Annotated in this window: 44 protein-coding genes; 3 read left to right on the top strand and 41 right to left on the bottom strand. The window is 69.0% G+C overall.

Features of this window, described 5'->3' with window-relative positions; all coding sequences use genetic code 11:
- Nucleotides 1-118 precede the first annotated feature (118 nt).
- From argJ to infC, 8 genes are all read right to left on the bottom strand, one after another.
- Nucleotides 119-1,315 (bottom strand): bifunctional glutamate N-acetyltransferase/amino-acid acetyltransferase ArgJ, encoded by a 1,197-nt coding sequence (gene argJ / locus WEE69_09795; GenBank protein ID MEX1145587.1) that lies wholly within the window; start codon nucleotides 1,313-1,315, stop codon nucleotides 119-121.
- Nucleotides 1,312-2,349, bottom strand: coding sequence for an N-acetyl-gamma-glutamyl-phosphate reductase (gene argC / locus WEE69_09790; GenBank protein ID MEX1145586.1), 1,038 nt, complete (start codon nucleotides 2,347-2,349; stop codon nucleotides 1,312-1,314). Before argC ends, argJ begins: the two co-directional genes overlap by 4 nt.
- Before the next feature lie 50 nt (nucleotides 2,350-2,399).
- Nucleotides 2,400-4,784: a phenylalanine--tRNA ligase subunit beta gene (pheT, locus tag WEE69_09785; protein ID MEX1145585.1), complete on the bottom strand. Its 2,385-nt coding sequence runs from the start codon at nucleotides 4,782-4,784 to the stop codon at nucleotides 2,400-2,402.
- 98 nt (nucleotides 4,785-4,882) lie between these two features.
- Nucleotides 4,883-5,932, bottom strand: a complete 1,050-nt coding sequence (pheS, locus tag WEE69_09780; protein MEX1145584.1) for a phenylalanine--tRNA ligase subunit alpha — start codon at nucleotides 5,930-5,932, stop codon at nucleotides 4,883-4,885.
- Nucleotides 5,929-6,735 (bottom strand): RNA methyltransferase, encoded by an 807-nt coding sequence (locus tag WEE69_09775; GenBank protein MEX1145583.1) that lies wholly within the window; start codon nucleotides 6,733-6,735, stop codon nucleotides 5,929-5,931. Before WEE69_09775 ends, pheS begins: the two co-directional genes overlap by 4 nt.
- Nucleotides 6,732-7,094 carry a 50S ribosomal protein L20 gene (gene rplT / locus WEE69_09770; GenBank protein MEX1145582.1) on the bottom strand — a complete coding sequence of 121 codons (363 nt, stop codon included), beginning with the start codon at nucleotides 7,092-7,094 and terminating at the stop codon, nucleotides 6,732-6,734. The genes WEE69_09775 and rplT overlap by 4 nt, the downstream gene beginning before the upstream one ends.
- A 34-nt stretch (nucleotides 7,095-7,128) precedes the next feature.
- Nucleotides 7,129-7,326 (bottom strand): 50S ribosomal protein L35, encoded by a 198-nt coding sequence (gene rpmI / locus WEE69_09765; GenBank protein ID MEX1145581.1) that lies wholly within the window; start codon nucleotides 7,324-7,326, stop codon nucleotides 7,129-7,131.
- Nucleotides 7,326-7,955 carry a translation initiation factor IF-3 gene (infC, locus tag WEE69_09760; protein ID MEX1145580.1) on the bottom strand — a complete coding sequence of 210 codons (630 nt, stop codon included), beginning with the start codon at nucleotides 7,953-7,955 and terminating at the stop codon, nucleotides 7,326-7,328. Before infC ends, rpmI begins: the two co-directional genes overlap by 1 nt.
- A gap of 254 nt (nucleotides 7,956-8,209) precedes the next feature.
- On the opposite strand from infC, the gene WEE69_09755 reads away from it, so the two are divergent.
- Together WEE69_09755 and WEE69_09750 are read left to right on the top strand one after the other, a co-directional pair.
- A complete protein-coding gene (locus WEE69_09755; GenBank protein MEX1145579.1) occupies nucleotides 8,210-8,611 on the top strand; it encodes a hypothetical protein in 402 nt (133 codons plus the stop codon).
- Between the two features lie 3 nt (nucleotides 8,612-8,614).
- Nucleotides 8,615-10,414 (top strand): glycoside hydrolase family 15 protein, encoded by a 1,800-nt coding sequence (locus WEE69_09750; GenBank protein ID MEX1145578.1) that lies wholly within the window; start codon nucleotides 8,615-8,617, stop codon nucleotides 10,412-10,414.
- Here the strand turns inward: WEE69_09750 and WEE69_09745 are convergent.
- The 24 genes from WEE69_09745 to pyrR all read right to left on the bottom strand — a co-directional run bounded on the left by WEE69_09745 (nucleotide 10,411) and on the right by pyrR (nucleotide 34,021).
- Nucleotides 10,411-10,614 carry a cold shock domain-containing protein gene (locus tag WEE69_09745; GenBank protein MEX1145577.1) on the bottom strand — a complete coding sequence of 68 codons (204 nt, stop codon included), beginning with the start codon at nucleotides 10,612-10,614 and terminating at the stop codon, nucleotides 10,411-10,413. The genes WEE69_09750 and WEE69_09745 overlap by 4 nt on opposite strands.
- A 5-nt stretch (nucleotides 10,615-10,619) precedes the next feature.
- Nucleotides 10,620-11,495 (bottom strand): ATP phosphoribosyltransferase, encoded by an 876-nt coding sequence (gene hisG / locus WEE69_09740; GenBank protein ID MEX1145576.1) that lies wholly within the window; start codon nucleotides 11,493-11,495, stop codon nucleotides 10,620-10,622.
- Nucleotides 11,495-11,938: a 6,7-dimethyl-8-ribityllumazine synthase gene (ribH, locus tag WEE69_09735; protein MEX1145575.1), complete on the bottom strand. Its 444-nt coding sequence runs from the start codon at nucleotides 11,936-11,938 to the stop codon at nucleotides 11,495-11,497. Before ribH ends, hisG begins: the two co-directional genes overlap by 1 nt.
- A 75-nt stretch (nucleotides 11,939-12,013) precedes the next feature.
- Entirely contained in the window at nucleotides 12,014-13,234 is a 1,221-nt protein-coding gene (locus WEE69_09730) for a bifunctional 3,4-dihydroxy-2-butanone-4-phosphate synthase/GTP cyclohydrolase II (GenBank protein ID MEX1145574.1), read from the bottom strand.
- A gap of 10 nt (nucleotides 13,235-13,244) precedes the next feature.
- Nucleotides 13,245-13,853, bottom strand: a complete 609-nt coding sequence (locus WEE69_09725; GenBank protein MEX1145573.1) for a riboflavin synthase — start codon at nucleotides 13,851-13,853, stop codon at nucleotides 13,245-13,247.
- Nucleotides 13,853-14,962: a bifunctional diaminohydroxyphosphoribosylaminopyrimidine deaminase/5-amino-6-(5-phosphoribosylamino)uracil reductase RibD gene (gene ribD, locus WEE69_09720; protein MEX1145572.1), complete on the bottom strand. Its 1,110-nt coding sequence runs from the start codon at nucleotides 14,960-14,962 to the stop codon at nucleotides 13,853-13,855. Before ribD ends, WEE69_09725 begins: the two co-directional genes overlap by 1 nt.
- A 486-nt stretch (nucleotides 14,963-15,448) precedes the next feature.
- The gene (locus WEE69_09715) at nucleotides 15,449-15,961 is read right to left on the bottom strand and encodes a MogA/MoaB family molybdenum cofactor biosynthesis protein (GenBank protein MEX1145571.1); all 513 of its coding nucleotides are present in this window, start codon (nucleotides 15,959-15,961) and stop codon (nucleotides 15,449-15,451) included.
- Nucleotides 15,943-16,608 (bottom strand): ribulose-phosphate 3-epimerase, encoded by a 666-nt coding sequence (gene rpe, locus WEE69_09710; GenBank protein ID MEX1145570.1) that lies wholly within the window; start codon nucleotides 16,606-16,608, stop codon nucleotides 15,943-15,945. Before rpe ends, WEE69_09715 begins: the two co-directional genes overlap by 19 nt.
- 97 nt (nucleotides 16,609-16,705) lie before the next feature.
- Complete coding sequence (locus WEE69_09705; GenBank protein MEX1145569.1) at nucleotides 16,706-17,992, bottom strand: transcription antitermination factor NusB; 1,287 nt, start codon at nucleotides 17,990-17,992, stop codon at nucleotides 16,706-16,708.
- Nucleotides 17,989-18,891, bottom strand: a complete 903-nt coding sequence (gene fmt / locus WEE69_09700) for a methionyl-tRNA formyltransferase (GenBank protein ID MEX1145568.1) — start codon at nucleotides 18,889-18,891, stop codon at nucleotides 17,989-17,991. The genes WEE69_09705 and fmt overlap by 4 nt, the downstream gene beginning before the upstream one ends.
- 22 nt (nucleotides 18,892-18,913) lie before the next feature.
- Entirely contained in the window at nucleotides 18,914-19,447 is a 534-nt protein-coding gene (gene def, locus WEE69_09695) for a peptide deformylase (protein ID MEX1145567.1), read from the bottom strand.
- Between the two features lie 38 nt (nucleotides 19,448-19,485).
- Nucleotides 19,486-21,279, bottom strand: a complete 1,794-nt coding sequence (locus WEE69_09690) for a hypothetical protein (protein ID MEX1145566.1) — start codon at nucleotides 21,277-21,279, stop codon at nucleotides 19,486-19,488.
- A 13-nt stretch (nucleotides 21,280-21,292) separates the two neighbouring features.
- On the bottom strand, nucleotides 21,293-22,489 hold the full coding sequence (gene metK, locus WEE69_09685) for a methionine adenosyltransferase (GenBank protein MEX1145565.1): 1,197 nt from the start codon (nucleotides 22,487-22,489) through the stop codon (nucleotides 21,293-21,295).
- Nucleotides 22,486-23,721 (bottom strand): bifunctional phosphopantothenoylcysteine decarboxylase/phosphopantothenate--cysteine ligase CoaBC, encoded by a 1,236-nt coding sequence (gene coaBC / locus WEE69_09680; GenBank protein MEX1145564.1) that lies wholly within the window; start codon nucleotides 23,719-23,721, stop codon nucleotides 22,486-22,488. The genes metK and coaBC overlap by 4 nt, the downstream gene beginning before the upstream one ends.
- Nucleotides 23,722-23,757: 36 nt before the next feature.
- Nucleotides 23,758-24,063, bottom strand: coding sequence for a DNA-directed RNA polymerase subunit omega (gene rpoZ / locus WEE69_09675; GenBank protein MEX1145563.1), 306 nt, complete (start codon nucleotides 24,061-24,063; stop codon nucleotides 23,758-23,760).
- A gap of 92 nt (nucleotides 24,064-24,155) precedes the next feature.
- Nucleotides 24,156-24,725, bottom strand: a complete 570-nt coding sequence (gmk, locus tag WEE69_09670) for a guanylate kinase (GenBank protein MEX1145562.1) — start codon at nucleotides 24,723-24,725, stop codon at nucleotides 24,156-24,158.
- A gap of 28 nt (nucleotides 24,726-24,753) precedes the next feature.
- A complete protein-coding gene (mihF, locus tag WEE69_09665; protein MEX1145561.1) occupies nucleotides 24,754-25,068 on the bottom strand; it encodes an integration host factor, actinobacterial type in 315 nt (104 codons plus the stop codon).
- 107 nt (nucleotides 25,069-25,175) lie between these two features.
- Nucleotides 25,176-25,862 carry an orotidine-5'-phosphate decarboxylase gene (gene pyrF / locus WEE69_09660; GenBank protein ID MEX1145560.1) on the bottom strand — a complete coding sequence of 229 codons (687 nt, stop codon included), beginning with the start codon at nucleotides 25,860-25,862 and terminating at the stop codon, nucleotides 25,176-25,178.
- The gene (locus tag WEE69_09655) at nucleotides 25,859-26,803 is read right to left on the bottom strand and encodes a dihydroorotate dehydrogenase (GenBank protein MEX1145559.1); all 945 of its coding nucleotides are present in this window, start codon (nucleotides 26,801-26,803) and stop codon (nucleotides 25,859-25,861) included. Before WEE69_09655 ends, pyrF begins: the two co-directional genes overlap by 4 nt.
- A 2-nt stretch (nucleotides 26,804-26,805) precedes the next feature.
- Entirely contained in the window at nucleotides 26,806-30,108 is a 3,303-nt protein-coding gene (gene carB, locus WEE69_09650) for a carbamoyl-phosphate synthase large subunit (protein ID MEX1145558.1), read from the bottom strand.
- A gap of 2 nt (nucleotides 30,109-30,110) precedes the next feature.
- Nucleotides 30,111-31,196 carry a glutamine-hydrolyzing carbamoyl-phosphate synthase small subunit gene (gene carA / locus WEE69_09645; GenBank protein MEX1145557.1) on the bottom strand — a complete coding sequence of 362 codons (1,086 nt, stop codon included), beginning with the start codon at nucleotides 31,194-31,196 and terminating at the stop codon, nucleotides 30,111-30,113.
- Nucleotides 31,193-32,491 carry a dihydroorotase gene (locus tag WEE69_09640; GenBank protein MEX1145556.1) on the bottom strand — a complete coding sequence of 433 codons (1,299 nt, stop codon included), beginning with the start codon at nucleotides 32,489-32,491 and terminating at the stop codon, nucleotides 31,193-31,195. The genes carA and WEE69_09640 overlap by 4 nt, the downstream gene beginning before the upstream one ends.
- Nucleotides 32,484-33,407 carry an aspartate carbamoyltransferase catalytic subunit gene (locus WEE69_09635; GenBank protein MEX1145555.1) on the bottom strand — a complete coding sequence of 308 codons (924 nt, stop codon included), beginning with the start codon at nucleotides 33,405-33,407 and terminating at the stop codon, nucleotides 32,484-32,486. Before WEE69_09635 ends, WEE69_09640 begins: the two co-directional genes overlap by 8 nt.
- Nucleotides 33,404-34,021, bottom strand: a complete 618-nt coding sequence (pyrR, locus tag WEE69_09630; GenBank protein ID MEX1145554.1) for a bifunctional pyr operon transcriptional regulator/uracil phosphoribosyltransferase PyrR — start codon at nucleotides 34,019-34,021, stop codon at nucleotides 33,404-33,406. The genes WEE69_09635 and pyrR overlap by 4 nt, the downstream gene beginning before the upstream one ends.
- Before the next feature lie 274 nt (nucleotides 34,022-34,295).
- Between pyrR and WEE69_09625 the strand changes: the two genes are divergently transcribed.
- On the top strand, nucleotides 34,296-35,474 hold the full coding sequence (locus WEE69_09625) for a hypothetical protein (GenBank protein ID MEX1145553.1): 1,179 nt from the start codon (nucleotides 34,296-34,298) through the stop codon (nucleotides 35,472-35,474).
- A 71-nt stretch (nucleotides 35,475-35,545) separates the two neighbouring features.
- Here the strand turns inward: WEE69_09625 and WEE69_09620 are convergent, their stop codons facing one another.
- From WEE69_09620 to WEE69_09580, 9 genes are all read right to left on the bottom strand, one after another.
- Nucleotides 35,546-36,436, bottom strand: coding sequence for an SDR family oxidoreductase (locus WEE69_09620; GenBank protein MEX1145552.1), 891 nt, complete (start codon nucleotides 36,434-36,436; stop codon nucleotides 35,546-35,548).
- A gap of 35 nt (nucleotides 36,437-36,471) precedes the next feature.
- Nucleotides 36,472-36,987, bottom strand: coding sequence for a DUF2017 family protein (locus WEE69_09615; GenBank protein ID MEX1145551.1), 516 nt, complete (start codon nucleotides 36,985-36,987; stop codon nucleotides 36,472-36,474).
- On the bottom strand, nucleotides 36,984-37,283 hold the full coding sequence (clpS, locus tag WEE69_09610) for an ATP-dependent Clp protease adapter ClpS (GenBank protein MEX1145550.1): 300 nt from the start codon (nucleotides 37,281-37,283) through the stop codon (nucleotides 36,984-36,986). Before clpS ends, WEE69_09615 begins: the two co-directional genes overlap by 4 nt.
- 5 nt (nucleotides 37,284-37,288) lie before the next feature.
- Complete coding sequence (nusB, locus tag WEE69_09605; GenBank protein ID MEX1145549.1) at nucleotides 37,289-37,678, bottom strand: transcription antitermination factor NusB; 390 nt, start codon at nucleotides 37,676-37,678, stop codon at nucleotides 37,289-37,291.
- Nucleotides 37,679-37,693: 15 nt separating this feature from the next.
- A complete protein-coding gene (gene efp, locus WEE69_09600) occupies nucleotides 37,694-38,254 on the bottom strand; it encodes an elongation factor P (GenBank protein MEX1145548.1) in 561 nt (186 codons plus the stop codon).
- Between the two features lie 18 nt (nucleotides 38,255-38,272).
- Nucleotides 38,273-39,376 (bottom strand): aminopeptidase P family protein, encoded by a 1,104-nt coding sequence (locus WEE69_09595; GenBank protein MEX1145547.1) that lies wholly within the window; start codon nucleotides 39,374-39,376, stop codon nucleotides 38,273-38,275.
- Nucleotides 39,373-39,816: a type II 3-dehydroquinate dehydratase gene (locus WEE69_09590; GenBank protein ID MEX1145546.1), complete on the bottom strand. Its 444-nt coding sequence runs from the start codon at nucleotides 39,814-39,816 to the stop codon at nucleotides 39,373-39,375. Before WEE69_09590 ends, WEE69_09595 begins: the two co-directional genes overlap by 4 nt.
- A gap of 4 nt (nucleotides 39,817-39,820) precedes the next feature.
- Complete coding sequence (aroB, locus tag WEE69_09585) at nucleotides 39,821-40,897, bottom strand: 3-dehydroquinate synthase (protein ID MEX1145545.1); 1,077 nt, start codon at nucleotides 40,895-40,897, stop codon at nucleotides 39,821-39,823.
- Nucleotides 40,885-41,474, bottom strand: a 590-nt coding sequence (locus WEE69_09580; GenBank protein ID MEX1145544.1) for a shikimate kinase, incomplete at its 5' end; no start/stop codon positions are given. The genes WEE69_09580 and aroB, both read right to left, overlap by 13 nt.

Genomic DNA, 41,474 nt, shown 5'->3' with positions numbered 1-41,474 from the left:
TGCGCCGGGATACCCGGCACAGCCCTTCGGGACGCTCGTCACTCCAACACTCATGGTCCCACTCGCTCTGCGCCGGGATACCCGGCACAGCCCTTCGGGACGCTCGTCACTCCAACACTCATGACGTCCCCGTGTTCTCGTCGATGTATTCATGCGTGAGGTCGGTGAAGCGCATCGCTGCCTGCCCTGAGCCCGCATGAAGGTCACAGTCGATCTCGATGTCGCGCCCGGCCATCGCTCTGGCCAGCGCCGACTCATCGTGCGCGGCTGCGATCCCGTCGCGGCAGACCGTGATCCCGTTGTAGGCGATCTCGACCTGCTCGGGGTCGAAGCGGGCACTGCTCGTTCCGAGCTCGGACAGCACCCGGCCCCAGTACGGGTCGCACCCGTAGAGCGAGCACTGCACGAGCTGACTGCTCGCGACGGACCTCGCCGCGCGACGAGCGTCCTCGTCGTTCGCCGCGCCGTTGACGACGATCCGCGCCAGCTTGGTGGCCCCTTCTGCGTCTCCCGCCATTACCTGGGCGAGCTGGTCGCACACCGATGTCAGCGCGTCGACGAGTCCTCCGAAGTCCTGACTCTTCTCGGTGATCGGGGCATTCCCGGCGCTCCCGTTGGCGAGCACCAGCACGGTGTCATTCGTGCTCGTGCAGGCGTCGACGACGAGGGCGTTGAACGTGCCGGCGACGGCGACCTGGAGTGCTCGATGGAGGGCGGTCGCCCCGGCCGCCACATCGGTGGTGAGCACCGAGAGCATCGTGGCCATGCTCGGTGCCAGCATGGCGGCGCCCTTGGCCATGCCGCCGACCGTGAACGCGGTGTCGCCGGCGCGGCCGCTTGCCGTTGCCTCCTTGCGCACCGTGTCGGTCGTGAGGATGGCTTCGGCTGCGGCGATCCCGGCCGCGGGCCCGGATGTCAGCTCGACGACTGCCGTCGGGACGCCCTCCTCGACCGCGCTCATCGGCATCGGGATGCCGATCAAGCCGGTGGAGCACACCAGCACGTCATCAGGCGCGACACCGAGGCCGGCAGCGGCGAGCTCGCACATGCGCAGGGCGTCCCGGCGCCCCTGCTCCCCCGTCGCCGCGTTGGCGTTGCCCGAGCTGAGCACCACCGCCGCGGCGCGGCCGTCGCCCAGATGACGACGGCTGATCTGGACGGGCGCGGCGCACGCGAGATTGCTCGTGAAGACGCCCGCGGCGGTGACCGACGCGCGATCGGCCGTCGCCACGACGGCCAAGTCGGGCGCGCCGGATGGCTTGATGCCGCACGCGATGCCCGACGCGTCGAAGCCGCGAGCTGCGGTGACGCTCACGGCATGATCCCGACCGCCGAAAGGCCGGTGGCCTCCGGGAGCCCGAGCACGACATTGGCGCCCTGGATGGCTTGACCCGAAGCCCCCTTCACCAGGTTGTCGATGGCGGCGATCGCCAGCACCGTGTTGGTGCGTTCGTCAGCGCGAACCGTTACGTGACACGCGTTGGATCCTGTGGTCGCCTTCGTCGCGGGCGACGACTCCGACACCACGACGAACGGTTCGTCGGCGTAGAACTCGCGGTAGGTCTCGAGCAGCGCTTCCGTGGTCAGGCCGCTCGCGGTCTTACGCGCGTAACAGGTCGCGAGGATGCCGCGGGTCATCGGCACGAGGTGCGGGGTGAACACGACCTGGACCGGACCGTTGGACACGGGGCCGAGCGCGAACTCGATCTCACCCGTGTGGCGGTGCGTGAGCAAGCCGTACGCCTGTGCGTTCTCGTTCGCTTCGGCGTACAAGCTGGCGGCAGAGAGGCCGCGACCGCGGCCGGACATTCCCGACACGGCATCGACCACGAGTCCCTGACCGTGCACGAGGTCACTCGCCAGCAGCGGTGCGAGCGCGAGCGCCGCTGCCGTCGGATAGCAGCCCGCGGCCGCGACGTGGGGTGCCGACCCCATCGCGTCGCGCCAGAGCTCGGGCAAGCCGAAACTGAACTCGCTGAGCAGACCGGGAGCGCCGTGCGGTTCGCCGTACCAGGTCTCGTAGACATCCGCGGGCAGCCGGAAGTCAGCGCCGAGATCCACGACATGCGGTACACGCGCCGTGAGCTCGGCCATCACGCGCTGCGACTCACCGTGCGGGAGCGCCACGAACGCGAGGTCGAGACCCTCCACGGCCGCGGGTACCAACGGCTCGAACTCGAGGTTCGGGTACGCCGGCGCGAGCGACGGGAAGAGGTCTGCGACCGTGCTCCCGGCATTGCTGTCGGCCGTGACGTGGACGGCCTCGACCTCAGGGTGCCCAGCGAGCAGCCGGAGCAGCTCAGCCCCCGTATACCCCGATCCCCCGATCACCGCAGCTCGATACGCCATGTTGCATACTATACACTAGAGTGAATACCTCCGCCAGCAACCTTCGCGGCTCAGCCGCGGAGCTCAGCTCCGTGCTCTCGGGTGACGGCGTCGATGGCTTGCTGGCGGAGCGCGTCCAGCTCGGCGTCGCCGAGGGTTCGATCGGGGGCGCGGTACCGGATGCGGAACGCGATGCTGCGCCGCCCGGGACCGAGCGCATCGGACTGGAACTCGTCGAAGACCGCGACCTCCTCGGCCACGCCGCCAACTGATGCGCGCAAGGTCGCCGCGATGCTGGCCGCCGGCACCTCTTCCCCAACGACGAACGCAAGATCGATCGTCGCCGACGGGTAGGGCGACGGTGTCACGAAGGTCCTGTCGCGGCGCGGCGCACCGATCACGCGGTCGAGGTCCAGCTCGAAGCCGACGGCGGGCCCGCTGATCCCGAGGGCGTCACACACATCGCCCGCGATCTCTCCCACTGCGCCGACCACGAGTCCCTCGACCTCGACCGCAGCCGAACGGGTCAGGTGCATCCCCGGCGCGGCCATCGGGACGAGCCGATGGTCGGCGATCTCCAAGGCGTCCAAGAGGATCTCCACCGTGTCCACCGCGTCGTATACGTCAACCGCGCGATCGGGCTCCACGGGCGTGCGCCGCACCATTCCGGCAAGCACGCCCGCTACGTGCACCGGCTCGTCCGGCTGCAACCCGTCGGACGGCGCGAGGAAGACGCGCCCGATCTCGAAGAGTCCGACGTCGGCGTTCCCGCGGGCGTGGTTCATCGCGACCGACCGCAGAAGTCCGGGGAGGATGCGCGTCCGCAAGGCCGAGTCCTCGGCCCGCAATGGGTTCGCCACCATCACCACGCGGTTGATCGGTGCACCGACTCGTTCCTGATCACCCGGCGCGATCAACGGCAACGTGACGGCCTCGGAGAGACCTGCGCCTACAAGCGCGTCGGCGGCAACCCGCCGGTCGCGCTGGGCGGGGCTCAACCCCCCGATCTGATCGGGAGGCCTGGGAACCGTGCGCCCGATCGACGCGAAGCCGACCCGCCGAGCCACCTCCTCGACCAGGTCGATCTCGCGCTCGAGGTCGGGACGGAACGACGGTGGCGTCGCGACGATCTTCTCATCGGCACCGTCGACGTCGATGCCCAGCGGAGCAAGGGCGCTGAGCACATCGGAGTCGGTGAGCCGTGTGCCGAGCACGCGGTTCACCTTGCGCGTCCGCAGTGCGATGCGCGGTCGGGTGGATGGTGCCGGGTGTTCGTCGACCGCGTCGCTTGCCACGGTTGCTCCCGCGACCGCGGCCAGGAGCTCCATCGCCCGTGCGGCGCTTTCAGCGACCGCGTCGGGGTCGATCCCCCGCTCGAATCGAGCGCTGGCCTCGGAGCGGAGCTTGAGGCGCTTGGAGCTGCGGGCGATGCCCATGCGCTCGAAGTACGCGGCCTCGAGCAGGATCTCGGTCGTGGTCGCGTCAACTTCCGACGTCGTGCCGCCCATGATCCCGGCGATCGCTTGCGGCTTCGACTTCGCATCGCAGATCAACAGGTCCTCGGTCGTGAGGGCCCGACCGACGCCGTCGAGCGTGGTGATCGATTCCTTCTTCTTCGCGAGGCGCACGATCACGCCGCGACCGGGCAAGCGCGCGAGGTCGAACGCGTGAAGGGGTTGGTTCCGTTCGAGCAACACGTAGTTGGTCACGTCGACCACGTTGCTGATCGGTCGCATCCCCGCCTTGACGAGGCGCTGTTGCATCCATGCTGGCGATGCCCCTGGCCTCACCGTTGCGGCCCAGCCCACGTACCGCGGGCAACGTTCGGGGGCGTCAATCGTGACCGAGACGCCACCTGAGTACGACGAGTCGCGAGAAGGGTCGGCGTCCGGAACTGTCAGCGGCAGTCCGAAGTGGGCGGAGAGCTCGCGCGCCACGCCGACGATGCACATGGCATCTGGTCGGTTGGGCGTGATCGCCAGGTCGAAGACCACGTCGTCGAGACCGAGCACCTCTCGGAGGTCAGTGCCAGGCGTGGTCGCAGCGTCGAGGCCGAGGATGCCCACGTGGTCATCGCCGAGGCCGAGCTCTCGCGCCGAGCACAGCATGCCGTCGGAGGTCTCGCCGCGGATCTTGCGACGCTCCAGCTTGAACCCGCCAGGCAACGTCGCCCCCGCCGGCGCATACGGCACGTGCATGCCGACGACCACGTTCGTGGCGCCGCACACGACGCGGGTTTCGCCACTCCCGGTGTTGACGTCGACGAGCGTCAGCTTGTCGGCGCTCGGGTGGGACACCACCTGGAGGACTTCGGCCACCACCACGCCGGTGATCTCACGGCCGGGCTCCTCGACGCTCTCCACTTCGAGCCCGAGCTGGTTCAGCGCCGCGGCGACGTCGTCGACCGGTGCGTCGAGCGGGACGAACTCCTGGATCCACGACAGCGGTGCTCTCACTGCCCGCTCCCGGCCCCGTGGGCCGGGCCGCTCGGGCCCCGGCTCATTGCGCCGCAGGGTACCTGCGCCGCGGTCATTCGCCTCATGCGCTGACCACGTCAGTACCGCGCCAGGAAGCGCACGTCGTTCTCCACGAACGTCCGGATCTCGTCGATGCCGTAGCGGATCATCGCGAGGCGCTCGAGGCCGAAGCCGAACGCGAATCCCTGCCACTCTTCCGAGTCGTAGCCGACGGCCACGAAGACGTTCGGGTCCACCATCCCGCAGCCGCCGAGCTCGATCCAGCCGCTGTGCGAGCAGACTCTGCACCCTTCGCCATGGCAGAACACGCAGCTCACCGCGAGCTCCGCGGACGGCTCGGTGTACGGGAAGAAGTCTGAGCGGAACCGTGTGCGCACCGATTCGTCATGGAACAGCTCTCGGACGAACGTCTCGATCGTGCCGAACAGATCGGCCATCGTGAGGTCGTGGTCGACCGCGAGGCATTCGATCTGGTGGAAGACGGGTGAGTGCCGGGCGTCGAGGGTCTCGTTGCGATAGGTGCGCCCCGGTGCCACGACGTAGATCGGCGGGTCATTGGTCTCCATCGTGCGGATCTGTACCGGCGACGTGTGTGTGCGCAGCAGGACCTGCTCCTCGGCGCCGAGCTGCACGTAGATCGTGTCCTGCATCGAGCGCGCCGGGTGCGCGGGCGGGATGTTGAGCGCCTCGAAGTTGTGCCAGTCGTCCTCGACCTCCGGGCCCTCGGCGACGCGGTACCCGAGGCCGACGAAGATGTCTTCGAGCTCGCGTTGGATCTGGGTTACGAGGTGCAAGTGACCGCGTCGGCGGCCGTGGCCGCCGAGCGTGAGGTCGAGGCGTTCGTGTTGTGCCGCGTCAGCGGCCGCGACGCCCTGCAACGCCGCGCGGCGGGCCTCCACGAGCTCGGTGACCGCAAGGCGATAGGCGCCGACGGCTTGGCCCGCGGCCGGGCGCTCCTCGGTCGACAAGCCCTTGATCGCCTCGTTGACCTGGGCGGCGGGTGACCGACGGCCGAGATACGAACGCGACAGCTCTTCGAGCGCTTCCAGCGATGCCGCCGCCGGGACGGCGACCTGTGCCTCGCCGAGCGCGGTGTCGAGCGCCGTCTGCGCTTCGGTGAGGTTCATGGGTGCGCCCGGGCGAGGCGTCGCTGGCGCGCCGCGTCGAAGAGCACAACGGTCGCAGCCATCGCCACGTTCAACGACTCCGCCGGTTCGATCATCGGGATCGACACGAGGTGGTCGAGCTTGCCGCGAAGCTGTTCCCCCAGACCGTGGGCCTCGTTGCCCACGACGAGCGCCGACGCGCTCACCAAGTCGACCGAGTCGTAGGGCTCGCCCCCGTGCGCCACGGTGCCGATCAGGCGGCGCCCGCTGCCGCGAAGACGGTCGAGCACGTCGATGGCGTCGTCGGTGTGGATCACGGGCATCCCAAAGCATGCTCCCGCAGACGAGCGCACGACCTTGGGATTGCGCGGATCGACCGAGGTCCCGCACACGATGACCGCATCAGCTCCGGCGGCCTCGGCACTGCGCAGAATCGTTCCCAGGTTGCCCGGATCAGCAACGTCGACGGCCACGACCGCGATGCCCTGGCCCTTCACGGAGTCGAGGGACGCCAGACCTCCGGTCGCGACGGCCAGGACCGGCTGGGGAGTCCGGGTGAGGCCGACCTTCTCGAGTACGCCCTCTTTGAGGTCGGCCCGCCGGACACCGGCAGCATCGAGTCGCTCGACGAGCGGACCGAAGGCGGTCGACGCGCCCGGCCCCAGGTAGACGACCTCGAGCGACGCGCCGCGATCGAGCGCCGCGGCCACGACGCGAGGACCCTCGAGCACGAAGGCGCCTTCGAGATCACGCGTCTTGGAATCACGCAGCAGGGCACGGAGTCGCTTGACCTCCGTGTGACGAGCCCCGAGCGCGTCGGTCAAGCGGCTTCGAGCGCCTGCCGCGCGGCGGCCACCAGCGCGCCGAACGCGTCGACATCGCGTACAGCGAGGTCGGCCAGGATCTTGCGGTCGACCTCGATGTCGGCCGCCTTCAACCCGGCGACGAAGCGCGAGTACGAGATGTCGTGCTCCCGACACGCGGCGTTGATCCGCACGATCCACAACCGACGGAAACCGCCCTTTCGGGCGCGGCGGTCACGGAAGGCGTAGTTGCCCGAGTGCATGACCTGCTCGTTGGCCTTGCGCAGGTGCCGGCTGCGCGAGCTCGAGTAGCCCTCCGCCTTCTCGAGCACCGCACGGCGCCGCTTCTTGCTGTGGACGGAACGCTTGCCGCGTGCCATGACGATCGCTCCTCTTGTTGCTTCGGCCCCGGCGCTACCTGCGCCCGAGGAGTCGCTCGACGTGCTTCTTGTCGCCCCCGGTGACCTCAGCGGGGCGATCGAGACGGCGCGTGCGACGGCTCGACTTCGTCTCGAGGAGGTGCGAGCGGAACGCCTTGCGCCGCATCACCTTTCCTCGCGCCGTGATCCGGAAGCGCTTCGCCGCGCCTCGGTGCGTTTTCTGCTTGGGCATCAGGCTGCTCCGGTCTCTTCGGCGGCTGCTGCGACAGGTTCTGCGGGAGCTGCTTCTTCGGTTGCTTCGGGGGCTTCGGTTGCTTCGGGGGCGCCGGCCTCGGGTGCCTCGGCCTTCGGGGGCTTCGGTCGCCGGCCACCCTTGGCCGGGTGCAGCACCATCGTCATGTTGCGCCCGTCTTGTCGCGGCGCCGATTCGACGATCGCGATCTTGCTCACCTCTTCGGCGATGCGCTCGAGGATGCGCAAGCCGAGCTCGGGGTGTGCCATCTCGCGACCGCGGAACATGATCGTCAGCTTCACCTTGTTGCCCTCGGCCAGGAACCGTTCCACGTGTCGCATCTTGGTCGTGTAGTCGTGGATGTCGATCTTGGGCCGGAACTTCATCTCCTTGATGACCACCTGCGTGGACTTGCGCCGTGACTCTTTGCGCCGCTGCTGCTCTTCGTACTCATGGCGTTTGAAGTCCATGATCCGGCAGACCGGTGGGCTCGCGTTTGGCGCGACCTCGACAAGGTCGAGCTCCCGTTCTCGAGCGATCGTCAGGGCCTCCGGAAGGGACTTGACTCCCAGCTGCTCGCCGTCCTCGGCGATGAGCAGCACCTCCCGGGCTCGGATTCGATCGTTGATCCGGGTCTCGTCTGCAGCTATGTGATCACCTCGTCACTCGTGCGTGGCCCAGGACCGTCCCGGACGCGAAAGATGGCGGATGCGGGAAGCATCCGCCATCGGCAGACCACTCCTCGGGGAGAGGCCGCCAACATCGGACCCGGGCACGGGATCGAACCCCGGCCGGGTGGGGGCGCTCACGCGTCCCGCTTCCCACATGTCGCTGGATGGGTGTTGGGGCGGTCGCGTCGGACCGCCGGTGCGAGACTACCAGCGTGAGCAGTCTGTGGACACCCTCCGGCGACCACGTCCCGAAGGCCGAGCACGAGGCAACCGAACCTGCGACGCCGCCGCGCGCTGAGGCAGCCCCCGATGACGCGCCCGATGATGCGGCCGTCGCGGAAGAGCTGCGCCGCGTGCGAGCGGAGTTGGCCGCAACGCCGGTGACCGACATCATCGCCAACCACGCGGTGGGCCTCTGGCAGCTCGCCGTGCTCCACCTCACCCCCGATGGTGACGAGCCGCCCAACCTCGATGAAGCCGGGCTCGCGATCGACGCGATGGCCGGCATCGTCGAGAACCTGGGCGACCGCCTCGGCGAGAACGCCGATCCGCTCCGCGACGCGTTGGCGCAACTGCGCCTGGCGTTCGTGCAGGTACGCGACCGAACCGAGTAGCCCGTGCCCTCGCGCATCGAGCAGTACGCGCTGATCGGTGACACGCAGACCGCCGCGCTCGTCGGCGACGACGGCTCGATCGACTGGCTCTGCGCGCCGCGCTTCGACTCCCCGGCGTGCTTCGCCGCGCTGCTGGGAACGAGTGATCACGGCCGCTGGCTCATCGCTCCCGCGTCGGGCGGACGCGCCACCCGTCGCCGGTACCGCGACGGGACCCTCATCTTGGAGACCGAGTTCGAGACGCCGGAGGGCACGGTACGAGTCACCGACTGCATGCCGATTCACGACGATCACGTCGACGTCGTCCGGTTGGTCCAAGGTGTGCGCGGCAAGGTGCCCATGCGGACGGAGCTGGTGGTCCGTTTTGACTACGGCTCGACCATCCCGTGGGTCCGCGCCGGCGATGGCCTGGTGCGGGCGATCGCCGGCCCCGACGCCGTCGTGCTGCACACGCCAGTGGAGCTCGAGGGTGCCGACCTGAAGCACCGCGGCGAGTTCATCGTGGCCGAGGGCGATGCGATTTCGTTCGTGCTCACGTGGTACCCGTCGCACCACGATGTTCCGCACGGTGTCGACGCCCGGCGAGCCATCGCGGAGACCACCGCGTGGTGGCGTGACTGGTCGGCGCGCTCCACCTATCAGGGTGAGTGGGCCGATCTGGTCAACCGATCCGCGATCACGCTCAAGGCGCTCACGTTCGCGCCCACGGGCGGGATCATCGCCGCGCCAACCACGTCATTGCCCGAGTGGATCGGCGGCGTCCGCAACTGGGACTACCGGTACTGCTGGCTCCGGGACGCCACCTTCTCGCTGTACGCGCTGCTCAGCATCGGGTATGTGGACGAGGCTCGTCACTGGCGCGACTGGCTCGTTCGAGCAGTGGCCGGATCACCAGACCAGTTCCAGATCATGTACGGACCCGCCGGTGAGCGACGACTGACCGAGCTCGAGCTTCCCTGGCTTCCCGGGTACGAGAGCTCGGCACCGGTGCGCACCGGCAACGCGGCCACACTCCAGTTCCAGCTCGATGTGTACGGGGAGGTCGCCGATGCGTTCTACGCGACGTTCTGTGCCGGAGTGCCTCCCGACCCCGACATCGGGCCGATGCAGCAGGCAATCCTCGAGTTCCTCGAAGACGGGTGGCGCGCCCCTGACGAAGGCATCTGGGAGGTTCGCGGTCCGCGTCAGCATTTCACGCACTCGAAGGTCATGGCCTGGGTCGCCTTCGATCGCGCCGTCAAGGCCGCCGAAGGGATGAGGCTCGATTGGGATCTCGAGAAGGGCAGAGCACTGCGTGACGCAGTGCATGCCGAGGTGTGCGCGCAGGGCTTCGACGCCGAACGGAACTCCTTCGTCCAGGCGTTCGGTTCGAAGACTCTTGACGCGAGCTTGCTGATGATCCCGCTGGTGGGGTTCCTCCCCGCAGATGACGCCCGGGTCGTCGGGACCGTGGACGCCATCGAGCGCGAGCTCATGCGCGAAGGCTTTGTCGAGCGCTATAAGAGCGACGAGACGGCCGATGGCCTCCCGCCGGGAGAAGGGGTGTTCCTCCCGTGCTCCTTCTGGTTCGCCGACAACCTCGCGCTGATGGGGCGCATGGACGAAGCCCACGCCCTGTTCGAACGCCTGGTGGGACTCTGCAACGACGTCGGCCTCCTCTCCGAGGAGTACGACCCGACCGCCGAGCGCCTGCTCGGCAACTTCCCGCAGGCGATGACCCACGTCGCCTTGATCAACACCGCGTGCAACCTCGGTGGTGAGCACGGCCCGGCTCGGAGCAGGGCCGGCACCGTACGGGCCTAACCGACCGGTTCGAGCGCGCCCGCTTCCCAAACGCCCCCGTTGCCGGGTATCACGTCGAAGCGAACCTTCGTCCCCACCTTGATGGTGCGGCTTCCGTCCGCGATCTGCGTGCAATGGAAGCCGAGCCGACCACCATCGTCGGGCTCCACGACGCCCAGGCCCGAGTGCTCGTCGAGCTCGACGACCTTCCCGCGCATCATCTGGGTCAGTGCACGATCTTCGAGATCGGTAGCTCGATGATGTCCGTCGCGCCGGCTTGCTTCAGCGCCGGGATCAGCGTGTTGATCTCGGTCTTGGCTACGACGGTCTCGACGGCGTACCCGTCCTCTCCGAACAGCTCGGAGACGGTGGGCGACTTCAATGCCGGCAACAGCCTGATGACCGCGTCGCGCTGCGCGCCGTCGACGTTGAGCTTGATGAGGACGCGACCACGTGCCTCGAGCGCGCCGGTGAGCAACGTCTGGAGCTGTTCCATCGCGTTTCGCTTGGCCTCATCAGCGTGTGCCGCGGGGGTCGCGATGAGCTCGGTGTGGGACACCAGCATCGTGTCGAGGATCCGCAAGCCCGCGGCACGCAGCGCGCGCCCTGTCTCCGTGATCTCGACCACCGCGTCGGCGATGTCCGGAATCTTGGCCTCGGTGGCACCGTACGAGAGGAACACCTGGGCTTCGATGTTGCGATCAGAGAAGTACCGCCGGGTGAGCTCGGGGTACTCCGTGTGCACGCGCACCCCCGGCGGAAGATCCTTCACCGATGTGGCGGTCGAGTCAGCGGCCACTGCAAGGACGACGCGGATGGGTCGCGCGGTCGCCTTCGAGTAGTGGAGCTCGGTGAGGGACACGACGTCGGCTTGGGTCTCTTCGATCCAGTCGCGCCCGGTGATTCCGAGATCGAACAGGCCCTCAGCGACGTACCGGGGGATCTCCTGGGGGCGCAGGATGCGGACCGAAGCCACGCGCGGGTCCTCGATCGAGGCTCGGTAGTCGACGTCGGAGCCGCGAACCACGGGAAGGTCGGCGTCTTCGAAGAGCCGCAGCGTCGCCTCTTCGAGAGAGCCCTTCGGCAACACGAGGTTCAGCATCAGGTGCTCCCACCCTCGTCGATCGCGCGCAGCAAGCCGACCATCTCGACCGCGGTCCGTGCCGCCTGTTCCCCCTTGTTGCCGGCGCAACCACCGGCCCGATCGAGTGCCTGCTGCTCATCGTTGGTCGTCAGGACACCGAAGATCACCGGCACTCCGGTCTCGAGCGCGGCCTGAGCGACGCCCGTGGCACACGGTCCGGCGACGTACTCGAAGTGCGCAGTGTCTCCTCGGATCACGGCACCGAGGCATATCACGGCATCCAAACGCCCGGACGCGGCGAGCCGCTTCGCGACGAGCGGGATCTCGAACGCGCCGGGAACCCAGTGGATCGGGACCGCGTCGGGCGGCAGACCGAGCTGGGTGAGCGTGGTCGTCGCTCCCTCAACGAGGAAACGGCTCACGTGGGAGTTGAAGCGTCCGGCCACGATCGCCAGGCGCATGCCAGTCGCGTCGAGGGCCGCCTCACCGGCCTCGTACTCGCCCACTCTCCCGCTCCTAGCCCGTTTGGCGCCGCATCAGATCTCGCCCATGCTCCCGAGGTCGAGCAGGTGACCGAGCTTCTCCTGCTTCGTGCGGAGATACGCGATGTTCTCGTCATTCGGCATGGCGTGCAGCGGCACGCGCTCGACGATCTCGAGACCGTAGCCGTCGAGGCCGCCGTACTTGGCGGGATTGTTCGTCATGAGTCGCATCGTCGAGATGCCGAGGTCGACGAGGATCTGCGAGCCAATGCCGTACTCACGCGAGTCGGGGGGAAACCCGAGCTCGACGTTCGCCTCGACGGTGTCGCGACCTTCGTCCTGGAGGCTGTAGGCGCGCATCTTGTGACCGAGGCCGATGCCTCGTCCTTCGTGTCCACGGAGGTACACGACAACCCCTTGCTCCTCGGCAGCAACGCGCGCGAGCGCGAGGTCGAGCTGCACGCCGCAGTCGCAGCGCATCGATCCGAAGACGTCACCCGTCAGGCACTCGGAGTGCACTCGCACGAGCACGTTGGCCTGCCCCGCCACTTCGCCGCGCACGAACGCGAGGTGCTCGACACCGTCGAGGAGGCTCTGGAACACGTAGCCGGTGAAGTCGCCATGTCGTGTGGGGATGCGGGCTTCGGAGACGCGACGCACGAGCTTCTCGCGGTGGCGGCGATACCGGATGAGATCGGCGATCGAGATGAGCTGGATGCCGTGCTCCTCGGCGAAGCGCTCGAGCTCGGGCAGACGGGCCATCGTGCCGTCGTCGTTCGTCACCTCTGCGAGCACACCGGCTGGATAGCAACCAGCGAGTCGGGCGAGGTCGACCGCGGCCTCGGTGTGACCGGCGCGCTTGAGCACGCCGCCCTCGCGGTAGCGCAACGGGAAGATGTGACCAGGGCGCGCAAGATCATCGGGTCGCGTGGCCGGGTCGAGCAATGCCTTCACCGTCGCGGCGCGATCGGGGGCCGAGATGCCCGTTGTCGTGCCGATGCGGGAGTCCACCGAGACGGTGAACGCGGTCCGCTGCACCTCCGTGTTGTTCGCGACCATCAGCGGCAGCTGGAGCTCGTCGAGCCGGTCACCCTCGAGCGGCATGCAGATCACACCACTCGTGTGCCGGATCATGAACGCCATGGCCTCAGACGTGATCCGCTCCGCCGCGAGGATCAGGTCGCCCTCGTTCTCGCGATCGGCATCGTCGACGACGATCACCAGCTCGCCTCGCCCGACCGCAGCGATCGCGTTCTCGATCTTCGTGAACGGCATCGTGCTCCTTCTAGGAATCGGACCGCACCGGGCCCGTGAGCAAGCGCTCCACATACTTGGCCAACACATCGACTTCGAGGTTCACTCCGTCGCCCGCCCGACGCGTCCCGAGCGTCGTCACCGCCAGCGTGTGCGGGATCAGGGCGACCGAGAACGAGCTGTCGTCGAGGCTCGCGACCGTGAGACTCACGCCGTCGACCGTGATCGAGCCCTTTTCGACGACGTATCGCAGCAGCGTTTCCCCGGCGGTGACGGTCAAGCGCGTGGAGCCGTCGTCCTCCGGGTCGATCGCCGACACGGTCCCGACTGCGTCGACATGGCCTTGGACGAGGTGCCCACCGAGGCGGCCAGACAGGCGAACCGGGCGTTCGAGGTTCACGGGATCACCTGCCTCGAGGCCGCCCAGCGTGGTTCGGTCGAGCGACTCTCGCTGCGCGTCGGCCGTCCACCAGTCATCGCCCATCGCCACCACCGTCAGACAGCACCCGTTGACCGCGATCGAGCTTCCGAGCTGCGCGTCGGATAGCACGGCCTTGCATGAGATCTCCAGCCGCGCACCACCCTCGTTCGGCGTTGCCGCACGGACACTCCCGAGCTCTTCCACGATTCCGGTGAACATCACGCGACCTCAGCCGGACGGCGGTAGTCGAGCTTGACGTCGTCCTCGATCCGCGTGACCGAGTGGAGGCTGAGCGGCGATGCTCCGTCGAGCGTTCCCGGACCATCCCACTCGAACGCGGGAAGCCCCTTCGTCCCGAGCAAGAACGGCGCGACGTATGCGACCAAGCGATCAACCAACCCGCGTGCTTGGAGCGCGCCATGCACCCTCGCTCCACCTTCGAACATCGCCTGCAGGACGTCCTGGGTGCCCAACAGCGCGAGCACACTCTCGAGATCGAGGCCCTCCCCCGTAGCGGACACGGAGACCACGTCGACCTTTGCGCCCGCGGCACGCCATGCGTCGACGGCCTCACTGCTCGCGTGTTTGCTCGTGAGCACGAGCGTGGTGCCGATCGTCGCGTCGAAGAGCGACCCTTCGGCCGGGACTCTCCCCCGCGAGTCGAGCAGCACGCGCAAGGGGACGATCGGGGATGTCGCGACGCCGCGCACCGACAGAGCTGGTCGATCTGCGAGCGCGGTCCCGGAGCCGATCACCACGGCTTGAGAGTCGGCGCGCAGCTCGTGTGCGTCCTGACGGCTTGCTTCGCCGGTGACCCAGGTCGGCGTGCCATCGCCAGGAGCGATACGTCCGTCGAGCGTCATGGCCACCTTCGCGACGCAGTAGGCACGACCAGTGCGGCGATGGTGAAGGTACGGCGCTAGTGAGCGAGCCGCTTCGCGCGCTCGGACCCCGACGACAACGTCGACGCCGGCACCTCGCAAGCGGTCGAAGCCACGACCGGCGACCTGCGTGTCGGGATCTTCGATCGCAGCGACGACCCGCTCGACGCCGGCGTCGATCAACGCATCGGCGCACGGACCGGTGCGGTGCGTGTGCGCGCACGGTTCGAGTGTCGTGTACGCAGTCGCCCCCCGAGCGCGGTCACCGGCGTCGCGCAGTGCGGCAACCTCGGCGTGGGCCGCGCCCGGCCGGACGTGGAACCCCTCGCCCACCACGGTGCCGTCCTTGGCCAGCACGCACCCAACCCACGGGTTGGGAGGCGCACTGCGACGGCCGCGTTCGCCCAACGCTGTGGCTCGGGCCATCAGCTCGGCATCGAGCGTCATGTCCGCTCTCGGCGCTTCGCGCCCACATTGGTCGCCGTCGCGAGCGCCGGCGCCGTGCTCCGGCGGTCGGCAAAGCCGCCGCCTGCGCCGGGCCGCTCGGGCCACGGCTCGCTGCTCACCTCTGCCACGGGTCGGTCCCTTCCCGCCCACGGGGCACGGCGCGGCAGCGCGCGGTGTGAGCCGCGCCGCCGAACCCTCTCCCATCCGGACTCTCACCGTCGGCCCCGGCTTCGCGGCTCACACCGCTACCGGGTCAACCGCACGGTTGGCAGCCGTGGGCTCGCGGGCTCCCGCTCGACCCAGTGGCCGGGCGGCTACCGCCGGGTCGGGACTTGCACCCAAACCCCGAGGGCATCGCTTGAGTTGTCGCCCGTATCCTACCGCGTTCCGACGGAAAATGGAACGTGTTCTAGTTCTCTCCGGATCACCTCTCGTGGTCGACTTCGCGGCGCCGTCCCGCTCGTCCGAGCACGGCTCCGCTACGTCTCAGTGGGGGCGGGCGCCGGCGAGGAGCTCGAGGGCGTGTGGCACGGCGGGCAGGACCGCTTCGAGGCACTCCACCGCACCAGAGGCAGACCCAGGCAGGTTGCAGACGAGGGCCTCGCCGAGCGTGCCGCAGACCCCCCTCGACAACAGGCCGAACGTGCGGCCTTGCGCGTTGCTCGCGATGCGCATGGCCTCCGCCAGCCCCGGCGCTTCTCGCTCGAGCACGAGACGCGTGCCCTCGGGCGTGAGGTCACGCGGTCCGAACCCGGTGCCGCCGGTCGTGACGATCAGGCCCGAGAAGCCAGTCGCGAGCGCTCGAATCGCCTCGGCGACGGAGTCGACGCCGTCGGCGCACACCCGGTGCTGCTCCACGCCGAACCCGGCCGCAACCAGGTGCTCGACGAGGGCCACGCCGGATCGATCATCCCGCGAGCCCTCGGCAACACCGTCGGAGACCGTGAGGACCTTCGCCGCGAGCGCGCCGGCCACGCGGCTCAGGCCGCCGACGGCCACGCGGCCGCGCGAATGCGCCGCGCCGCGTCGAGTGGATCGTCGGCATGGAAGATGGCGCTGCCAGCGACGAGGATGTCGACGCCGGCATCTGCCGCCAGGCGCGCGGTCTGCTCCTGGATGCCGCCGTCGATCTCGATCTCCACCGGCAGCGCGCGCTCGTCGATGACGCGTCGTGCCGCTCTCACCTTGTCGAGGACCTCGGGGATGAACGACTGTCCGCCCCAGCCTGGGTTCACGCTCATCACGAGGAGCAGATCGATCTCGGCGAGGAACGGGAGCACCGTGTCGACCGGGGTGTCGGGGTTCAACGTGAGACCGACTCCGAGCTCGAGCTCGCGGAGCTCTGCGAACAACGGGCGCGGATCACCGAGCTCGATGTGCACGATGCACCGGTTCGCGCCGGCCGCGGCGAAGTCAGCGAGGAGCACGCCGGGGTTGTCCACCATCAGATGGCAGTCGAGGAAGAGCTCAGTGCGAGCTCGGAGCGAGGCCACCACCGGAGGACCGATCGTCAGGTTGGGCACGAAGTGCCCGTCCATCACGTCGACGTGCAGCAGGTCGGCTTCGGATGCGACGCGCTCGATGTCCTCCGAGAGGCGCGAGAAGTCGGCCGACAGGATCGATGGTGCAACCTTGCGCGTGACCATGGGTCCCCGAGGTTACCGACCGCATCGCAGGCACCCTGCGATGCAGGAAGCCGGAGCCCGAGCGGCTCGGCGCAGAGCGCCAAGAGCGGAACGTTGGTTACCGACCGCATCGCAGGGCGAGGATGAACATGCCGTCGGTGCCGAAGTCCTGCGGGAGAACCAGCCCGCCGGGCCCGTGCGGACGCCACCCGGGCGGTGGTGCAAGCGGCGTGAACCCGGGCAGCTGCTCGATCACGCGCGCCGCGACCCCCACCGTCTCGACCTGCGTGGGAGTGCACACCGAATACAGGAGTGTTCCGCCCGGCCTCACTGCACCGGCTGCTTCGCGGACGAGTGCCACCTGGAGGTCGGCCAGCGGTTCGAGCATGCTCGGATCGACACGCCAGCGAAGGTCGGGGCGGCGTCGCAGCGCACCCAACCCACTGCACGGGGCGTCGACGACCACGAGATCGAACGCGCCGAGGCGGGTCGGGAGCCGCCGCGCATCGGCCCGGGCGGTCGAGACATTGGAGAGTCGAAGGCGTGTCGCGGCCTCGCGCACGAGGCGCAGCCGCCCCGCGTCGAGGTCGAGCGCAACCACGAGCCCGTCGGGGCCCACTCGCTCCGCCGTCGCGGTGGCCTTGCCACCCGGTGCTGACGCGACGTCGAGGACCCGGGCGCCGGGCGTCGGATCTGCGTAGCGGATGACCGCTTGGCTCGCCTGATCCTGAGGCGTCGCACGTCCCTCGGCGAGTGCGGGGTGCGCGGCGAGATCGCCCGCGCCGCGCACGACGAGCGCATCGTCGACGAGTCGGCCCCGTTCGACCTGCGCGCCGCCGGCGCGGAGCTCCGCCTCGAGGGCGTCGCTGGTGGTGAGGAGCATCTGCGGGCGCAGCGCTACCGCGGGCGGCTCGTTGCACGCGAGGAGCGCGGCCCGCGCATCAGCATCTCCCAGATCTTCGGCGAGCCGCTGCAGCACCCAATCGGGGTACGACAACGCGACGGCTTCGCTCGTCGGATCCGGCCAGGGCGGTCCGGCCCGTGAGAGCGAGCGCAACACTGCGTTGACATAGCCGCGCGCACGTGGCGGCGCAGCATCCACGGTTGCGGCTACCGCGGCATGCGGCGGGACGCCGTTCGCGAGCTGGTGCGCTCCGATCCGCAACGCGGCTCGGACCTCGGCGTCCAGTGATCCGAGCGGACGTCGTCCGTGGGGCGTCAGCATGTGATCAAGTCGACGCTGGCCCCGAACGGTCCCGTACACGATGTCGGTGACAAAAGCGCGGTCGCGGGCCTCCAGGCCCGACGCTCGCAGGATCGTCGGCAACACGACGTGTGAATACGCGCCGTCCTCGATGCGCACGAGCGCCTGACACGCGACGTCGCGTGCGCTGGCAATGCTCACGGTTCGTCGACGCTCACATCCGGCCGCGAGAGGCCCCGGCGCCACTCGGAGCCCGACATCACACGACCGCCTTCCGGCTGCATCTCTTCGAGCACGAGCACGCCGTCCACCGTCGCGAGCCGCGCCTCCTCGTCAATCGTGCCGGGGGCGTCACCGGTGCCTGGCTCGCAGGTCGCCCGAAGCACCTTCAACCTGCGCCCGCCGACGTGCATCCATGCGCCCGGACGCGGGTTCCCGGCGCGCACGATGCGGTGGAGCTCGTCAGCCGGTCGGCTTGGATCCAAGTGAAATTCACCGACGTCCAGCTTGTCGGCGTAGGTCGGTTCGCCCTGCTGCGGCTCAGGGACCGTCGTGACCGTTTCGGGGAGCGTTGTGACCACGAGGTCGACACCGAGATCGACGAGGCGCGCGCGAAGCTCGCCTGCGGTCTCGTCGTCCAGGATCGGTGTGCGGACACACGCGAACACCGCACCCGTGTCCAGCCCTTCTTCGAGCCGCATGAGGCAGACCCCGGTCTCCGCGTCGCCCGCGAGGATGGCGCGTTCGACGGGCGCGGCCCCCCTCCAGCGCGGCAGCAGCGAGAAGTGCAAGTTCACCAGCCCGAGCGGCAGCGCCTCCAGGACCGAGAGCGGAAGGATCTGACCGTACGCGACAACGACGCCGAGCGTGGCGCCTGAGTTTCGCAGCTCATCGGCCACTTCGGCGGCCTTCTCCGGTGTGCGGACCTGGAGGCCCAGGCGGTCCGCGGCGATCCGCACGGGGCTCGGCTCGGGTTGTCCGCGACGCGCGCGCCGCTTGTCCGGTCGAGTGACGACCAATACGACGTCGAGCCCTGCGCCCACCAGCGCTTCGAGCACAACTGCGCCTTCTTCGGGTGTGCCGAAGAACACGAGGCGCATCGCGCCCTCTGGCGCCCGCTGCTCAGAGACGGCGGCCGCCGTCCCGGTCGGTCGTCGCGGCGATGGTTCCGTCGAGCGCGCGCTGGCGAAGCTCGCGTAGCGCGGCCTTGCGCGCGTCGGCTTCGAGCCGATCGAGGAGGAGCACACCGTCGAGGTGGTCAATCTCGTGCTGGATCAGGCGGCCCATGAGCTCGTCGCCCTCGATGACAACTTCGTTGCCGTCGAGATCGATGCCGCGCGCCGTCACCACTTTCGGACGCACGATCTCGAAGGAGAGGCCGGGCACGGAGAGGCATCCCTCGTCGTAGACCCACTCGCCACTCGACTCGACGATCTCCGGATTCACCAACACGCCGGCGACCTCGCCCACGTCATAGGTGTACAGGCGCTTCTGGACGCCGACCTGTGGTGCTGCGAGCCCGACGCCCTGCGCTTCGTGCATCGTCTCCATCATCGTGTCCACCAGGCGCGCGAGATCGCCGTCCAGCTCGGTGACCTCCGGCGCGCGTTGACGCAGCACCGGGTCGCCGAACATCCGGATCTCGAACGTGCCCACAAAACCGAGGGTACCAGTCGGGTCTGATCGTTTCGGTCTCAGACGCGGCGAGGGTCGACGTCCACGCGCAAACGACCAAGTGTGCGCGCGCCCGACAGGTCAGCAACGTCCAACGCGTCACAGAGGTCCTCGACCGAATGTGCGCGCACCAGCGCTCGACCGTCCGCTGGTCCCAGCACGGTGAGCGGGTTCTGCCGTTGCAGCTCCGCGCACGCGGCGTCGACCGCCGCCCGCTGGCCGCTGACCTCGGCGAGCCCGCCGAAGGGCGGGTATCCGAGCGCCCGACGACGCGCGAGATCGACCTCGAGCACGGGGGCGGGGTCACCGTCGGCGGCTGCACGTACCACCGGGTGCTCAGGCATCCGCGTCTGGACGAGCACCACGCCGCTCGACCTGCGCTCCCCGATGAGCCGGCTCGCTCGCACGAGGAGCCACAGCGCCTGCTCCTCGGCTCGGTACCGCGGCGCGAGCAGCTCCTGGTCGAAGTCGAGGAACGCCACCATCCGCACAGGCCGCGCGGGCTCATGCGGCGCGCGATGGAGAACCGCCTCGGTGCCGATTGCGACGTCGAACGCCGGCATGGGCGCGCTCCCGGACTCCACCGCGACAACGCGCGCTCGAGGGACGAGCGCTGCCAGATGATCTCGGACCTTCACGACCCCCAGCCGACGAGGGCGCAACCCGGCGGCACCGCAGTGCTCGCAGATCGCCAACTTCCGTTCGCCACACCGCGGGCACTCGAGACCACCGGGCATCTCTTGGACCGCGGCCTTGCATCGCGGGCACCGCGCGAGCTCGCCACACTGTCGGCACACCAGCAGGCGGGCACGACCCCGGCGGTTCAGCACGCAGACCGCGCGCCCACCACCGTCGAGTGCTCGATGCAGCGCGTCGGCCAATCGACTCGAGAGCAGCGCATGTCCTGGTGCCTCGTCTCGCACATCGACGATCTCGAGCGGCGACCATCCGTCGCGCTCTACGTTGCGAGCCGGCGCGGCGATCGAAGACGCCGCAGCAACAGCCCCCGCGCCCGGCGCCGGGCTCAGCACGTCGAAGCACGCACCGACACGACTTGCGCGCTCGGCCAAGAGATCGAACGCGTGCCATGAAGGGGCACGCTCTTCTTCAAGTGCCTCGTCGAGGTCGTCCAGCACCACCGCAGCGGTGAGATCGGGAACCGGGGCCAATGCGGCAACTCGTCCGCCGAGCACGACGCACGCCCCGCGGCGCGCTTGGTCCCACATCGCAGTGCGCTCTGCGGCGGGCTGGTCGCCCTGCAACACCACGACGTGACGTCCCTCCGCTGCGAGTGCCTGGTCCAGGACGTGCGCCTCCCTCGCGTCGGGCGCGATCACGATCGTCGAGCCTTCCGTCGCGACGAGCGAGCGCACCATCTCCACGCGAGAGCTGGCGGGTGGCCACCGCACGACGCGACGGTTTCCATCGCGCACGTCGATCGGTGCCGGGCGTGGGGGAAACACCGCGGCGTCGGGCTCGGGCGTCGCGGTGTCGCTCACCACGTTGGGAGGCGAAGCAGTGCGGAGGAACGCGACCCGCGGCCCGGCCCAGCGCCACGCAGCCCATGTGCTCAGCTCGACGATCTCGGCTGGCGGTCCGGCGGAGACGACCACATTGATAGACAGCACGCGCTCGAGCGCGGTCGCGGGCTCGACATCGAGCTCGAGCACCCACCCGCGGACGCGGCGCCCGTGCAACGGCACTCGTACGACCGTTCCGACGTGCACGCGGTCGCGCATCTCGTCGGGAACCAGGTAGTCGAAGGCGCGGTCGACCGCCGGTACGTCTGGGAGCACGCGACAGACGCGTGCCACGGGTGACGGACTGCTAGGCGACGGCCTCGGCGGCCTTGCGGAACGCCTCGGCTTGGTCGACGCTCTCCCACGTAAAGGTCGGCTCGGGGCGGCCGAAGTGCCCGTACGCCGCAGTCCGCCGGAAGATCGGTCGCCGCAGGTGGAGTCGCTCGATGATCGCCGCGGGTCGAAGGTCGAAGTGCTCGTGCACCAGCGCCGGGAGCTTCGCGGGGTCGATGGTGGACGTGCCGAACGTCTCGACCATCACCGACACCGGCTTGGCGATGCCGATCGCGTAGGCGACCTGCACCTCGCAGCGTTGCGCGATCCCGGCAGCCACGATGTTCTTCGCGGCGTGCCGCACTGCGTACGCACCGGACCGGTCGACCTTGGTCGGGTCCTTCCCGCTGAACGCACCACCACCGTGACGGGCCATCCCGCCGTAGGTGTCGACGATGATCTTGCGTCCGGTGAGGCCGCAGTCGGCGTGAGGCCCACCGAGCTCGAAGCTGCCGGTCGGGTTGCAGAGCACTTCGTAGTCGTCATCGGCGAACTGGGAGGGGATCAGCGGGCGGATGACGTGCTCGATGAGATCCGGCCGCAGCTGCCCGTCCACGTCGATGCCGGGACCGGTCTGCGTTGAGATCAGGACGTTGGAGAGGCGCTTCGGCCGGCCGTCCTCGTACTCGATGGTGACCTGCGTCTTGCCATCCGGGCGCAAGTAGTCGAGCGTCTCGTCCTTGCGGACCGCGGCAAGGCGCTGCGCGAGCCGGTGTGCGAGCCAGATCGGCATCGGCATCAGGTCGTCGGTCTCGTCACACGCGTACCCGAACATCATCCCCTGGTCGCCGGCACCGATCTCGTCGTAGTGGTCGCCGGTCCCGTCCTTGAGCTCACGGGCCTTGTCGACGCCCATGGCGATGTCCGGTGACTGCTTGTCGATCGAGGTGATGACGCTGCAGGTCTTGCCGTCGAAGCCGAACGACGCGTGGTTGTACCCGATCTCGCACACGGTGTCGCGCACGACCCGCGGGTAATCAACGTGTGCGTTCGTGCTGATCTCCCCCGCCACCATGACGATGCCGGTCGTGGCCATCGACTCGCACGCGACCCGACTCTCGGGGTCCTCGTCGAGGATGGCATCGAGGATGGCGTCGCTGATCTGGTCGCACATCTTGTCGGGGTGGCCCTCGGTGACCGACTCCGACGTGAACGTGAAGTGCGTGCTCAAGAGGTTTCCTCTCCTCGGTGCTCCAACACGCCGCAGACCCGGTCGAGCACGGCATCCGCGAGGTCGGCCTTGCTCTGGAGCGGGAGCTCCTCGGCGCGGCCGCTCGAGTCCAGCAGAACGGCCTGATTGGTGTCGACCTCGAACCCACAGCCAGGGGCGGCCACGTCGTTGGCGACCATGAGATCCACCCGCTTCGCCGAGAGCTTGGCGGAGGCGTGCTCGCGAACGCGCTCGGTCTCGGCCGCGAAGCCCACGAGCACCTGGCGCTCTTTGCGCTCGCCGAGCGCGGTAAGGATGTCGGGCGTCGGCTCCAGTACGACTTCCGGCGGTCCGTCGTGCTTCTTCAGCTTCTGGTCGGCGATCACCTTGGGTCGGAAGTCGGCGACCGCGGCGGCCATGACGACGACGTCGCTCTCGGCGAAGCGCGAGAGGACAGCGTCGTGCATCTCCTCCGCAGTTGCAACGTGTACCAGCTCCACGGACGACTCGGCCTCGAGCGCGCTCGTTGTGACGAGGGTGACGGCAGCGCCGCGACGCGCCGCCGCGTCGGCGAGCGCGTGCCCCATCTTCCCGGAGGAGCGGTTGCCGATGAACCGAACCGGGTCGAGCGGCTCGCGCGTGCCGCCGGCGGTGACCACGATCCGGACACCGGCGAGATCGCGCCTACTCGCGAGGACGGCCGCGGCGGCCGCCACGATGTCCTCGGGTGACGCGAGCCGGCCCGGACCTGCGTCGCCGCCGGCCAGGTGTCCGTCGTCGGGTCCGACGAAGTTGACGCCGCGACGCACCAGCGCGGCAACGTTGTCGATGACCGCGGGGTGCTCCCACATCTCGGTGTGCATGGCCGGCGCGAGGAGCACCGGAGCGCGCGTGGCGAGCAGTGTCGCCGTGAGGAGGTCGTCGGAGATCCCTGCCGTGTACTTGCCGAGGAGCTTGGCGGTGGCGGGCGCGACCACCACGAGGTGCGCGCTCTGCCCTAGGCGCGTGTGCGGGATGGGGTCGTTATCGTCACCGAACAGCGATGTGCGGGCAGGCTCGGATGCAAGTGCCGAGAATGTCAGCGCTCCAATGAACCGTTGCGCATCGGCGGTGAGGACAGGGCTGACGTGCGCGCCGGCATCGACGAGCAGCCGGCAGACCTCCACGGCCTTGTACGCGGCGATGCCACCCGCGACACCGAGCACCACCCGGCGACCGCGCAGTGGCGTGAGATCTGATCGGTCGGGGTTCATGGGCCGCTCGCCGGGTGAAGAGGACCCGGGCGGTGGCTACTCCGCCGCGGGCTCGTCGGCGTCGGCCGCCTCACCCTCGGAAGCCTCGGGCTCCTCGGGCAGCGGCGCCGACTCGATCTTGCCGGCCTCGATCTCCTCGAGCGAGATCGTCAGCGGCTTGCGCGACACCGAGGTGACCTGCGGCGGCACGATCTTGCCGAGGCCCTCGCCGAGCTGGTTGTAGTAGTCGTTGATCTCGCGTGCTCGCATGGCGGCCAGCGTCACGAGCGTGAACTTCGAGTCCACCCGCTCGAGCAGGTGCTCCATTCGCGGCTCCATGAGCGACGCGCGGCGATCGGGCATTGCGAGACTCCCGTGATTCTCGGGGGAACGAGCCGGGCGGGGACGCCGGGCTCAGCGGCCTACCAGGGTAGCAGCCAATGCCCACAAAGCCGTCATGGCACTCGGCCCTCGCGTTTGGCCTCCATGAGCGCGTCGATCTCGTTGACCGCACGATCCAGGTCGTCGTTGACGACGATCTTGTCGAAGCTCGACGCCGCGGACTCCTCCGCGTCGGCCTCCGCCAGGCGCCGCTCGAGCTCTTCGGTGTCGGCTGCGGGGTCTCGGTCGTGGAGCCGACGGCGGAGCACCTCGCGTGAGGGAGGTTTGATGAACACCAGCAGCGCCTCGGGAAATGCGGCCCGGATGGCGAGGGCCCCCTGGACGTCCACTTCGATCAGCACGTCGTCACCAGAGGCGAGATGGGCTTCCACCGGTCCGCGCGGTGTGCCCTTGAGATCGCCGAACACCTCGAACCACTCGAGGAAGCCGCCCGCGTCGCGGATTCGCTCGAACTCCTCCCTCGAGATGAAGTCGTAGTCCCGACCGTCGACCTCCCCCGGCCGGCGAGGGCGGTCGGTCGCGGAGACGGAGAACCAGAGCCGCAGCTCGCGCTCGAGAAGGCTCCGCACGATCGTCCCCTTGCCGACACCGGACGGGCCGGCGATCACGAGGAGCACGCTCACGGGCGCGACCGGACGCAGGCGACGGGGATCAGGCGAAGCGATCGAGCAGCTTGCGGCGCTGGTTGTCGCCCAACCCGCGCAACCGCCGACTCTCGCTGATGTCGAGCTCTTGCATGAGCCGCCGCGCCTTGACCTTGCCGACTCCCGGCATCGACTCGAGCACGCTCACCACCTTGAGCTTGGCAATCGTCTCGTTGCCGTCGCCCTGGACGAACAACTGCTCCAGCGTGAGACCACCTGCCTTGAGCTTCTCCTTAACCTCGGCACGTTGACGGCGCGCCGCCGCGGCCTTCTCGAGCGCGGCAAGGCGCTGTTCCGGAGTCAGCGCGGGCGGGAGCGGCATCGGCGACCTCCTGGTGTCGATCCTGGCGTCGCGAAAACGGCTCGGTGCGCGGGTACTGCGCACCGGGCGGCGAGCATATCGGCTGCTGGCGACAACCGATCAGGCCGTCACTGCGACAGCGAGGCTCGCTCCACGAGCGCATGGACGGTCTCGGCAGCCTTTGAAGGATCGTCCGCGCGTGTGACGGCTCGCCCGATCACGAGCCAGTCCGCCCCGTCAGCGATGGCACGCTCGGGGGTGGACGGCCGCGCTTGATCGTCGGTGTCCTGGCCCGGCAACCGGATCCCTGGGACCATTGTTCGCAGCTTCGCGGCGTGTGCGATGCGTACTTCGTCGGCCGCGCAGACGACGCCGTCACAGCCCGCTTCGCTCGACCAACGCAAGCGCTCGTCGAACGCATCGGCGTTCGCCTCGCTGGTGAGTACCGTCACGCCGAGCGCGACGAGAGCGTCGTGGCCGCCCTCTCGGCCGCCTTCCTTGAACGCGTCGACGCCGGCCTTCAGCATCGCGACCCCGCCCGACGCGTGGAAGTTCAAGAACCTGACGCCATGCCGACCGAGGACCCGAGCTCCTCGAGCCACCGTGTTCGGGATGTCGTGGAGCTTGAGGTCGGCGAACACCTGCAGTCCGAGTCCTTGGAGTGCGTCGAATGCACTTGGGCCCGCCTCTGCATACAGCTCGTAGCCGACCTTCGCGGTGGCGAACCACGGCTTGACCAGCGTTGCGACGCGCAGGGCCTCGGTGAGATCGCCCACGTCGAGGGCGAGCACGAGTCGGCCTCGAGCGTCGGTCACGACTCCACCCCCAAGGCGCCGATGAGGTCTGCGATCCGGCGCACCCCGTGTTCGGCACACCAGCGCTCGAGCTCGGCGAGGATCCTGAGCGCCGCACGGGGATCGGCGAACGTCGCGGTGCCGACGCCGACCGCCGTGGCCCCGGCCAGCAGCATCTCCACGGCATCGACACCGGTCGAGACGCCGCCGGTGCCGATCACAGCAACACCAGGATGGGCGCGGGTCACGTCATGGACTGCGCGCAGGGCGATGGGCTTGATCGCGGCGCCGGACAGGCCACCGCCAGGGCTCCCGAGCACAGGACGTCGGAGCTCCGCGTCGACGAGGAGCGCACGCACCGTGTTCACGAGCGTCAGACCAGCGGCGCCGGCATCCAACGCCGCGCCTGCGATGCGCGGCAGATCGGCCACGCCGGGCGAGAGCTTGGCGAACACGGGTAGCTCGAGGCCGATGCCGGCGACCGCGCTCACCACTTCACCCGTCGCGGCCGCGTCGTGGGCGAACATCGCGTCGCCGTGATCCAGGTTGGGACAGCTCAGGTTGATCTCCAGGGCAACGAGTTCATCCTGCACCGACGAGAGCAACTCGGCGGCGTGTGCGAAGTCAACGACCGCGTGGCCCCATACCGATGCGATCACGCTGGCGCCGAGGTCGCGAAGTGCCGGGAGGTCGTGCGCGATCCAGTGCTCCACCCCGTGGCCCTGCAATCCGACGGCATTGACCATGCCGCACGCCGACGCGTGCAGCCGGGGCGCACTGTTCCCGCGCCATGCGAACGGGGCTTGCGACTTGGCGGTCACTGCACCGAGCCGCGTGGGATCGCAGAGCGTCGCGACCTCGGCACCGTGCCCGAAGGTTCCCGACGCGGTGACGATCGGGTTGATCAGCTCGAGCCCACCGAGCCGAACGCGCGTGTCCAGGTCGTCGGTGCGGGCAGGCATGATCACACCCCCAGCGGGAGCTGACCGTCCCGGTGGTACTCCTGCAACGGCCGCACCGTCGGCTCGCTGCTGACCCATTCCGCGATCCCTGCGGCCGCAGCGAGCGCGGCCGCGACCGTGGTGATGCACGGCACGCGATGCCGGGTCGCGGCCCGGCGGATGTGGTTGCCGTCGGCGCGCGGCCCGCTGCCACGCGGCGTGTTCACCACAAGATCGATGCGCCCCGACGAGATGAGGTCGACTGCGTCGATGCCGCTCTCCCCCACCTTGGCGACGACGAGCGCCACGGGCAACCCTTCGGCCTGGAGCGCGGCCGCGGTCCCGGTGGTGGCCGCGAGCGCGAAGCCGAGCTCAGCGAGCCGCCGCGCGGCCCCCAGGCCAGCGCGCTTGTCGCGATCGGCCAGCGAGAGGAAGACCGTCCCGCTCATCGGAAGCGCGTTGCCGGCCGCGGCCTGACTCTTGACGAACGCGAGGCCGAACGAGCGGTCCACCCCCATCACCTCGCCGGTCGAGCGCATCTCGGGACCGAGGACGGTGTCGACCTCGGGGAAGCGCGCGAACGGGAGCACCGCCTCCTTCACCGCGACGTGTCCGCCCGCGGCAGGCGGGCAGAGCAGACCTTCGTCTCGCAATGCGGCGAGCGTGGTACCGGTCATCACCCGCGCGGCAACCTTCGCCAGCAGCACGCCGGTCGCCTTGCTCACGAACGGCACCGTCCGACTCGCGCGCGGGTTCGCCTCGATGACGTGCACACGGCCGTCCTTCACCGCGAACTGCACGTTCAGGAGTCCACACACCTCGAGCGCGTCGGCGAGGGCGTGCGTCTGGCGCTCGATCGTCGCGATGACGTCCCCAGGGAGCGTCGGAGGCGGGATGGCACAGGCCGAGTCGCCGGAATGCACCCCGGCTTCCTCGATGTGCTCCATGACCCCGCCCACGAGCACCTCACCGGTGTGGTCCCGGATCGCGTCCACATCGACCTCGATCGCGTCCTCGAGGAAACGGTCGATGAGTGCGGGGCGCTCGGCCGAGAGGCCGCCCTCGCGCCCGAGGCTTCCCTCGCTGGCGAGCTCCGCCATCGCGGCGTCAAGCCCTTCGACGTCGTAGACGATCTGCATCGCGCGACCGCCCAGCACGTACGACGGCCGCACGAGAACGGGATAGCCGACGCGCTCGGCGACGGAGCGCGCCTCGCCCGGAGTCGCGGCGACGCCACCGTCGGGCTGCGGGATGGCGAGTGACGCACACAGCGCATTGAACCGCTCACGGTCCTCCGCGACGTCGATCGACGCTGGACTGGTTCCGAGCACCGGGATGCCGACGGCTTCGAGCGCGTGTGCGAGCTTCAGTGGCGTCTGGCCGCCGAGCGAGACAATCACGCCGGCCAGTCGGGGTCCGTCACGACGAAGCGCATCGCAGATGTCCCTGACTGCTTCGACCGTGAGCGGCTCGAAGAAGAGGCGATCGCTCGTGTCGTAGTCGGTGGAGACCGTCTCCGGATTGCAGTTGATCATGACGGTCTCGTAGCCGGCCTCGGACAGCGCGAACGCCGCGTGCACGCAGCAGTAGTCGAACTCCACACCTTGCCCGATGCGGTTGGGTCCGCTGCCGAGGATCACGACCGCGTCGCGTGTGACCGCGGCAACCTCGTCCTCATCCTCGTGTGTCGCGTAGTGATACGGCGTACGTGCCGAGAACTCGGCCGCACAAGTGTCAACCGTCTTGAACGTGGCGGCGACCCCCGCCGCGAGCCGGGCGTCGCGGACCCGATCCGAGCTCGTGTCCCAGAGGTATGCGAGCTGGTCGTCGGCGAAGCCGAGACCCGTCACCCTTCGCCAATCGGCCCGGCTCAGGCTCTCGGCGCTGCTCGACGCCAGAGCGGCGCGCTCCTCGGTGATGGCGAGCATCTGGTCCAGGAACCAGGGGTCGATGGAAGTGGCTTCGTGCAAGCGCTCGACCGTGGCGCCGCGGCGTAGCGCGGCCTCGACGAGAAAGATCCGATCAGGGGTGGCCGTGGCCGCAACCCGAACGAGCTCGTCGACATCGGCCCGATCGGCCACCACCTCGGCCGGGTCGCAGTTCAGCCCGAAGCGACCGGTCTCGAGGCTCCGGAGTGCCTTCTGCAGCGATTCCGGGAACGTGCGGCCGATCGCCATCACCTCGCCCACCGACTGCATCTGGGTCCCGAGCACCGGAGACGCCCCGGGGAGCTTCTCGAAGGCCCACCGCGGGACCTTCGTGACCACGTAATCGATCGTGGGCTCGAAGGACGCGGGCGTCTCGCGGGTGATGTCATTGCGAATCTCGTCGAGGCGGTACCCAACGGCCAACGCGGCCGCGATCTTGGCGATGGGGAAGCCGGTGGCCTTGCTCGCGAGGGCGCTCGAACGCGACACGCGCGGGTTCATCTCGATGACGACCATCTCGCCGGTCTGCGGATGGACGGCGAACTGGATGTTCGAACCGCCGGTGTCGACGCCGATGCGGCGGATGCACGCGAACGCGGCGTCGCGCATGGCCTGGTATTCGACGTCACTGAGCGTCTGCGCGGGGGCCACGGTGATCGAGTCGCCGGTGTGCACGCCCATCGGATCCAGGTTCTCGATCGAGCAGATGACCACGACGTTGTCTGCGTTGTCACGCATGACCTCGAGCTCGTACTCCTTCCACCCCAGCACCGACTGCTCCACGAGGATCTCCGTGGCCGGGCTCGCGGCGAGTCCCCGCTCGGCGGCTTCAGCGAGCTCGCGCTCGTCGCCCGCGATGCCGGTGCCACCGCCCCCGAGAATGAACGACGGGCGCACCACGACCGGGTACCCGACCGAACGCGCGACGTCGAGCGCCTCCGCGACGGAGTACGCGAACCCCGACACTGGCACCGTGAGCCCGATCTCCTCCATGGCGACCTTGAACCGAGACCGGTCTTCGGCAGTGTGGATCGCCTCGACGCCCGCTCCGATGAGCTCGACGTCGTACCGCTCGAGCACTCCTCCGTCGTGCAGCGCGATGGCGAGGTTCAGTGCCGTCTGTCCGCCAATCGTGGGGAGCAACGCGTCGGGTCGCTCCCGTTCGATGATGCGCGTCAGCGTCTCGACGTCGAGGGGTTCGACGTAGGTGGCATCCGCGAACTCGGGGTCGGTCATGATCGTGGCCGGGTTCGAGTTCACGAGCACGACTCGAAACCCTTCGCGCTGAAGCACCCGGCAGGCCTGCGTGCCCGAGTAATCGAACTCGCACGCCTGGCCGATCACGATCGGCCCGCTGCCGATGATGAGCACCGAGTCGATGTCGTTGCGGCGCGGCACGACTACATGACCGTCATGAGATCGGTGAACTCTGCGAAGAGATACGCCGCGTCGTGCGGGCCGGGACCAGCCTCGGGATGGTGCTGCACGCTGAACGCGGGAACGCCACGCACGCGTAGCCCTTCGACGGTTCCGTCGTTGAGGTTGACGTGGGTGACGTCGGCCCCTCCGGGAACGGTGTCGGCCTGGACGACGTAGTTGTGGTTCTGACTCGTGATCTCGACGCGCCCTGTCGACTCGTTGCGAACCGGATGGTTGGCGCCGTGGTGGCCGAACCGCAGCTTCGTGGTCGTGGCGCCGAGTGCGCGCCCGAGGATCTGGTGCCCGAGGCAGATGCCGAACACGGGCACCGCCCCGAGCAGCGCGGCCACGTGCTCCGCGGCGCCGCGCACGGCGGCCGGATCACCAGGTCCATTTGACAGGAACACTCCGTCAGGGGACCGCGCGAGCACATCGGCGGCTGACGTGCTCGCGGGGACGACCTCGACCCGGCATCCGGCGGCGTCCAAGCGGCGCAGGATCGTGGACTTGATGCCGAAGTCGTACGCGACCACCGAGAACGGTGAATCGGGATCGCCAACGGAGTACGCATCGGGGGTGGTGACCTCCGCCACCAGGTCGATCCCGTCGGTTCCCTCGGCCCCGCTCGCCGCGGCGCGCACCAGCGCTTCGTCGGTGCCGATCGCACCGGGCATCGCTCCGACCTCGCGCAAGTGACGGGTGAGTCGCCGGGTGTCGATCCCCGTGATGCCGGGGACGCCGTGACGCTCGAGGAAGGTCGCCAGATCGCCGGTCGCCCGCCAGCTGCTTGCCCGCCGCGCGAGGTCCCGCACGATCACCCCACGACAGAACGGCCGTCGGCTCTCGAGGTCATGGTCGTTGACGCCGTAGTTACCGATGTGCGGGTAGGTGAACACGATCATCTGACCCGCGTAGGAAGGATCGGAGAGGATCTCCTGGTAGCCCGAGAGGGCCGTGTTGAAGACAACCTCACCCGTGGCCACCCCGCCCGTCGGCACCGCACCGATCGCCATGCCCTCGAACGTCGTGCCGTCGCGCAGCACGAGCAGCGCTTCAGTGCCGCTCACCGACAGGCCTCGCCGTCCACCACGACCGGAGTGCCCCGCAGGACCGTGTGACGCACGCGACCGGTGAGCGTCCGTCCCCCGAAGGGCGTGTTGCGCGCCTTGCTCGCCAGCCGCGTCGGATCGACGTCCCACGTGATCGTGGGGTCGATGACGCACAGGTTCGCCGGCGCGCCGGGCGCAATCGGCTGGCCGTGCTCCGCGAGCCCGGCGATCGCGGCCGGACGCCAGGACAACAGCGCGAGTGCTTCGCTCAGCGAGAGGACACCGGGGTCGACCAGTTCGGTGATCGTGAGGGCGAGTGCCGTCTCGAGTCCGAGCATCCCTGGCGGCGCCTCCTCGAAGGGCCGCTCCTTGGTCTCGACAGCATGCGGTGCGTGGTCCGTGGCGATCGCGTCGATCGTGCCGTCGGCAAGCCCTTGCTTCACCGCCGCGACGTCTGCTTCGCTGCGCAGGGGCGGGTGCACCTTGAACGCGGGATCGAAGGACGCGCAGGCCGCGTCGGTGAGGCTGAAGTGGTGCGGGGCTGCCTCCGCGGTCACCGCGAGGCCGCGGGCCTTAGCGTCGCGCACCATGTCCACCGCGGCGGCGGTGGAGAGGTGCAGGAAGTGCACTCGCCCGCCGGTCAGCTCAGCGAGGATGCAGTCGCGCGCGACGATCGCCGACTCCGCAACCGCGGGGCGCCCCGCGATCCCCAGCCGGCTCGACCACTCACCCTCGTGCATGTGGCCGCCGTCTGCGAGCGACGGGTCTTCGGCGTGCTGCGCGATGACCGCGTTTGGGAGTGAGCGCGCGTACTCCAGCGCGCGCCGCATGACGCCCGCCTGCTCGACGCACGATCCGTCGTCGGTGAAGATGCGTACGCCGAGCGCGTGCAGCTCGCCCAGAGGCGCGAGCGCTGCGCCCTCGCGTCCTTCGGTGATGCAGCCCGCGGCGTGCACGTCACACGACGACCGCGCGCCCGCCGCGAGCACCGAGGCGACGACACTCGGCTCGTCATGCGGCGGCTCGGTGTTGGGCATGGCAACGATGGCGGTGAACCCACCGAGCGCGGCCGCTCGCGCGCCCGTGTCGATCGTCTCGGCGTCCTCACCGCCCGGCTCTCGAAGATGAACATGCAGGTCCACCAAGCCCGGAACGACGACGCAGCCGGACGCGTCCAGCTCGCGGTCGCCCTTCAGGCCCGGACCGACCTCGACGACCCGGCCGTCCGCGACGAGCACGTCCGCCGCCCGCTCGCCGGTCGCGTCGATCACGCTCCCGTTCTTGATGACCACGCTCTCGTTGAGCTCAGGCAACTTGTGCTCCCGAGCCCAGGAGCGTGTAGAGCACCGCCATTCGCACGGCGACCCCGTTCGTGACCTGCTCGGTGATGAGCGACGCCGGCCCCTCGGCCACTTCGGCGGCGATCTCGACGCCGCGGTTCATCGGACCGGGGTGCATGACCAAGGTGTCGGGCTTCAGGCGCGCGGCACGCTCGACGGTGAGGCCCCAGCGCATCGTGTACTCGCGCTGAGATGGCAGGCGTGCCGCGCTCTTGCGCTCGCGCTGGATGCGGAGCAGATAGAGCACGTCGAGCTCGGGGAGGAGCTCGTCGAGGTCGTGCGTCACCTCGGCCGGCCAGCCCTCCAGCACCGGTGGCAGCAGCGTGGGTGGCGCGACGAGCGTTGTTCGAGCGCCGACCGCGTCCAGGCCGAGCACGAGGCTCCTCGCGACACGCGAGTTCACGATGTCGCCCACGATGCCGACCCGCAGGCCAGCGAGGTCGGGGCCACGCGAGCGTCGAAGCGTGAGGAGGTCGAGGAGCGCTTGGGTCGGGTGCTCGTGGCTGCCGTCGCCCGCGTTGATGATGCTGGCGTCGATCCAGCTCGCCACCCGCGCCGGGGCGCCCGCGGCGGAGTGACGCACCACCACCGCGTCGATGCCCATCGCGGCGATCGTCTGGACGGTGTCGCGCAGTCCCTCCCCCTTGTTCACCGACGACGACCCGACGCTGAAGCTCATGACGTCGCACGACAGCCGCTTCGCCGCGGTCTCGAACGAGATCCGCGTGCGGGTTGAGTCCTCGTAGAAGAGCGACACGACGACCTTGCCGCGCAGCGCGGGCACTTTTGGGATCTCGCGCTCGGTCACGTGGAGGAAGTCCTCGGACAGCGTGAGGAGCGTCTCGAGCTCGTCGCGCTCGAGGTCGGCGATCGACAGGAGGTTTTTCATTCGGGTCCCCAGAGATCGATGCCGTCGTCGGGTCCGTCGGCCGACTCCCCGTCGACCTCGACCAACCGCACCCGCACGTCTTCCGCGATCTTCGTGGGCAGGTTCTTTCCGACGTAATCAGCGCGGATCGGCAGCTCGCGGTGACCGCGGTCCACGAGCACGGCCAGCTGCACCGCCCGCGGTCGGCCGAGCTCGGTGAGCGCGTCGAGCGCGGCGCGGACCGTGCGGCCGGTGAAGAGCACGTCGTCGACGATCACCACGGTCCGGTCGTTGACGTCGACCGGCACCTCCGTGGGTCCCAGCGGCTGGACAGGGCGAAGGGCGATGTCGTCGCGGTAGAAGGCCACGTCCATCGCGCCGACCGGCACCTCGACCCCCTCGAACGAGGTGATCGCTTCGGCCAGGCGGTGGGCGACGGCGACGCCGCGCGTGTACAACCCGATGAGCACGAGGTCGTCGGCCCCGTGGTTGCGCTCCACGATCTCGTGGGCGATGCGGGTGTGGGCCCGCCGCAGATCGTCGGCTGAGAAGACGTTCGCCCGGAACGCGAAACGGCCGCCCCCAGGGGCGGCCACAGCGTCCTGTTGGTGGGCGGCGCCCGAGGCGTCGGCCATCATCCATCTCCAGTCCGTGGAAGCCTCACAGGACTCCCTTCACGGTCTGGCTCATTGTAGCGGGCCGTCAAGCACCCACCAAGGCCGAGTGCGTCACCGCAGCTGGCGCCGTCGGCGGCGGTTCAGCCAACGGTGGAGCCATGACTCCGGAGTGACATCTCTGCGAGCGCGCGCTCGCGCGTGTTTGCTCACGCGCACCTTCTCCACCAAACATTTCTCGAAGTTCTTCGAGATTTCTGCTTGACGACCGGCGTGACTGTCACACCCCCCTGCCATGCTGCACGTCATGAACACGTTGGCGCGCATCACCGGCGAGCTGCGCGAGTACCTCGCGGGTGTCGATCCAGACACGTACTCGGGCGCAGACGCGGCCACATGCGCGCAGGGGGCTGCTGAGCTCAAGAAGCTGGCCGAAACCGCCGCGATGCTCTTCGCCCAGCGTGCGGTCACCACGGGTGCGTGGCGACGCGTCTCCCACGCGGCGACACCCGAGCAGTGGTTCGCCAACGTGATCGGCACGTCGGAGCACGCGGCCCGCGAGGTCCTCACAACCGCCGAGCGGCTCGCGGATCTGCCGGCGACCGCTGAGAAGCTCCGCGCTGGCGAGCTCTCGCTGGCGCAGGCCGCGCAAGTGACCGCCGCTGCCGCCTTTGCCCCCGAGTCCGAGACCCGCATGCTGTCCGCCGCCAAACGTGGCTTCCGGGAGCTGCGCGCCACCAAGGAGCGGGTCGTCGTGGCCGCGTCCGACGAGCACCGCCTTCGCAAGATCGCCCACGACGAACGGCACCTGAGCACCTGGACCCAGGGCATGGCCACTCACGGTTCCTTCTCGGGGCCGACCGAACACGTGGCCGATCTGCTCGCCGCCCTCGAGCCGCTGACCCGGGTGCGTTTCGAGGCAGCCCGAACGAGCGACCAGCGCGAATCGCAGGCCGCATATCGCTTCGACGCGCTCATCGCACTCGCCAGCGGCACCGCACCAGAAGCTTCGCCGAAGCGATCCGAACCGGTCGTGCGGGTCAACGTCGGTCTGCAGTCACTCCTCGACGGTTGCACGCTGTCTGGCGAAGTCTGCGAGATCCCGGGTGTCGGACCAGTGCCGGTCGCGCACGCCCGTAAAGTGCTCCAGCACGGCTTGTTGGAGCTCGTGATCTCCGACGGTGTCGATGTCCAGACCGTTGTCTCCACGACGCGTCACGTGCCCAAGGCTTTGAAGATCGCCGTCGACGCGCGCGACGGCGGCGTCTGCAAGATCAGGGACTGTGACCACTCCCGGGCGATCGAGCGCCATCACACGCTCGGCTTCGCCGACAATCGGCTCACGACCTACGAGGTGATCGGCGGCGTCTGCCCCGACCACCATGATCTCATCACTCACAAGGGCTACGAAGTCGTCGAACACGAAGACGGCACCTGGTCTCTTCGTGCCCCACCCCATACCAACGCGGCGTAACACGCCGCGTTCGAGACCAGGCCTGAGCGTCGCCACAACGTCCGGCGCGACCAAATCAGTCGCGTCAGCGGTCAGTCGGCTTTCTTCTCGGCCGCGGCCTTGGCCATAGCGTCGAGGCGGTCGATCATGCCCATGCGCTCCTGACCGACCTCGTCGAAGCGCGTGGCGATCTCGTCGGGAGTCCAGCGACCCTCCTTGCGCATCTCGCGCACCTCGGTGGGCTGGTTCCAGACCGCGATAATCCCGTCGTTGGCCGTGTACACCTGACCGGTGACGTGCCGGGCCGAATCGCCGAGCAGGAACACGACCATCGGCGCCACGTCTTCCGGCTCCCCCATCGTCAGCTCGCCGGGCACGTTCACCGACATGCGACTGCGGGCGACCGGTGCGATGCAGTTCGCCGTGACACCGTACTTGTACATGCCGACGGCCGCGCTGCGGACAAGCGAGACGATGCCGCCCTTGGCGGCGCTGTAGTTGGCCTGGGCGACGCTGCCTGCGAAGGCGCCCGACGTGAAGCCGATCATCGTGCCCGACTTCTGCTCACGCATGATCGGAGCGGCCGCGCGGAACACGGTGAACGTGCCCTTGAGGTGCGTCTCGATGACCGGGTCCCACTCCTCTTCGGCCATGTTGAAGAGCATCCGCTCGCGCAGGATGCCGGCCACGCACACGACGCCGTCGATCGATCCGTACCTGTCCACTGCGGTGCGCACGATCCGCTCGCCGCCGGCCATGGTGGTGACGCTGTCCGCCACTGCGACGCCTGACCCATCGGCAGCCTCGATCTCAGCAACCACCGCGTTGGCGATCTCGCTATCGGGGTCGTTACCGTCGATGCTCACACCGAAGTCGTTCACGACCACGTTGGCTCCGGCGTGGGCACAGGCCAATGCGACCGCTCGCCCGATGCCGCGGCCCGCACCGGTGATCGCAATCGTCTTGCCGTCGAGATGTCCCACGTGTTCCTCCCCGGAGCACCGTCGGACCGAGGAAACTAGCCGGGCAGGTCCCCCAGCAACGTCTCGATGAGCTCACCTTCGACGTACGTGAGCCAGGCGTAGGCAGTCAACCCCGGCGCTCGGGAATCGGACGAGTCGAGCTCGTCGTAGTCGGTGTCTTCGGTCACGCCGAGCTGCGTGCCGAGCGCCAGCCGGGCGTCGTTGAGGACCGACAAGAGCGCGCGGACCGCATCGCCGTCGAGCGGCACCACAACCGTGCCGTGCTCTGCCGCGGGGGCAGCGTCGAGGCTCGCGAGCAAGCGGTCGAGCGCATCCATGCGATCGCGCACGAGCTCCGGATGCACGAGGTCGCGCCACTCACGCTCCGCGTCCTCGGCGGTCGGGTCGAGGTACGCGCGCGGGAACAGCCGGCCACGGACCGGGTCGGACTCGTCGGGCCCCAGCTCGTAGAGGGCGCGAAGCTCGTCCGGCAACGAGCGCAGGAGGTCTCGTTCCTCCGTGCGGAGCGTGAGCTCGAAGCCGTCCGGCGTCCGTTCGAAGGCTGGGCTCACGACGGGTGTTCCATCGTTGCCCAGAGGCCGTATCCGTGGAGCCGGGCCACATCGGCCTCCGCCTTCTCGCGGTTGCCATCGGACACGACCGCCTTGCCTTCATGGTGAACCTGCATCATCAGGCGGGTGGCCTTCTCGCGTGAGTAGCCGAAGAGCTTCTGGAACACGTACACGACGTACGACATCAAGTTGACGGGGTCGTTCCAGACGATCACGAGCCACGGCCGATCGGTGGTCGTGACATCGTCGAGCTCGGGCTCCCCGACCGTCTCGGTCGGCGCGGTCTCGGTCGGGATGGACGTCACGCGCGCAGCTCCGAGGCGATCCTGGCCAGCAGCGCATTCACGAACCGGCCCGAGTCCTTGGTGGAGTACTGGCTGGCGAGCTCGACGGCTTCGTCGATCACGACGGCAAGCGGCAGGTCCGGCTCCCACCCGAGCTCGTAGCTCCCGATGCGCAGCAGCGCGCGATCAACTGCGGGCATGCGCTCGAGCGCCCAATGCTCCGAGAGCTTGCGCAGCAGCGCGTCGATCTCCTCACGGTGCTCGTCGACACCGCGAACGAGCAGCTCTGCGTACGGATCCGGGGCTACCGTGAGCTCGCTGAGCAGCTCGTCGGCGGTCAGACCGCGCGTCTCCAACTCGTAGCAGAGGCTCAGGGCTCGTTCTCGGGCCTCGCGCCGGGTCGCCATCGTCGCGTACCCGCCTCAAACGCGGGCTAGGTACTCACCCGTGCGCGTGTCGACCTTCACCGAGTCACCGGGCTCCACGAAGAGCGGCACCTGAACCACGAGCCCAGTCTCCAACGTCGCCGGCTTGCGCGCGCCCGACACCCGATCACCCTGGATCCCGGGCTCGGTGTCGGAGACGACGAGCTCCACGGCGGCGGGGAGCTCGACGCCGACCACGGCCGAGTCGTAGACGGGCAGGACCACCGTGTCGCCTTCCTTCACGAAGTCGACGGCGCTCCCGAGCTGCTCGGCTTGCACGTGGAGCTGCTCATACGTCTCGGAGTCCATGAACACCAGGGCCGGGCCTTCGCGATACAGATATTGCATCGCGCGCTTGTCGATCATCGCGAGCGGGACCTTTTCGTCGGCTCGGAACGTGCGCTCGAGCACCGCACCGGTGCGGAAGTTCTTGAGCTTGGTGCGCACGAACGCGCCACCCTTGCCCGGCTTCACATGCTGGAACTCGACGACGGTCATGAGGCCCTCGGGGAGGTTGAGCGCCATGCCGTTCTTCAGGTCGTTCGTAGAGATGCTCAAGGCGAACCGCTGCTCGAATCAGATGACGAGGGACTTGGGGAACTCGGTGAGTGCTTCGGCGCCGTCGGACGTCACGACCACGGTGTCTTCGATCCGCACGCCACCGACGCCGGGAAGGTAGACGCCGGGCTCAACGGTGACGACGTGGCCCGTCTCCAACGTAGCATCCGCGGTTGCTGACACTCGCGGTGCCTCGTGGATCTCGAGTCCGACGCCGTGCCCCGTCCCGTGCGCAAATGTGTCGCCCCATCCCGCGTCTTCGATGACGGCGCGGCTCGCGCGATCGACGTCAGCGCAGCTCACGCCGGCGCGCACCGCGTCACGACCGGCACGCTGGCTTGCTGCGACGACGTCCCAGACGCGTCGGGCTTCGACGCCGGGGTCGCCGACGCTGACGGTGCGGGTCATGTCGGAGCAATACCCATCGACGACGCAGCCGAAATCGATCACGATCAGCTCACCGGCTCCGATCGTCCGATCGGTGGGTCGGGAGTGCGGCTTCGAGCCATTGGGGCCCGACGCCACGATCGTCTCGAAGCTCGTACGGCTCGCACCCCGCGAGCGCATCGCCCACTCCAGCGTGAGAGCGAACTCGCGCTCGGTCGGGCCTTCGTGCAGCGTGGGGAGGACCTCGGCCAGCGCGTCGTCGGCGATCGCACATGCGGCCCTGATGCGGGCGACTTCGCCCGGCTCTTTCACGGCGCGCAGGTCTTCGACCATGCGTTCGGTCGGGACGAGCTCGGTGCCAGCGAACCAGTCAGCGAACGTGCGTTGCTGCGACCACGAGACGCCGTCGGCCTCGAGGCCGAGGCGAGCACGACCGGCGACAAGCGTCGACAGGAGCTCGCGCTGAGCCGCCTGCGTGGTCGCGATCTCGGCCCGGGCCGGCGCTCCGGCCGCGCCAAGCTGCTCTTTGGACTGTTGCGCGTACCGGCCGTCGGTGATGAGGATCGCGTCGTCGGGCGTGACCAAGAGCATCCCGGCGGATCCGGTGAAGCCCGTGAGGTAGGCGACATTCGGCAGGCGCGTCACGAGGACCGCATCGATCGCCGGCTCGGCGAAGCGCGCCCGCAGCCGCCCGAGGCGCGCTCCGACATCCAACGCGGGCAGGGCGCCCTTCATGACGCTTCGAGGCGGCCGATCGCGCCCTCGACAGCCAATCGGTAGCCCGCGCGCCCGAAGCCGCTCACCGTCGCGGTCACGTACGGCGCCACCACCGACGTTCGACGCCACTCCTCACGCGACGCGGGGTTCGACACATGGAGCTCGACTTTGACGCCGTCGAAGGTCTCGAGGGCATCCGCGAGCGCGAACGACGAGTGCGTGAGCGCACCCGCATTGATCACGAGTGCGGCGCAGCGTCCTCGCGCACCGTGGATCGCCTCGATCAGCCCACCCTCGTGGTTGGACTGCACATGTTCCAGTTCGTGGCCGTGCGCCTCCGCGACCGCTCGCGCGTCGGCGACCATGTCGTCGAGAGTGTCGGTTCCGTAGATCTCGGGCTCGCGCTCGCCGAACAGATTCAGGTTCGGGCCGGACAACAGCAGGATCGTGGCCATCAGGTCCTCAGGTTCCCACACCGACGCTGCGCAGGGCCTCGTCGATCACCCGCATCGGGGGATCCTCCACGACACTGAGACCGTCTGCTGTCGGCAGCACGAACGTGAGACCACCTTGTGCTTTCTTGTCACGCTTCATGATCGTCACGAGATCGTCGGCCGACGGCGCCGGACTCGGGACGGCCGTCGGCAGGCCCAACGCTGCAAGCAAGGTTGTGACTCGTTCTGCCGCATCGTTGCCCACCCGCTCGAGCAGCGCTGCGAGGTTGACAGCGAACACCAGCCCGATCGCGACGGCCTCACCGTGCGCAAGCGCGTGCCCCGAGGTGGTCTCGAGCGCGTGTGCGAGCGTGTGGCCGAGGTTGAGCGTCGCCCGTACGCCCGTGCGCTCTTCGGGGTCGGCGGCCACGATCTGAGCCTTGATCGCCACGCACGCCGCGACCAGCTCGCTCAACACCTTTGCATCACGCTGCAGCACGAGATCGGTCTGCGTTTCGAGGATCGCCGCAACCCCGTCGCCTTCGGGCATCAAGGCGTACTTCGCCACCTCGCCCAGTCCCGATCGATACTCCGCGTCAGGCAACGAGCAGAGCGTCGCGGTGTCGGCGATCACCGCGATCGGTTGGTGGAATCGGCCAACAAGGTTCTTGCCTTCGGGGAGGTTCACGGCGGTCTTGCCGCCGATCGCGGCATCCACCTGGGCCAGGAGCGTGGTCGGCACCTGCACGACGTCGACACCTCTGTGGTACACCGCGGCGGCGAACCCCGCCGTGTCGCCGACCACTCCTCCACCGAATGCGACGACCACGTCGCCGCGGTGCAGTCCCGCCGTCGCGAACGCCCGGCACAGGAACTCGATCGTGCCGAGCGCCTTTGCGTCCTCACCGTCATCGATGTGAACGACGAGCTCGAGAGGGGTCTTGACCAGTTCGCTGATCCGGCTGGCGCACGCACTCCAAACGCGCGGTTGGGTGACGACCTGCACCTTGCGTCGACCCGCAAGGACCGCGTCCAGTGCCGAGAGCGCATGCTCCCCGACCGTCACGTCGTACGGCGGCTCCACCGCGACCGTCACGCGGTGCATCGCGCGACCTCGGCCAAGACCGCGTCAACGGTCTTCTCGATGTTGTGTCCGTCGGTGTCGACGGTGACGTGCGCGGCCCCTTCATAGGCCGGAGCACGGAGCTCGGCCAAGCGCTCGAGCTCCTTCTGGGCACCAGTCTCGGGTAGTAGCGGCCGGTCCGGCAGATGGTCGGCGACGCGCGCGGCCAGCACCGACGGCGCGGCTCGCAGCCAAACAACGATGCCCGACGCGCACATCACCTTCCGGCCTTCCGGGTCGAGCACCGCACCGCCGCCGCACGAGATCACGAGCGGCTGCGGTGATGCGCACGCGTCGGCAACGGCTTGCTTCTCGAGGGCGCGGAACGTGGCCTCACCACCGGACGTGAAGATCTCGGCGACCGTCCGACCGGTCTGCGCCTCGACGAGCTGATCGGTGTCGACGAACGGTCGACCGAGGCGAGCGGCACACGCTTCACCGACGGTTGTCTTGCCCGCGCCCATGAGGCCGATCAGCACGAGATGGCGTGGGGCTCCCTCGCTCATCTCCTCGGGTCGACTTCGCTCCGCCTTCCCGGCCATCCGGCCAAGGCTCCGCT

Source organism: Acidimicrobiia bacterium, from assembly GCA_040881685.1.
Classification (GTDB): Bacteria; Actinomycetota; Acidimicrobiia; order IMCC26256; family PALSA-555; genus SHVJ01.
The sequence above is the reverse complement of the archived record's forward strand: the minus strand, read 5'-3'. Positions and strand labels throughout refer to the sequence as shown.

Bases quoted from the DNA above. Each gene is read 5' to 3' on its own strand.
- argC (MEX1145586.1), bottom strand. From the start codon at position 2,349: ATGGCGTATCGAGCTGCGGTGATCGGGGGATCGGGGTATACGGGGGCT.
- pheS (MEX1145584.1), bottom strand. From the start codon at position 5,932: ATGAACCTCACCGAAGCGCAGACGGCGCTCGACACCGCGCTCGGCGAG.
- rplT (MEX1145582.1), bottom strand. From the start codon at position 7,094: ATGGCACGCGGCAAGCGTTCCGTCCACAGCAAGAAGCGGCGCCGTGCG.
- rpmI (MEX1145581.1), bottom strand. From the start codon at position 7,326: ATGCCCAAGCAGAAAACGCACCGAGGCGCGGCGAAGCGCTTCCGGATC.
- WEE69_09745 (MEX1145577.1), bottom strand. From the start codon at position 10,614: ATGATGCGCGGGAAGGTCGTCGAGCTCGACGAGCACTCGGGCCTGGGC.
- hisG (MEX1145576.1), bottom strand. From the start codon at position 11,495: ATGCTGAACCTCGTGTTGCCGAAGGGCTCTCTCGAAGAGGCGACGCTG.
- ribH (MEX1145575.1), bottom strand. From the start codon at position 11,938: ATGCGCCTGGCGATCGTGGCCGGACGCTTCAACTCCCACGTGAGCCGT.
- WEE69_09730 (MEX1145574.1), bottom strand. From the start codon at position 13,234: ATGCCGTTCACGAAGATCGAGAACGCGATCGCTGCGGTCGGGCGAGGC.
- WEE69_09725 (MEX1145573.1), bottom strand. From the start codon at position 13,853: ATGTTCACCGGAATCGTGGAAGAGCTCGGGAGTGTCCGTGCGGCAACG.
- ribD (MEX1145572.1), bottom strand. From the start codon at position 14,962: ATGACGCTCGATGCCGAGCTGATGGCCCGAGCCACAGCGTTGGGCGAA.
- rpe (MEX1145570.1), bottom strand. From the start codon at position 16,608: ATGGTCACGCGCAAGGTTGCACCATCGATCCTGTCGGCCGACTTCTCG.
- fmt (MEX1145568.1), bottom strand. From the start codon at position 18,891: ATGCGCCTCGTGTTCTTCGGCACACCCGAAGAAGGCGCAGTTGTGCTC.
- coaBC (MEX1145564.1), bottom strand. From the start codon at position 23,721: ATGAACCCCGACCGATCAGATCTCACGCCACTGCGCGGTCGCCGGGTG.
- rpoZ (MEX1145563.1), bottom strand. From the start codon at position 24,063: ATGCCCGATCGCCGCGCGTCGCTCATGGAGCCGCGAATGGAGCACCTG.
- mihF (MEX1145561.1), bottom strand. From the start codon at position 25,068: ATGCCGCTCCCGCCCGCGCTGACTCCGGAACAGCGCCTTGCCGCGCTC.
- WEE69_09655 (MEX1145559.1), bottom strand. From the start codon at position 26,803: ATGCCTGCCCGCACCGACGACCTGGACACGCGCGTTCGGCTCGGTGGG.
- WEE69_09635 (MEX1145555.1), bottom strand. From the start codon at position 33,407: ATGAAAAACCTCCTGTCGATCGCCGACCTCGAGCGCGACGAGCTCGAG.
- pyrR (MEX1145554.1), bottom strand. From the start codon at position 34,021: ATGGCCGACGCCTCGGGCGCCGCCCACCAACAGGACGCTGTGGCCGCC.
- WEE69_09625 (MEX1145553.1), top strand. From the start codon at position 34,296: ATGCTGCACGTCATGAACACGTTGGCGCGCATCACCGGCGAGCTGCGC.
- nusB (MEX1145549.1), bottom strand. From the start codon at position 37,678: ATGGCGACCCGGCGCGAGGCCCGAGAACGAGCCCTGAGCCTCTGCTAC.
- WEE69_09595 (MEX1145547.1), bottom strand. From the start codon at position 39,376: ATGAAGGGCGCCCTGCCCGCGTTGGATGTCGGAGCGCGCCTCGGGCGG.
- aroB (MEX1145545.1), bottom strand. From the start codon at position 40,897: ATGCACCGCGTGACGGTCGCGGTGGAGCCGCCGTACGACGTGACGGTC.